The 56,923-nt window shown below is 68.9% G+C and carries 45 protein-coding genes and 1 pseudogene (1 of these 46 running past the window's edge); 27 read left to right on the top strand and 19 right to left on the bottom strand.

Annotation, left to right across the window (positions count from 1 at the left end; translation table 11 throughout):
• Positions 1-104: 104 nt before the first annotated feature.
• The 3 genes from QHF83_RS23495 to QHF83_RS23485 all read right to left on the bottom strand — a co-directional run bounded on the left by QHF83_RS23495 (position 105) and on the right by QHF83_RS23485 (position 4,313).
• Positions 105-920 (bottom strand): helix-turn-helix domain-containing protein, encoded by an 816-nt coding sequence (locus tag QHF83_RS23495; protein WP_282420151.1) that lies wholly within the window; start codon positions 918-920, stop codon positions 105-107.
• Between the two features lie 8 nt (positions 921-928).
• The gene (locus tag QHF83_RS23490; RefSeq protein WP_282420150.1) at positions 929-3,109 is read right to left on the bottom strand and encodes a cation:proton antiporter; all 2,181 of its coding nucleotides are present in this window, start codon (positions 3,107-3,109) and stop codon (positions 929-931) included.
• Between the two features lie 85 nt (positions 3,110-3,194).
• Positions 3,195-4,313, bottom strand: a complete 1,119-nt coding sequence (locus QHF83_RS23485; RefSeq protein ID WP_282420149.1) for a hypothetical protein — start codon at positions 4,311-4,313, stop codon at positions 3,195-3,197.
• 96 nt (positions 4,314-4,409) lie between these two features.
• Between QHF83_RS23485 and QHF83_RS23480 the strand changes: the two genes are divergently transcribed.
• Together QHF83_RS23480 and QHF83_RS23475 are read left to right on the top strand one after the other, a co-directional pair.
• Complete coding sequence (locus QHF83_RS23480) at positions 4,410-7,064, top strand: dynamin family protein (RefSeq protein ID WP_282420148.1); 2,655 nt, start codon at positions 4,410-4,412, stop codon at positions 7,062-7,064.
• 3 nt (positions 7,065-7,067) lie between these two features.
• Positions 7,068-9,041, top strand: coding sequence for a hypothetical protein (locus tag QHF83_RS23475; protein ID WP_282420147.1), 1,974 nt, complete (start codon positions 7,068-7,070; stop codon positions 9,039-9,041).
• On the opposite strand, the gene QHF83_RS23470 is transcribed toward QHF83_RS23475, so the two are convergent.
• Together QHF83_RS23470 and QHF83_RS23465 are read right to left on the bottom strand one after the other, a co-directional pair.
• Positions 9,022-13,068, bottom strand: coding sequence for a serine/threonine-protein kinase (locus QHF83_RS23470; protein WP_282420146.1), 4,047 nt, complete (start codon positions 13,066-13,068; stop codon positions 9,022-9,024). The genes QHF83_RS23475 and QHF83_RS23470 overlap by 20 nt on opposite strands.
• A 74-nt stretch (positions 13,069-13,142) precedes the next feature.
• Positions 13,143-14,402, bottom strand: coding sequence for a tetratricopeptide repeat protein (locus QHF83_RS23465; RefSeq protein WP_282420145.1), 1,260 nt, complete (start codon positions 14,400-14,402; stop codon positions 13,143-13,145).
• A gap of 170 nt (positions 14,403-14,572) precedes the next feature.
• Here QHF83_RS23465 and QHF83_RS23460 point away from each other — a divergent pair, with 170 nt between their 5' ends.
• The gene (locus QHF83_RS23460; RefSeq protein WP_282420144.1) at positions 14,573-15,574 is read left to right on the top strand and encodes a fatty acid desaturase; all 1,002 of its coding nucleotides are present in this window, start codon (positions 14,573-14,575) and stop codon (positions 15,572-15,574) included.
• A gap of 341 nt (positions 15,575-15,915) precedes the next feature.
• Here the strand turns inward: QHF83_RS23460 and QHF83_RS23455 are convergent, their stop codons facing one another.
• On the bottom strand, positions 15,916-16,698 hold the full coding sequence (locus tag QHF83_RS23455) for a cytochrome c (protein WP_282420143.1): 783 nt from the start codon (positions 16,696-16,698) through the stop codon (positions 15,916-15,918).
• Positions 16,699-16,854: 156 nt separating this feature from the next.
• Between QHF83_RS23455 and QHF83_RS23450 the strand changes: the two genes are divergently transcribed.
• The 4 genes from QHF83_RS23450 (at position 16,855) to QHF83_RS23435 (ending at position 21,458) form a co-directional block, all read left to right on the top strand.
• Positions 16,855-17,493 (top strand): hypothetical protein, encoded by a 639-nt coding sequence (locus tag QHF83_RS23450; protein ID WP_282420142.1) that lies wholly within the window; start codon positions 16,855-16,857, stop codon positions 17,491-17,493.
• 59 nt (positions 17,494-17,552) lie between these two features.
• Positions 17,553-18,185, top strand: coding sequence for a thiamine biosynthesis protein (locus QHF83_RS23445; RefSeq protein ID WP_282420141.1), 633 nt, complete (start codon positions 17,553-17,555; stop codon positions 18,183-18,185).
• 153 nt (positions 18,186-18,338) lie between these two features.
• Complete coding sequence (locus QHF83_RS23440; RefSeq protein ID WP_282420140.1) at positions 18,339-19,850, top strand: hypothetical protein; 1,512 nt, start codon at positions 18,339-18,341, stop codon at positions 19,848-19,850.
• A gap of 531 nt (positions 19,851-20,381) precedes the next feature.
• Positions 20,382-21,458 (top strand): PilT/PilU family type 4a pilus ATPase, encoded by a 1,077-nt coding sequence (locus tag QHF83_RS23435; RefSeq protein WP_282420139.1) that lies wholly within the window; start codon positions 20,382-20,384, stop codon positions 21,456-21,458.
• On the opposite strand, the gene QHF83_RS23430 is transcribed toward QHF83_RS23435, so the two are convergent.
• Positions 21,455-22,366, bottom strand: a complete 912-nt coding sequence (locus QHF83_RS23430; RefSeq protein ID WP_282420138.1) for a DUF2267 domain-containing protein — start codon at positions 22,364-22,366, stop codon at positions 21,455-21,457. The genes QHF83_RS23435 and QHF83_RS23430 overlap by 4 nt on opposite strands.
• A 136-nt stretch (positions 22,367-22,502) precedes the next feature.
• On the opposite strand from QHF83_RS23430, the gene bioB reads away from it, so the two are divergent.
• The 3 genes from bioB (at position 22,503) to QHF83_RS23415 (ending at position 25,303) form a co-directional block, all read left to right on the top strand.
• Positions 22,503-23,549 carry a biotin synthase BioB gene (bioB, locus tag QHF83_RS23425; RefSeq protein ID WP_348980461.1) on the top strand — a complete coding sequence of 349 codons (1,047 nt, stop codon included), beginning with the start codon at positions 22,503-22,505 and terminating at the stop codon, positions 23,547-23,549.
• Positions 23,550-24,099: 550 nt separating this feature from the next.
• Positions 24,100-24,510, top strand: coding sequence for a GFA family protein (locus QHF83_RS23420; RefSeq protein WP_282420136.1), 411 nt, complete (start codon positions 24,100-24,102; stop codon positions 24,508-24,510).
• A 241-nt stretch (positions 24,511-24,751) separates the two neighbouring features.
• Positions 24,752-25,303: a hypothetical protein gene (locus QHF83_RS23415; protein WP_282420135.1), complete on the top strand. Its 552-nt coding sequence runs from the start codon at positions 24,752-24,754 to the stop codon at positions 25,301-25,303.
• A gap of 30 nt (positions 25,304-25,333) precedes the next feature.
• Here QHF83_RS23415 and QHF83_RS23410 read toward each other — a convergent pair whose 3' ends face one another.
• Positions 25,334-26,257: a LysR family transcriptional regulator gene (locus tag QHF83_RS23410; protein WP_282420134.1), complete on the bottom strand. Its 924-nt coding sequence runs from the start codon at positions 26,255-26,257 to the stop codon at positions 25,334-25,336.
• Positions 26,258-26,360: 103 nt separating this feature from the next.
• On the opposite strand from QHF83_RS23410, the gene QHF83_RS23405 reads away from it, so the two are divergent.
• Genes QHF83_RS23405 through QHF83_RS23390 form a run of 4 tightly spaced genes read left to right on the top strand, consistent with a single transcriptional unit; the run spans position 26,361 to position 29,041 of the window.
• On the top strand, positions 26,361-26,834 hold the full coding sequence (locus QHF83_RS23405; RefSeq protein WP_282420133.1) for a GFA family protein: 474 nt from the start codon (positions 26,361-26,363) through the stop codon (positions 26,832-26,834).
• Complete coding sequence (locus QHF83_RS23400) at positions 26,831-27,526, top strand: type 1 glutamine amidotransferase domain-containing protein (RefSeq protein WP_282420132.1); 696 nt, start codon at positions 26,831-26,833, stop codon at positions 27,524-27,526. The genes QHF83_RS23405 and QHF83_RS23400 overlap by 4 nt, the downstream gene beginning before the upstream one ends.
• Positions 27,527-27,577: 51 nt before the next feature.
• Positions 27,578-28,483 (top strand): hypothetical protein, encoded by a 906-nt coding sequence (locus QHF83_RS23395; RefSeq protein ID WP_282420131.1) that lies wholly within the window; start codon positions 27,578-27,580, stop codon positions 28,481-28,483.
• 39 nt (positions 28,484-28,522) lie between these two features.
• Positions 28,523-29,041 (top strand): hypothetical protein, encoded by a 519-nt coding sequence (locus tag QHF83_RS23390; RefSeq protein ID WP_282420130.1) that lies wholly within the window; start codon positions 28,523-28,525, stop codon positions 29,039-29,041.
• Positions 29,042-29,386: 345 nt separating this feature from the next.
• Here QHF83_RS23390 and QHF83_RS23385 read toward each other — a convergent pair whose 3' ends face one another.
• From QHF83_RS23385 to QHF83_RS23365, 5 genes are all read right to left on the bottom strand, one after another.
• Complete coding sequence (locus QHF83_RS23385) at positions 29,387-29,815, bottom strand: hypothetical protein (protein ID WP_282420129.1); 429 nt, start codon at positions 29,813-29,815, stop codon at positions 29,387-29,389.
• 570 nt (positions 29,816-30,385) lie between these two features.
• Positions 30,386-30,919, bottom strand: coding sequence for a hypothetical protein (locus tag QHF83_RS23380; protein ID WP_282420128.1), 534 nt, complete (start codon positions 30,917-30,919; stop codon positions 30,386-30,388).
• A 201-nt stretch (positions 30,920-31,120) separates the two neighbouring features.
• Positions 31,121-31,516: a VOC family protein gene (locus tag QHF83_RS23375; protein ID WP_282420127.1), complete on the bottom strand. Its 396-nt coding sequence runs from the start codon at positions 31,514-31,516 to the stop codon at positions 31,121-31,123.
• A 311-nt stretch (positions 31,517-31,827) separates the two neighbouring features.
• Positions 31,828-32,454, bottom strand: coding sequence for a glutathione S-transferase family protein (locus QHF83_RS23370; RefSeq protein WP_282420126.1), 627 nt, complete (start codon positions 32,452-32,454; stop codon positions 31,828-31,830).
• Between the two features lie 156 nt (positions 32,455-32,610).
• Positions 32,611-32,817: a hypothetical protein gene (locus QHF83_RS23365; RefSeq protein WP_282420125.1), complete on the bottom strand. Its 207-nt coding sequence runs from the start codon at positions 32,815-32,817 to the stop codon at positions 32,611-32,613.
• Positions 32,818-33,091: 274 nt separating this feature from the next.
• On the opposite strand from QHF83_RS23365, the pseudogene QHF83_RS53495 reads away from it, so the two are divergent.
• Positions 33,092-33,217 (top strand): annotated as a pseudogene (locus QHF83_RS53495) (biotin synthase BioB); the annotation flags it as partial.
• 110 nt (positions 33,218-33,327) lie between these two features.
• Here QHF83_RS53495 and QHF83_RS23360 read toward each other — a convergent pair.
• Genes QHF83_RS23360 through QHF83_RS23350 form a run of 3 tightly spaced genes read right to left on the bottom strand, consistent with a single transcriptional unit; the run spans position 33,328 to position 38,807 of the window.
• Positions 33,328-34,992: a restriction endonuclease subunit S gene (locus QHF83_RS23360; RefSeq protein ID WP_282420124.1), complete on the bottom strand. Its 1,665-nt coding sequence runs from the start codon at positions 34,990-34,992 to the stop codon at positions 33,328-33,330.
• Positions 34,989-36,428 carry a class I SAM-dependent DNA methyltransferase gene (locus QHF83_RS23355; RefSeq protein ID WP_282420123.1) on the bottom strand — a complete coding sequence of 480 codons (1,440 nt, stop codon included), beginning with the start codon at positions 36,426-36,428 and terminating at the stop codon, positions 34,989-34,991. The genes QHF83_RS23360 and QHF83_RS23355 overlap by 4 nt, the downstream gene beginning before the upstream one ends.
• 36 nt (positions 36,429-36,464) lie before the next feature.
• Positions 36,465-38,807 (bottom strand): DEAD/DEAH box helicase family protein, encoded by a 2,343-nt coding sequence (locus tag QHF83_RS23350; RefSeq protein ID WP_282420122.1) that lies wholly within the window; start codon positions 38,805-38,807, stop codon positions 36,465-36,467.
• A 177-nt stretch (positions 38,808-38,984) separates the two neighbouring features.
• Here QHF83_RS23350 and QHF83_RS23345 point away from each other — a divergent pair, with 177 nt between their 5' ends.
• On the top strand, positions 38,985-39,479 hold the full coding sequence (locus tag QHF83_RS23345) for a hypothetical protein (protein WP_282420121.1): 495 nt from the start codon (positions 38,985-38,987) through the stop codon (positions 39,477-39,479).
• A gap of 21 nt (positions 39,480-39,500) precedes the next feature.
• Here QHF83_RS23345 and QHF83_RS23340 read toward each other — a convergent pair whose 3' ends face one another.
• Complete coding sequence (locus QHF83_RS23340) at positions 39,501-39,983, bottom strand: hypothetical protein (protein ID WP_282420120.1); 483 nt, start codon at positions 39,981-39,983, stop codon at positions 39,501-39,503.
• A 499-nt stretch (positions 39,984-40,482) separates the two neighbouring features.
• Here QHF83_RS23340 and QHF83_RS23335 point away from each other — a divergent pair, with 499 nt between their 5' ends.
• On the top strand, positions 40,483-40,977 hold the full coding sequence (locus QHF83_RS23335; RefSeq protein WP_282420119.1) for a hypothetical protein: 495 nt from the start codon (positions 40,483-40,485) through the stop codon (positions 40,975-40,977).
• A gap of 128 nt (positions 40,978-41,105) precedes the next feature.
• On the opposite strand, the gene accC is transcribed toward QHF83_RS23335, so the two are convergent.
• Positions 41,106-42,611 (bottom strand): acetyl-CoA carboxylase biotin carboxylase subunit, encoded by a 1,506-nt coding sequence (accC, locus tag QHF83_RS23330; protein ID WP_282420118.1) that lies wholly within the window; start codon positions 42,609-42,611, stop codon positions 41,106-41,108.
• A 182-nt stretch (positions 42,612-42,793) separates the two neighbouring features.
• Between accC and xseA the strand changes: the two genes are divergently transcribed.
• From xseA to QHF83_RS23315, 3 genes are read left to right on the top strand one after another with little or no spacing between them, the layout of a single operon-like run.
• Complete coding sequence (xseA, locus tag QHF83_RS23325; RefSeq protein ID WP_282420117.1) at positions 42,794-44,266, top strand: exodeoxyribonuclease VII large subunit; 1,473 nt, start codon at positions 42,794-42,796, stop codon at positions 44,264-44,266.
• A complete protein-coding gene (locus QHF83_RS23320; RefSeq protein ID WP_282420116.1) occupies positions 44,259-45,191 on the top strand; it encodes a shikimate dehydrogenase in 933 nt (310 codons plus the stop codon). The genes xseA and QHF83_RS23320 overlap by 8 nt, the downstream gene beginning before the upstream one ends.
• A complete protein-coding gene (locus QHF83_RS23315) occupies positions 45,188-47,191 on the top strand; it encodes an amylo-alpha-1,6-glucosidase (RefSeq protein WP_282420115.1) in 2,004 nt (667 codons plus the stop codon). The genes QHF83_RS23320 and QHF83_RS23315 overlap by 4 nt, the downstream gene beginning before the upstream one ends.
• 356 nt (positions 47,192-47,547) lie before the next feature.
• Here the strand turns inward: QHF83_RS23315 and QHF83_RS23310 are convergent, their stop codons facing one another.
• A complete protein-coding gene (locus QHF83_RS23310; RefSeq protein ID WP_282420114.1) occupies positions 47,548-48,663 on the bottom strand; it encodes a glycosyltransferase family 4 protein in 1,116 nt (371 codons plus the stop codon).
• Between the two features lie 149 nt (positions 48,664-48,812).
• On the opposite strand from QHF83_RS23310, the gene pseB reads away from it, so the two are divergent.
• The 7 genes in view from pseB to QHF83_RS23275 are tightly spaced (at most 10 nt apart) and all read left to right on the top strand, a layout consistent with a single transcriptional unit that may run on beyond the window.
• A complete protein-coding gene (gene pseB / locus QHF83_RS23305; RefSeq protein WP_282420113.1) occupies positions 48,813-49,844 on the top strand; it encodes a UDP-N-acetylglucosamine 4,6-dehydratase (inverting) in 1,032 nt (343 codons plus the stop codon).
• A gap of 10 nt (positions 49,845-49,854) precedes the next feature.
• Positions 49,855-51,372: an oligosaccharide flippase family protein gene (locus QHF83_RS23300; protein ID WP_282420112.1), complete on the top strand. Its 1,518-nt coding sequence runs from the start codon at positions 49,855-49,857 to the stop codon at positions 51,370-51,372.
• Entirely contained in the window at positions 51,369-52,523 is a 1,155-nt protein-coding gene (pseC, locus tag QHF83_RS23295) for a UDP-4-amino-4,6-dideoxy-N-acetyl-beta-L-altrosamine transaminase (protein WP_282420111.1), read from the top strand. Before QHF83_RS23300 ends, pseC begins: the two co-directional genes overlap by 4 nt.
• On the top strand, positions 52,516-54,366 hold the full coding sequence (locus tag QHF83_RS23290; protein ID WP_282420110.1) for an NTP transferase domain-containing protein: 1,851 nt from the start codon (positions 52,516-52,518) through the stop codon (positions 54,364-54,366). The genes pseC and QHF83_RS23290 overlap by 8 nt, the downstream gene beginning before the upstream one ends.
• Complete coding sequence (locus tag QHF83_RS23285) at positions 54,363-55,916, top strand: GNAT family N-acetyltransferase (RefSeq protein ID WP_282420109.1); 1,554 nt, start codon at positions 54,363-54,365, stop codon at positions 55,914-55,916. Before QHF83_RS23290 ends, QHF83_RS23285 begins: the two co-directional genes overlap by 4 nt.
• The gene (locus QHF83_RS23280; protein WP_282420108.1) at positions 55,913-56,815 is read left to right on the top strand and encodes a glycosyltransferase family A protein; all 903 of its coding nucleotides are present in this window, start codon (positions 55,913-55,915) and stop codon (positions 56,813-56,815) included. The genes QHF83_RS23285 and QHF83_RS23280 overlap by 4 nt, the downstream gene beginning before the upstream one ends.
• A 9-nt stretch (positions 56,816-56,824) precedes the next feature.
• Positions 56,825-56,923, top strand: partial view of a pseudaminic acid biosynthesis-associated methylase gene (locus tag QHF83_RS23275; protein ID WP_282420107.1) — the 5' portion only. It continues 522 nt past the right edge of the window; 99 of the gene's 621 nt are visible here — the first part of the coding sequence; it begins with the start codon at positions 56,825-56,827; its stop codon lies off the right edge, out of view.

The following is a 56,923-nucleotide window of genomic DNA, read 5'->3' as shown; positions in this document are numbered from 1 at the left end:
CAGTTCTTCCCCCTGAGGTCCAGGGCTTGCCCTGGTCCGGGTCGAGGGGCGGACAGCCCCCGCGGGGTCCGGGGCAGCGCCCCGGCGCGACGCCCCCAACCGGCTCAGCCCGCGTCTTCGATCTCCTCGACCCCGCGAATCGCGTCCGCGGGGCTCGTCGCGGCGGCGAGCCTGTCGGCGAGCCCGTCACTCGAGAGCCGCGCCGCGTGCGCCAGGAGCGAGAGCGCTGCGCCGCCTGGCTCTCCGAGCAGCAAGACTAGAAGCACCCGGATCGGCAGACCATCCGGCGCCTCGGGCAAGACCAGCGGCCGCGCTAGTGTGACCAGCGCCGCCGTCGTCTTCGAAGGCGAAAACACGCCATGCGGGAGCATCACCCCGCCCCCGAGCGCCGTCGATGCCGTTTGCTCCCGTGCCAACAGCTCCGCCACGACGTGCCGTACGCTCGGCTCCCCGTGCAGTCGTGGGAATCGGCTCGCTGCGATTTCGATCGCGTCCTCCAGCCCGGGACACGTGAGCTGCAGGATCACGCGCTCCGGCGCGAGCAGGCGCGCGAGCGATGGGCGCTCCTCGCGACGCTCGGGCGCCGGGAACTCGCGCTCCACGAAGGCGCGGATCCGCGCGATCTCCGCAGGACCGAGCCTCCGGCGCGCGATGTCGAGGAAGAGCATGCCTGCGCTCGGGACATCCTCGGCATAGCCTTCGATTGCACAGCCGACCTTGTGCGCGGCGCCCACGAGCAATCGTGGTGGGATGCCGATCTCCCGCGCGATGGCCTCCAGCCGATCCGGGGTCGGGACCGCGTCGTGGCCATGCTCCACGCGGCTCAGGTAAGCGCTGGAGACGCCAATGCGTTGCGCGAGGTCCCGCAGGGATAAACCCGCGTCGAGTCGCAAGAGGCGGATCGTCGCTCCGAGGTGCATGGCGTTTCTCAGGACGAAGTTTGTTCACCCGTCGCCCGGACGATCGTGGCGAGCGAGGGCTTCGGCGCCGCGGCGCGGACTTCGCCGTGCTGGTGGACGACGAGCAGCGAGATCGGACAGGCGTGGATCATGCGCTCGGCTTGCAGGCCGAACAGGCGCTCCGAGAGGCCCCACTCGGCCCCCGCGCCCACGATGACGAGGTCGTAGCCACGCGCGGCCTCGGCGAGCGCGGCCTCGGAGGGCACGTCGTGCTCGACCACCTCGAACTTCACCTGGCCCGCGGCCCCGGGCTCCTGGAAAACCTCCTCCATGCGCGCCTTCGCGCCGAGCGGCTTGCCCCCGTCGCGTCCCTTGGCCACCACGTGCAGGACCGTCACGTCGGACCCGGCGATGTGCGTGATCCGCTGGGCGAGGCGCAGCGCCGCGCGATCGTGCGCGCTGCCGAGGAAGGGCACGAGGACGCGGCGGATCTGCGTGAGGCCTCGATCGACGAGCACCGCGACGTCGGCCGGCGCGCGCTTCATGACCTCGTAGACCGTGCCCGAGAGCGCGGCCTTGCCGATGAGCGGCTTGCGCCAGCCGAGCAGCAGGAGATCGGCATGCTTGGCCTCGGCGACGCGGCAGATGTCGACCGAGGGCTCGCCCGAGACGAAGCTCAGCGGCTTGACCGGCACCGAGAGGGACGCGGCGCGCGTGAGCAGCGGTTCGAGCGCGTCGCCGTCGCCCGAGGTGTCGCCGCGCTCCTGGCGCAGGACGAACGAGGCGCGATCGTCGGGATCGATGAGGTGCAGCGCGTAGAGCCGCTCGGCCGCCTCGGGTCCGCCGAGCGCGTGGCCGAGCGTCACCATGCCCGGGCCCGTGCGGTCATCGGCGACGCACATGACGACGGTGAAGGGCGGCGTCTGGCTCACGGGCACGGGCGTCGCCTCGGGCGTGTCGGCGAGCTCCTTGGAGAAGAGCTCGAACGGGTAGACGCGCTCGAGGAGTGGCGTCGTGATGAAGGTGGTGAAGAGCGCCATCAGCACCATCATCGTGAAGAGCGTCGGCGAGATGACGCCGAGATCGAGGCCCAGGTTGAGCGCGACGAGCTCCATGAGCCCGCGGGTGTTCATGAGGAGCCCGATCGCGCTCGACTCGCGCCAGCCGAGGCCGGTGAAGCGCGCGGCGAGGGCGCTTCCGCCGAACTTGCCGAGGCAGGCGAGCAGGATGAGCAAGGCGCAGATGCCCCAGTGGTGCGGGCTCGAGAGCAGGCCGATCTGCGTGCGCAGGCCGCTGTACGCGAAGAACAGGGGCAGGAGCAGGACGACGACGACGTCTTCGAGCTTGTGGGCGAGCGCCTCGGCGAGGCCGCCGTCCTTGGGGATCGCGGCGCCGAGGACGAAGGCGCCAAAGAGCGCGTGGATCCCGATGACCTCCGTGACCATGCTGGAGACGAGCAGCAAGAGGAGCGAGATCGCGACGACGCCCTGGGTGACCTGCTGCCCCGAGCCGACGCGCGCCCCGAGCCGCGCGAGGAAGGGCCGCACGACGAAGAGCATCACCGCGATGTAGCCGAGGGCGAGCACGGTCGTGCGGACGGCGCCGTCGAGTCCGGTCGAGCGGACGGTCGAGACGACGAAGGCGAGCAAGCACCAGGCGGTGACGTCATCGACGGCGGCGCAGGTGATGGCGAGGGCGCCGACCTTGGTCCGGAGCAGGCGGCGCTCGGCGAGGATTCGCGCGAGGACCGGGAACGCCGTGATGCTCATGGCGACGCCCATGAAGAGGGCGAAGGAGGTGAACGGGACGTCGGGCTCCGAGAGGCGGCTGCGGAGCCACGAGGAGGCGAGTACGCCGAGCGCGAAGGGGACGATGATGCTCGTGTGGCTGATGACCACCGAGGCATGGCCGCGGCTCTTGAGGAGCTTCGGGTCGAGCTCGAGCCCGATGAGGAACATGAAGAGCACGAGCCCGACCTGGCTGAGCATGCTCAGCGCGGGCATCGAGCTCTTCGGGAAGACCGCATCCATGACGCCCGGCGCAACCAAGCCGAGGAGCGAAGGGCCGAGGAGGATGCCGGCGGTGATCTCGGCGATGACCATGGGCTGGCCTATCCGCCGGAGGAACGCGCCGAGCAGCCGTGACAGGGCCACGACGACTGTCATCTGCAAGATGAGCAGGGTCAGCGGGTTGTGCGTGATCGCGTGCATGTCTCGGCCTCCTGAGTGATAAGTTATCACTTAGCGCAGGCGGACGGGAAGAGCTGTGACCACCTGCGCTCGGCCGCTTTCGTGCTCAACCGTCGATGCGGGAGCAGCCGGAAATGTCGACGCTTCGTACGAGGAAGCTCGCGCTCTCGACCATGTGGATGACCTTGGTCCAGACGCGCACGCGCGCCTCGTCCTTGGCGCGGTCCAGGATCTCGAGGGTGGTGTTTTTCCCGATCGACCCGACCGTCCTCCGCTCGCCTCCGGCCTCCGCGATGAGCGGCACGTCGTGCTCGCAGCGCAAGCGTTCCTTCACGACGAACGGGGGGTGCCGGATGCCGCCGCGGCTGCCGCCGGACCCGTAGCCGGTGAGCGATCGGCTCGGCTTGAGGTCCGACGTGTTCACCCAGCCAAACACGTAGAGCGTGTCCACGGGGAGCGAGATGCGCGACATGCCGCCGCGGGATTCGAAGACGCTCACGTGGGTCGCCGTCGAGAGCGTGAGGCGGGCGACGGGTTTGCCCTTGGGTTCGAGGGAGAGGGGCACGGGGCTCCCGGGCAGGATGATTTTGACCTCCTTCCGTTTCGCTTCCCCCCCGCCGGGGACGGCGTCCTCCGCCGAGAAGGAGTCGCCTTCGATCCCGACGTCGCCGCACGGACGCGTGGCGCGGAGGGGCGGGTCGAGGACCTCGAGCTCCTCGGAGTCGGGGTGCGTGACGGTGAGGGATTGGCCTTCGGCCGTGGACCAGCCGAGGTGGGCGAAGATCGTCGGGATGGCGAACCCATTCATGACGATGGGTACGTTCGCGCGGAGGACCGAGGCGGAGGCGGGGGTGTGGCCCTCGACGGTGACGCCTTGGTCGCGGATCCGGAGGAGGGTGTCGCCGACGGGTCCGACGGGGATCGAGAGCCGGGCGGCGCCGCCCCGGATGCGGACGAAGGGGGTAGCGTCGGGGAGCAAGGCGAGGTCCGTGACGTCCGCCGCGCCGTTCCATTGCGCTGCCTCGAAGGCGCACGCGACCGCGGCGTCGAGCGCGACGGGCGGAGGCAAGGGTCGTTCGGGGGGTGGCGGGTCCGGGGGCGCGGGAGGCCCGGCGGCGGGAGGCGGCGGGATGGCGACGAGCGGCGGGGGCGCCGCGGGCGGGGGCGGGGAGGCGCAAGCCGCGAGGAGGAGGAGGAGGAGCGGGAAGCCCGGGGCGCGAGGCATGGCGAGCGGCACGGTATCATGGCGCGCGCCTGCTTCCGGCCGGCGGTGACGCATCCCTGTTGACACCCACGGCTGGCATGGCTTGCCATGTCGGCCATGTGGAGCCCTGAAGGCCGCAAGGAGAACGCTCGCGAGCTGCGCCGGATCGCCGACAAAGTCCTGCGATACCGGCAGCTCTGCGACCGCTTCGCGAGTTACTTCCAGCCCGAGAGCGACAACGCCCGCCAGCTCCGTCAGATCCGCAGCAAGCTCGAAGATCTGCGCGGGCGCGCGCTCGATCGGGAGAAGCGGCTCGCCAAGGGCGTCGTGAAGATCGGCGTCGTCGGCCTGGAGAAGCAGGGCAAGAGCGCGTTTCTCTCGGCGTGGCTGAAGAGCGAAAAACTCCTGCCGAGCGAGGCCGAGCGCTGCACCTGGAGCACGACGGTCATCGAGCCGGGCGAGGTCGGGCAGTTTGCCGCGACGGTCACGTACTACAACGAGGCCGACTTCAAGGCGCGCATCCAGAGCTACTTCGACGCGCTCGAGCCGGGGAGCGTCGAGCGCTGGCAGGGCCTGAACCAGTCCGAGATCCTGCGGCTCAAGGCGAGCTTCAAGACGCGCGAAGGCTACGACGTCGACGACCCGGATCGCGCCGGGCGGCGCGAGCAGACGGCGCTCGCCGAGCTCGTGGAGATCAGCGCGGGTCTGTCCGAGATCAAGGCGCGGCTCGGTCGGTCGCCCGAGAAGATCACGGCGAGTAGCCTCGACGCGCTCGCCGAGCAGATCCGGCCGTACATCGCGCTCAAGGACACGAAGAACGGCAACAGGCCCTACCCGGGCGTGCGGGCCGTGAAGATCGTCACGGTCACGATCCCCGTCGAGGGCGCGATGCCCGGCGTCGAGCTGATGGATCTGCCCGGCATCGACGCGCCCTCGGACAAGGCGCGGCGCGACACCGAGGAGGCGCTGGCGAACGACGTCGACGTGACGATCTTCGTCAAGGACATCACGCGGCCGTCGCTCGTGCGAAACGAGGTCGAGCTGCTCCGCATGGCGCAGACGGCCGATCGCAGCATCTCGCTGAAGGACCGGATCTTCGTGGTGCTGACGAAGGTGGATCTCTTCGATCACGCCGACGAGAACGGCAACTGGCACTGGTCGCTGGCGGCGCGCAACTTCCGCGAGCAGGGCGTCGATCGGATCTTCCCGTACTCGAAGGTGTGGGTGCACCAGGGCGTCGACACGCAGCACCCGGTGGCGCGCCAGCTCATGGACTTCTTCGGCACGACGACGCCCGTGAACGGGCTCGACAAGCTGAAGGACGCGGTCGAGCGGTACCTCTCGACCGACGTCGAGGCGCTCGATCGCAAGGTGACGCAGGCGATCAACGGGGAGTTCGGCGAGGTCGAGGCGCTGCTCCGCGGCGTGCTCGTGACCGTGAAGGACGGGCTCAGCGACAGGGAGTTCGATCGGCGCGCCGAGCAGGTCTTCGATCTGCACTACGAGCACATCCAGTCGGGCGAGGATCCGACGGGGCTCCTGCCCGAGATCCGCAAGCGCATGTCGGCCTTCATGGACTTCGAGATGAGCGACACGCAGCGGTCGGCCCGAGCCGCGCGCGCGGACGTGCGGATCGATCAGATCCGCAGCGATCTCCTGGCGCGGCTCACGCCCGAGGAGGCGGAGGCGAAGCGGCGGCAGATGCCGAGCCCGGGTCTCATGAACGAGACGGCCGTCGAGATCGAGATGCGCAAGCAGATGCGCGAGCGCGTGGCGTCGCGGATCGCGGGGCTCGGCGAGGATTTCCGCAACACGGCCCGCGAGAGCGTGGAGCGGATGCTGCACGAGATGTTCATCGAGGCAGGCTACGAAGGCGGGCGGCTCGAGGTGCTGCTCCCGGCGGGCAAGACGCTCATCGAGCGGATCGACGCGCTCGGTCGGTCGGGGCACGTGTCGGAGAGCGTGGTCCGGTACCAGAACCAGGAGATGGCCAAGGCCGACGTCGCGTTCGAGGTGCTCTCGCGGTACTTCGCGCGGCAGATCGTGGACATCCTCGACGCGACGGATCCGTACGATCGCGAGATCCGCGAGCGCGAGATGCGCGGTCTCGAGCAGTTCTTCGGGATGGGGATCGCCGACAAGGCGCAGGCGACGGCGACGGGCGCGGCCGCGGCCGCGAGCGGCGTCATCGGCTCGGTGAAGGCGAAGCTCGGGTTCGGGGAGGAAAAAGCCGACGGGAGCGCGCCGGCCGCCGCGCCCGCACCGGCGCCGGCGATCGGCGGTTTTCCCACGGTGGGCGCGGCGATGCCCGTGGCGAGGCCCCAGGCCCCGCAAGCAGCCGCGGCCCCGGCGGGGAGCACGAAGCCTCCGCAGACGAACCCCGGCGCGGCGCCGGCGCAAGGGGCGACGGCGGGGAACGTGCGCGACTGGTCGAAGATGCTCGCGCGGGTGCGCGTGGACGTGGAGCGGATCTGCGACTTCCTCGAAGCGCTGGCGAAGCACCCGCGCGGCCTGCAGAAGTACCACGAGGAGGCGGTGCGCACGGTGCACGACTCGTGGCTCGATCGGGAAGGGGAGCAGTCGCTCCGGCGCTGGGTGCGCAGCGAGTGCGCGCGGATCTGGCCGCACAAGTTCGCCGCGATCGAGGCCGAGAAGGATCGGGCGCGCGCGGACATCGAGGCGCTCGAAGAGCTCTTCGGCGGGAGCGCGCCCGTCACGAAGTCCGAACCGCAGAAGCCCGCCGCGGCCAGGCCCGCGACGGCAGGAGCGTGATCCGTGGCCTACGATCTCGCGCGTTTGTCGAGTTACGTTCGGTTTTACCAGACGGTCGTGAACCAGCTCGCGGCCGCCTGGCAGAACCTCACGCGCCTGCATTTCGTGGCGAAGGACGCGCTCGCCCCGCTCGCCGAGCCGCTCGCGCCCGTCGCCTATGCGCCGCTCCTCGCCGCGCTGGAAGATCCCGCGCCGTCGGAGGAAGCGATCGCCGCGCTTTGGCGGCCGGTCGACGAGAAAGACCTTTCGGATCTGAACGACATCTACGAGGTCGCCGGGAGGTTCGGCTTCCAGGGCGAGGACAACCAGAACCTCGCGCGCGTGCAGCGGCTCGTCGCGTCCGCGCGGAACGAGATCCTCGGGCATCGGCGCAGGCTGTCCGATCTGCGCGAGCTGCCGAACGCGGCGCGCGCCGCGGCCGCGCGCCTGCGCGCCGAGGAGGAGGCGCGCGCGGCCGCCGAGCGGGCCGAGAAGATGGCCGCGTTCGGCCCGCTCGCCGAGACCGTGGTGACGCGCGCGAAGCAGACGATCGACGCGGTGCGCGCGGTGCCGTTCCCGGATCTCTCGAACGCCGAGACCGCGGCCGAGGAGTACCGCAAGCACGCGGCGAAGCTCGATCACGTCTACCAGACGTGTTTGCCCTTCCTGCGCAAGGCGATCCAGAACCTCTACGCGTTCGTGAACGCCGAGCCGACCGCGTCGTGGCCGGACACGCTGCCGATCACGAAGGATCTGCCGCCGGAGCTCGTCACCGTGCCGCCGGCCGGATCGCAGGAGCTCACGCAGGCGCGCGCGAGCGTCGCGTCCCTCGCCGAGGAGGAGATCCAGCTCGGGCGCGCGCGTGACGCCGTCTCCACGGCCGCGGCGCGGCTCGAAGGGGAGATGGCCGCGGCGCAGATGAAGGACGCCGAGATCGCGCAGGAGATCGCGACGGCGCACGCCATCCTGGATCTCGCGGTGGCCGCCGAGCAGGCGGAGGCGACGCGGATCGAGCTCGAAGGGCTCGCGGCGCAGCGGGCGTCGCGGGTCGAGAGCGCGGGCGCGGTGCTGTCACGGCAGCGGCAGATCGAGGCGGCGATCAAGCTGCTCGAGGACGAGCTCAGGCGAAGGCACGGAGAGCTCGGGGCGCTCGAAGCGCAGCTCGTGGAGACACGCAAGGACGAGCCGGTCCTCTTCGGCAAGGACGAGTGGCGCGCGAAGGTCGCCGCGATGGAGGAGCAGAAGGCCCAGCAGCAGGCGGTCTACGGGCAAAGGCTCGCGACGCTGCAGCAGTTCCAGATCGATCACTCGAGCGTGTCGGTCGAGGTGCAGACGGAGCAGCAGAAGCAAGCGCTGCTCGAGCGGCAGATCGTGGAGGCGCAAAGCAAGGCCGCGACGCTGGAGCTGACGATCCGGGAGATCGGGACGAAGCTCGGGGCGGCGAGGCCGTCGCGGGCGGTGTCCGCGGACGACGCGCGCAAGGCGCTCGCATCGCTGCAGCAGGCGAAGCTCGGCGTGGCCGAGCGGATGGAGGCGCTCAAGGCCGAGATGCGGCGGCAGAAGGACGAGGCCGTGCGCGTGCTCAACCGCATGAAGCAGATCGGCGTGGAGCGGCAGCACGTGACCACGATGGTGCAGAGCGCGGAGACGGCCGCGACGCAGGGCCGCGAGGAGGCGCTCCGGCAGCTCGCGCGCGAGCGGCGGGCCGGCGTGGAGCGGCACGTGGGCGAGGTGCTCTCGACGCTGGAGAAGTCGATCGCGCACGTGGGGCCGGTGTTCGTGGATCCGGCGCGGGATCTGCTCGTCGCCGCGACGGAGCCGAAGGCCGAGGTGACGACGCGCGTGCTCGAAGCCGCGGACGCCGCGGCGCCCGTGGTGGACAGGCTCTCCAAGGAGCTCGATCCGGAGCTGCTCGCGCAGGACGCGACGCTCGGGCAGATCCAGCGCGAGTTCTGCGACGTGGCCGAGGCCGCGTGTATCACGGCGTGGGGCGGATGATCAGGCGCCGGCCCGGGTCGTCGCCCGGGTCGTCGCCCGCGAGCCACTCCTTGCAGAGGCCGAGCAGGCGGGCGTTCGCGGCGCGCCGTTCGAGGAACGACTGGCGGAGTTCGTCGTCGAGGATGGTCGCCGCGCGCTTGTGAATGTCGGCCCGGGCCGCGGCGAGCATCGCGCGCGCTTCGTGGTGCGTGCCGAGCTGGAGGAGCGCCTCGACGCGGAGGAGCGTGATCTCGGGCGGCGCCGGGGCCGGATGCGCGCCGCGGACAGGGCGCAAGGCGAGGGCGCGATCGACGAGCGTGAGCGTCTTGTCGGGCTCCTTCGAGGCGAGGAAGAACGCCGCACGCACGCCGTAGAGCGCGCCAGGAGGCGCACCGGCGGCCCGGAGCGGGCCGAGCATCCGATCGGCCTTGTCGAGCTCGCCGAGCGCGATGCTGGCGCGCGCCGCGAGCAGGCGCGCGCGCCGCGCCGCGAGCCGCTCGCCCCGTGACTCGGCTTGCTTCACCACGTCCTCGGCCATCTCGCGCGCCGGGATGAACGCGCCGCGCTCCAGGCTGCGCAGGGCCTCGAACGTGCTGCCCACGATCGAGGTGAGGCTGCCTTCGGGCTCCTGATCGAGGGCCTCCTGGAGCGCCTTGTCCGCGAGCTCGTGCGCGCCGAGGAGCAGGAGATCGAGGCCGACGTGGACGCGCGCATAAGGCAGGTAGCGACGGTCGCCGATCGTCTTGAAGCGCAGGACGCTCTCGCGATCGAGCCCGAGCGCGGCCCAGGGGTCCTGCTCGACCGCGCGCGCCCAGTGGGCGTGCGTGTGCAGCGTCCACGCGGCGACGACGGGCTCGCGCTCGGCGGCGGCGGCCGTGACGAGCCGCATGCGATCGAGGTAGGGCAGGGCCGCGGCCGGCTCGTGGTCGAGGAGCGAGTCGATCGTGGCGCTGAAGGCCCAGGAGAGCGCGAGGACCGCGTCGGGCGAGGGGCGCTCGTGGAGGAGCTTCTGGAAGAGCTCGGCCGCGCCCCGCGCGTCGCCCTGGGCGAGCGCGGAGCGGATGGCGCCGCCGAGCGCGCGGGCGTGGTGGCGACTGCCCGGCGTCGCGTAGATGAAGGCGCAACGCGCGGCCTCGTAGGCGCGGGCGTGGCTCGATCGCCAGGTCTGCGCGTCCGTGGCGATGGCCCAGAGCTCGGCCGCGGCCTCGCCGTCGGCGCCGAGATCGAGGCCCCGCTTGGCGAGCTCGATGGCCGCTTCGAGGGCGCCGCCCGAAAGCGCTTGTTCCGCCGCGCGTACGTAAAACTCGACCGCGCGGGGACCGTCGCCGGCGCGCTCGAAGTGGAGCGCGAGCACGCTCGGATCGTTCTCGCCGGCCGAGAGCAACCACTCGGCGGCGCGGCGATGGCCGAACTGCCGATCGTCGTCCGTGAGCCGCCCATACGCCGCCTCGCGCAGGAGCGGGTGGCGGAAGGCGTACTCGGTCTCGCCCGCGAAGCGGCTCTGCCTTCGCCGCGTGAGCAGCTCGCAGTCGCAGAGCCGGTCGAGCGTCTTGCCGAGCGAGACCGTGGGTTCGCCGTGGCCGAAGACGATCGGGCGCAGGGCCCCCTCCCACGCCGCCTCGCCGAAGATGCTCGCGGCGCGCAGCACCCGCCGCGCCTCGTCGTCGAGCGACTTCGAATCGATGCGCGCGTCCACCATGCCCCGCACCGTCTCGGGCAGGGCGCCGCCGCGGCCCTCGTTCACCGCGCGGATGAGCTCTTCCAGGTAAAACGCGTTGCCCGCCCCGAGCTCGACGATGCGATCGACCACGATGCGCGGCGTCTGCGGGCCGAGCGCGCTCCGGACGATCTGCTCGGCGTCGTCCTTGTCGAGCGGGTGGAGCCGCACGTCCTGCACCTCGCGGCCTTCCCACAGGCCCGGCAGCCGCTCGCGCACGTCGGGCCGGGCCAGCGCGAGCACCGCGAACCGACGGTCGCGGAGCGCGTCGAGCGCGGCGTCCACGAGCTTCAGCGACGCGGCGTCGCTCCACTCGAGCTCTTCGAGCACGAGCAGGAACGGGGTCGTCTCCGTGAGCCCGCGAATGAAATCGAAGAACGCTTCCTTGATGTGATCGGCCATCAGGGCCGCGTCGCTGCGCGCGGCCCGGAGCTCGGTCCGGCCCTCGTCGGGGAACTGCAAGCCCACGACCTCGCCCAGGAACTCCGTCACGCGCCGCTTGTCCGGGCCGGCGAGGTACGTTCCGACGAGCGCGCGCAGTTTTTCCTGGCTCGCGTCGACGGGTTCGCCCGCGGAGATCCCGGCGGCGCTGCGCAGCGCGGAGCCGACGATGGTGAAGGCCGATCCGGCGCGCAGCGGATCGCCGCGGCCGTGGACGACGCTGAGGGTCGGCTTCTCGACGGCGAGGCGCTCGACGAGCTCGAACCGCAGGCGTGACTTGCCGGCGCCCGGCTCGCCGAGCACGAGCACGGCCTTCGGCTTCTTGCCCTGGAGCGCCTGCTCGACGTACTTGCGAACCGTGCCGAGCTCCTCGTCGCGCCCGACGTAAGGGCTGGGTTTGCCGAGCAGCGTGCGCACCGCGCGCGTGGCCTCGCGCTCGCCGCGCAGCCAGAACTCGCCGAGGTAACTCGCCACCTCGAAGCGCGCATCCAGGAAGGCGCACGCGACATCGTTGATGCGCACGGGCCTCGGCCCCTTGCCTCCGTCGAGCGTCGGCATGTCGAGCAGGTGGAAGACGCCGTCGAGCATCTTGCCGACGGGCGCCTTGTCGTTCGCCTCGGCGTACGCCGCGAAGATCGCCACGCGCGAGCCCTTCGCGAGCCCCGCGATCTCGAGCGCGAGCCGGGCCGCGCGGCCCGCGATCTCGGTGGGGTTGCCGCGGCCCTGGATCTTGATGAGCAGCGCCACGCCGGGCAGCTCGTGGAACTGCTCGTTTTTCTTCGGATCGACCTCGGCGCGGATCGCCGCGACGACCTCGGGCGGCATCCCGCGCGGGGGTTTGTCGGAGAGGAGGTCGTCGGCGTCGGGGACGGGCTTCGCCGCGACCACGAAGAGGAGCTGTTTTTCCTGCGGGCTCATCCGCTCGCTCCCGGGGACGGCCGGCGGCGGCGGGATCGGCGTGAGCTTGCGCGCCCAGGGGTCGTTCGGCGAGGCGGGCGGGTAGGTCGTGATGACCGGGTTCGAGCGCCGGTCCGGCGGCCGCGTCGACGCCTTTTTCGCCATGCCCTCGAGCGTGTTCGCGACGGTGGCGCCGTTCTGCGGCCGCTGCGAAGGATCCTTCGAGAGCATGCGGGCCACGAGCTCGGAGAGCGCGTACGGCACCTCGGGGCGGATCTCGGCGACGCGCGGCACCTCGGCCATGACGATCTTCGCGAGCACGACGTGCTGCGGGCCCCCCTCGAAGGCCCTGCGGCCCGTGAGGCATTCGAAGAGCACGGCGCCGAGGCAGAACATGTCCGCCGCCGCGCCCACGTTCCCGCCGTAGTCGATCTGCTCGGGCGCCATGTACCCGACGGTCCCGATGACCACGCCCGTCGAGGTCATGTGTCCGCCCGCGAGCAGCGCGATGCCGAAGTCGAGCACCTTCACCCGCTCGACGTCGGAGGCCACGAGGTAGAGGTTCGAGGGCTTGATGTCGCGGTGCACGACGTCCGCCGCGTGCGCCGCGCCGAGGGCCAGGGCCACGCGCAGGCCGAGCTTGATCGTGTCGTAGATGCTCAGCGGGCCGTTCTTCAGCACGTCGTCGAGGCCCCGGCCGTCGAGCCACTCCGTGGCGAGCCAGGGCTCGCCATCGATCATCCCGTGGTCGACGTAGCGGACGATGTGCGGATGGTCGTAGAGGTGCCGGGAGAGGATCTCGATCTCGCGGCGAAACCTGCGGATCATGCTCTCTTTCGGCGTGGATCCGTCCCTCGGTTCCGCGACGAACTTGATGGCGACGCGCGCGCGCGTGTCCTTCTCGTAGGCGGGCCAGACGATGCCCATCCCACCGATGATCGGCCGCCCATCGAGCACGAAACGCCCGCCGATGACGTCACCTGACTTGCGCACTGCTCACGAGGATGCACCAGCGGTGGGGGAGGAGCGCAAGAGGGACGCGGGCGGCTTCACCGCGGAGACGGATTTTACGGCGGCGTGGTCCCTGGCCTCTCGCAAGCCTCGACGAATCCCTGCTGGCAGGCGCGCGCGCGCAGCCTGCGCTCCTCCTCCGGGTCCGGCGCGAGGCGACCCAGGCTCTCGTGGTGCATCCGGGCGAGGGCCGCGCAGGACTTGCCATGGGCCCTCTCGCAGGCGATCCGGTAGTGACTCGCCGCGAGGTCGAGGTCCCGCGGGAGCAACTCTCCGCGCTCGTACAGGCGGGCGAGGTTGTGGCAGGCGAGCGGCTCCTTCTGGTCGCAGGCGGAGTGGTAAAGCCCGAGCGCTCGGCTCAGGTCCCGCCGGACCTCCTCGCCACGCTCGAGGAAGACGGCGAGGTTGTTGCAGCCGAGGGGCTCTTTCTGATCGCAGGCGCTGGTGTGCAGGGCGAGGCCTCGGCGCACGTCCTTGGGCAGGCAGGAGCCTTCCGTGTACGCATTGCCGAGGTTCGTGCACCCGAGCGGCTCGCCGCCCGCGCAGGCGTGCTTGTACTCGGCGACGGCCTTGCACATGTCCGGCGCGACCCCGAGCCCCTTGTCGTAGAGGAATCCGAGGTTGTTGCAGCCGAGCAGATCGCCGCCGCCGCAGGCCTGCGTGAAGAGCGCGTGCGCGCGGGTGAAGTCGACGGGGCCGCCGCGCCCCTCGCGCACGAGGTTGCCGAGGTTCACGCACGCGCCGGCGTCGCCGAGGCTGCAGCCGCGATCGTAGGCCACGCGCGCGCTCTCAGGGGACGTGGGCGTGAGGCCCCCGTTTCCGTTTTCGAGGAGCAGGCCCTCGTTGCGGCAGCCGATGCCGAAGCCGAGCTTGCACGCCTTGCGGTAGAGCTCGCGCGCCTGGAAGACATCCATGGGCACGCCGAGCCCGTCCTCGTAGAGGTTGCCGAGGTTCGTGCAGGCCCGGGCGCTGCCGAGGTCGCACCCGCGTGCATAGACCTGCCCCGCGCGCGCCAGATCGACGGGCACGCCTTTGCCATTGTGGAGGAGCCAGCCGAGGTCGTTGCAGCCGTTCGCGTCGCCGTAGTCGCAGCCTTTTTCGTAGAAGGACGCGGCCGTCTCGCGGCCGCTCGGCATTCCGCGCTCGACGCGGATGCCGAGCTCGGTGCAGCTCGGTCCGTCGCCCTCGATGCAACGCGCGCGGAGCGTCTGGGGAGTCGCGGCGGCGAGGGCGGCCGGATCAGCCGGATTCGGGACTACCTGTGTCGCGCAGCCGAGGAGCGCCGCGGCGGGGAGGGCGAGGAGGGCAGAGCGCATGGCAGCGTCGGGGCTAGTCCAAAGGCGTCCGGGATCCAAGAGGCTCGGCGCGTAGCTTTTTGCGCAGCCAAGAAGCCCTTGCGGACCTTGCCACGGCGCGCGAGGTTGGATAAGAGCACGCGCACCAAAGCTTCTTCTTCGCCCGGATTCACCGGCCATCTTCGCGGACCATGCAGGGAAACGAGCTCGTCGCCGTCACGCGGCCCTTTGCCTCCGAGGATCGGGCCCGCAGCGTCTACCACGTCGCCTCGACCTTCGCGGTCCTGGCGCTCGCGACGGCCGTGGCCGCGGCCGCGCCGTACAAGCCGCTCCGGATCCTCGGCAGCGTGATCGAGGGCCTCGTGATCGTGCGCGCGTTCATTCTCGCGCACGACTTCCATCACGGCGCGCTCCTGCGCAAGTCCAAGGTGGGCAGCGTGATCTTCGGCCTCTACGGCGCGCTCGTGCTGACGCCGCCGCGGGTCTGGCGACAGACGCACAACTACCACCACGCGCACACGGCGAAGATCGTGGGCGCGCAGATCGGCTCGTATCCGGTGATGACGGTGGAGATGTGGAAGCGGGCGCCGCGCGGCAAGCGCATCGCGTATGCGCTCGCTCGCCATCCGCTGACGATCCTCTTCGGGTACGTGACGATCTTCCTCGGCGGGATGTGCATCTCGGCGTTCCTGCGAAACCCCAAGGAGAACTGGGATTCGGCGGCGGCGCTCGTGCTGCACGCGGCGCTGGTCACGACGATCACGTATTTCTTCGGCTGGGAGATGACGCTGCTCGTGCTCGTGGGCCCGCTGTTCATCGCCTGCGCGCTCGGCTCGTATCTCTTTTATGCGCAGCACAACTTCCCGGGCGTGCACATGCAGCCGCGGCAAACGTGGACGTTCGCGCGCGCGGCCGTGGAGTCGTCGAGCTTCATGCGCTGCGGGCCCCTCATGAGTTACTTCACGGGCGACATCGGCTATCACCACGTGCACCACCTGAACGCGGCGATCCCGTTCTACCGGCTGCGCGAGGCGATGGCCGCGATCCCCGAGCTCCAGGTCGAGCCGCAGACGAGCCTGTCGCCGCGCGACATCCTGCATTGCTTCTCGCTGAAGCTCTGGGACCCGCAGGCCGGCAAGATGGTGCCGTACCCGAAGGACGCACCTCCCGCGGAAGTGGCAGAGCCGGCTTGACTTGGGCCGCCGCGCCGGGGCGCTGCCCCGGACCCCGCGGGGGCTGTTCGCCCCTCGACCCGAACCAGCGCAAGCGCTGGACTCGGGGTGGAAGAACCGCGCGATGCGCGGTTCTTCCAACGGCCCGGTGGCAAGACCAGCGACAGCGTTGCCAGTCACGGCGGTCTTGGTTTGGCAGGGTCGCCCGCCGGTCTTGCCTCGGCCTGTTCGATGAACTGCGCGGAGCGCAGTTCATCGACCCCGGGTCCAGCGCTTGCGCTGGTCCGGGTGCAGGGGCGGACAGCCCCTGCTGGGGCCTGGGGCAACGCCCCAGCGCAGCGGCTTCGACATGAGACCCATGCTCAGTGGCGGCTCATGCGGCGGATGTAGGCCCGGAGCGCTTTCACGGTTGCCTCGTCGAGATCCGGGTTCGCGGGCATCATCATGCTCTTGCCCACGGGGCGGCCGCCCTCGCGGATGATGCGCTCGATCGATTCGTCCTTCGTGGCGGTTTGCCATTGCGGGTCGCCGAAATCACGCGGCCTCGGCACGAGGTTCACCGCGGCCGGGCCGTCGCCGCGCCCGTTTGCGCCGTGGCAAGGACCACATCGAGACTCGTAGAGCTTGCGCGTCTCTTCGAGCGCCGCGCCCGAGAGCTCCTGCCGCGGCGCTTCTTCCACCGAGAGCCGCGCGAGCGGGCGGGCATAAGGCATGAACGGCCAGGGGATCCCCACGAGAATGCACACGAGGGCGAGCCCCGCGCCCCACGCCGCGCGCTTGTGTTTGTCCGCGTCGCTCGTGCTTCGCCGCACGCGCACGCGGCCGACGTGGGCGCAGGCGAGCGCGAGCACCATCGAGAACACGTGCTCCACGAGGAAAAACCGGAGCGCCGAGGTGCGCATCGCGCCGCCGGGATCCTGGAACGCGAGGCGCGTGATGGGGCTCAGCCACAGATACATCACGAGGCCGAGCGTGAGCTGGAGATCGAGCGCGGCGACGAAGAAGAGCCCGAGCCGGTCGTGGGAACGCTCGTACGTGCCGGATCGCCCGCGCGCGCGAGCCGACGTGACGGTGACGCCGAGGCCGAGCCCGAGGACGATCCAGCGAAGCCAGGAATGGAGCGTGAGGACGATCGGATAGAGCATTCGGCGGCCCCACCTTGCCACGCGCGCCGTCGGTTCGGCAGGACGATCGAGCGAGCGCGGCGGCGAAAGACTGCCGATCGAGGCCTCGCCGGGCTTGCGAAGCGGACGACGAGAGGCGCAGACTCGCGCCGCCCGAAGGGGCGCGGAGGGCAGCCGGTGGGACGTTATCTCGAAGTCGCGGCAGAGATCGCAGGCGAGACGGTCGTGGCTCGGTGCGCGCCGGAGCAGGCGCTCGAAGCGCGCACGATGATCGACCGGGGGTTCGGCCCGCTCGCCGGACGAAAGCCGGGGCTCGCAGGCGCGGTGGTCGTGTTCGGCTGGGCCGCCTACCGGCTCGAGCGGCGCGAGGGCCAGCTCCTCGTGTGCGAGCCCGACTTCGACGAGGATCCGCGGCAATTCCGGCCCGACGTGACGGCGTCGCTCCGCGTCGTGGCGCGGCAGGTGGGGCTCGTGAAGATGCTCGGCGTCAAGCCCGACGGGTGCCGCTTCGACGACAAGATCGTCGCGGATCGCGCGGCGCTGCGCGCCCGCGAGGTGGTTCTGCATCGGACGGGGCTCGCGAAGGGCGGGGACTCCGGCTGGTACATGGGCCGCGCGGATGCCAAGGGAAAACCATCGGCCGAGGAGCTCGCGGGCTTCATGAGCTGCGGGCTCGTGCGGCTCGGCCGCGAGCGGCTGCTCGATGTGCTGGCGCTGCCCGTCGGGTACATCGCGCGCTTCGACGGCGACACGCTCCTCGGGATCGCCGACGCGCGGAATCGGGAAGTGTATTCGCCGAAGCGCGCGCGTAGCTGACCGGCTCCCCCACGGGGACGCTTGGCAGGACCTTCGAGGCGCGGTAAGCCGCCGGGGCCATGCCGGACTCGAACGCGCATCCGAGGAGAACGTGGACCGTGCTTTTCGTGGCGACGCTCGCCGCGTGCAGCCGCGGCTCCGCGCCGTCGGAGGTCTCCTCGCCGCCTTTGGGTTCGCCGGGAGCGACCGAGGCGGCGGCGTCGGGGGCACAGGCTTCGGCGAACGCGCCGCCGCGGAGGAGCGCGCGGCTCGACGATCCGCGGTGGCAGCGGGCGATGGATGACGATCCGGCGGGGCTTCAGGCGCTCGCGGACACGCTCGGCGCGGCGGGGCTCGTGGACGCGCTCGGGGATGGCGGGGCGATCACGAAGACGGCGCTCCTCGCTTTGCCGCTCGCGGACGACGCGGATCTCGCGCTCGGCGTGCTCGGGAAGCGGGCGCTCGCGGCCGCGGACGAGGAGCGCGGGCCCACGCTCGAAGCCCTCCTCGGCGTGGCGGGCCGGCCTGCGACCGCGCGGGAGCCGCTCGATCCGGAGGGCGCCGCGGAGGCGGCCGCGGCCGTGGTCACGATCGCGACGAACACCGCGCTCCCGCGGGAACACCGGGCGCTCGCGGTCTCGGCGGCGCGGGCGCTCGCGGAGAAGAAGCTCGTCGACCCGGCGAAGATCCCGAGCGATCTCGATCCTCCCTGAATCGAAAAAGGCTGGAACATCGGGAGCGCCCAGGTTTGGCGCGCCGATCGGGCTTTCCATTTCGTGGGTCAAGCACATTTCTGGCAGCTCCGCGGCCGATATCGGTGCTGGTATTGCTTGAGTGCGCCACGTTTGCCGGGCGAAGCTCCGTTCATGGTAAACGGATCGACCATTCACCGTGGGGCCGTGGCGGGGGTTTTCGGGGCGACGCTCTTCCTTTCGTCGAGCGCGTTTGCCACGACATACCAGGTCGGGCCGGGCAAACCCCATGCGAGCCTGAAAACGGTGGCGTCGCTTTTGCAGCCGGGCGACGTGGTGGAGGTCTCCGGGAACACGACGTACGCGGGCGACGTCAAGCTCACGAAATCGGGCACGGCTTCGAACAAGATCACGATTCGCGGCGTGCGGGCGGCCGGCAAGCGCCCGGTGCTCTCGGGCGGGACGAACACGCTCGAGGTCGGGGCGAACCATTACGTGATCGAGGGCTTCGAGGTGGTGGGCGGCAGCTCGCGGTGTGTCTTCCACCGCGGGCACGACGTCACGATCCGGGACACGGCGGTCCACGATTGCCCTTCGCACGGCATCCTCGGCGCGATGGACGGCTCCGGCTCGCTGACGCTCGAATACGTCGAGGTCTACAAGGCGGGCCTCGGCGACAAGCGCCACCCCATTTACATGGACACGGACGAGAACACCCATCCCGGCGCCGTGTTCCGGATGCAGCATTGCTTCGTGCACGACGGCCTCGGCGGCCACGCGGTGAAGAGCCGGGCCGAGCGGAACGAGATTTATTACAACTGGATCGAGGGCGCCTATTACCGGGAGCTCGAGCTCGTGGCGCCGGACGGCGAGGCCGAGGATGTGGCGCGCGAGGACGGCGACATCGTGGGGAACGTCTTCCGCAAGACGGGGACGTTTTACACGGTGCGGCTCGGGAGCGACGCGACGGGCGGGTCGACGAACGGGCGATATCGCTTCGTGAACAACACGTTCCTCCTCCCGCAGAACGCGAAGCCGGTGGTGGAGATTTTCTGGGGCATCGAGAGCATCGAGATGCACAACAACGCGTTTTACCGGGTCGGGGGAGGCGCGGTCACGATCCTGAAGCTCACGGACGTGGCGTGGGCGGCAGGCAAGGCGGTGATCGGGGGACGGAACAACTGGGTGCCGCAGGGGAGCACGGTGCCGTCGCAATGGCAGGGGACGATTCAGGGGAGCAATCCGAAGTTCGTGGACCTCGCGGCGTTCGACCTGCGCCCCGCGGCAGATAGCCCCCTCCGGGACGCGGGCGCCGCCGCGCCGGCAAGCCCGGCGGGGTATCCCTTCCCGTCGCCGCTCGCGACGCCGCTGTTCGTGCCGCCGGCCAAAAAGATCGTGACGGACGCGGGGCTGCTCGGTCGGGCCGCGGCGGGGGCGATCGATATCGGCGCGTACGAGGGGGCAGGGCTCGGGGGCGTCAAGGAAGAGGCGGAAACGGAGGCGGAGGCGGAAGTGGAAGCGGAGGCAGGAGCGGAGGCGGAAGCGGACGCGGACCCGGTAGGCGCCGAGGAGAATGCCGCTGGCATTGCGTGCGCGGTCGGGCCCGGACGAACGACGGGCGCGGCGTGGATGGGTGGGCTTCTGGCAGGGATGGCGGCGATGGCCTGGCGGAGGCGGCGGGCGTAGGCGTCGTGCGCGGGCGTGCTGCGCTGGGCCCGCTCAATGGGCCCGGATGAGCTTGCTGAACTCCAGCACACGGATGTCCCCGGCGAACCCCGAAAGAGGCGAGGAGATACCGCCCGCGACTCCTTACCGCGAACGCGCCGACCTGACCCCCAGCCGGGGACCCCTGTGAGGTAGGCAAGCCGACATCAATCCCCAGCCGGAGACCCCTGTGAGGTAGGCAAGCCGACATCAATCCCCAGCCGGAGACCCCTGTGAGGTAGGCAAGCCGACATCAATCCCCAGCCGGAGACCCCTGCGAGGTAGGCAAGCCGACATCAATCCCCAGCCGGGGACCCCTGCGAGGTCGGCAAGCCGATATCGACCCCCAGCCGGAAGGCTCGGGAAGGTCCGCGTGTCGGCATCGATATCGCGCCGATGACCTACGGGAGGTCTTCGAGAAGGGGTCAAGTACGAGCTTTCGGCCTGGAGGTGGCTTCCGCGCGGGTAGCCTGCGCCACCGTCGCAGGGTGCGCCTCGCGCTTCGAGGGACTCATGCGTTACCGTGACGCCCCCGTGACCACCCCCTACGCGAGCGAGGCGTTCCTCCACCAGATCCTGGCCAAGGCGCAAGCGGCCCAGGCGAGCGACATCCACCTGCGCGTGGGGCAGCCGCCCGGGGCCCGGGTCCACGGCGACATCGTCTACTTCCGCGCCGAGCCCCTCCTGCCCGAGGACACCGAGGCCGTCGCCAGGCTCGTGCTCGCCCGGCGCCCCTCGGTCCTCGGCGCGCTCGGATCCCTCCGCGAGGTCGATGTCTCCTACGAGATCGAAGGCCTCGGGCGCTTCCGCGTCCACGTCTACCTCCAGCGCGGGACGATCTCCCTCGTCATGCGGGTGATCCCCGGCAAGACCCTCGCGTTCGAGGCGCTCGGCGTGCCGCCTGCCGCGCGCGGGTTGGCCGACAAGAGCCGCGGGCTCGTGCTCGTCGTCGGCGCCGCGGGGCAAGGCAAGACCACGACGCTCGCGTCGATGCTCGCGCACATCGTCGAGACGTACCCGAAGCACCTGGTCACCATCGAAGATCCGATCGAGTTCGTCCACGCGAGCGGCCGCGCGACCGTGAGCCAGCGCGAGGTCGGAAGCGACACCGAGTCGTTCGCGTCGGGCGTGCGCGCGGCGCTCCGGCAGGATCCGAACGTGCTGCTCGTCGGCGAGATCCGCGACGCGGCGACGATGGAGGTCGTGCTGCAAGCGGCCGAGACCGGGCACCTCGTGCTCTCGTCGCTGCACACGCCCGACGTCGGCCGGACCGTGGGCCGGCTCCTGTCGATGAGCTCGACGCCGCAGGAGACACGCGACCGGCTGAGCGAGTGTCTGCAGGGGATCGTGGCGCAGCGCCTCCTGCCGCGGCGTGAAGGCGGCGGGCTCGTGCTCGCGTCGGAGGTGCTCGTCGCGACGGGCACGGTGCGCGCCGCGATCAAGCACCCCGAGGGCAACCCCTCGCTCCGCGAGCTGATGGAGAAGGGCGTGACGCCCTACGGGATGCAGACGTTCGCGATGCACATCGAGCGCCTCGTCGCCGAGGGGCTCGTGGACGCGGACGTCGCACGCGCAGCGACGCAGTTCTAGCCCGCGCGGCGATACGGCATCGGCGGGAAGAGGTCCTTCATCGCGGCCGGCAGCTCGGAGCGCACGTCCTCGATCTCGCCCGCCGAGACGCTGTCGGCGATGACCTCGCACGTCGCGTAGAGCACGTCCGTCGCGGCCTCGGGCGAGAGCTGCAGCGCGCGGCGGAGCTCGGCCTCGATCGTGTCGGGCGTGATGCTCTTGTCCGAGCCGCCGATCGTCGCGTCGAGCTGCGGGACGAGCTTCGACGGGAGCTGCGCGAGCAGGTGCTGCGCCTCGTCCTCCGTGAGGCGGCTGCAGAGGTTTCCGAGCACGATGAGCAGCGCCCGCTCGGCCTGCTCGCGCGTGGCGAGGCCCGTCTGGCGCATGCAGGCGTGCAGGAGGCGCCCGTAGGTGTTTTCCGCGCGCGCAGCGCGGCGCTGGCGAGCGCGTTCGCCGCCGCGGCCTTGCGGCACGGCTCCGGGGCTCGTCGCGCCGGCCGGCTTGAAGCGCGCGGCGACCTCGAGCTGCGCGGTGATGATCGAGCGGGCGGTGTCGATGTCGATCGCGCGCTCGATGAGCAGATCGTCGAGCGAGACGATGCCGACGGGCCGGCCCTCTTCGAGCACGGGCACGCGACGGCAGGCGTGCGTGCGCATCACACGAACGACGTCCTGGATCGTGTCGTCGATGTCCACGGGGGTGACCTCGTCGCTCATGACGTCGCGCAGGAACGTGGTGCGCGGGTCGAGGCCGGCGGCCGCGACGTCCAGGGCGAGGTCGCGGTCGGTCGCGATGCCGACGAGGCGCTGATCCTCGACGACGAGGACAGCGCCGACGTGGTTGTCGGCCATGGCACGGGCGGCCTCGTAGGTGGTCGAGCGGGGGTGGAGGACGATCAACCGGGGGCGACGGTATCGATCGAGGGACATAGGGCACTCCTCTGCGTTTTTGGGCGGGAAGAACGTGCCAGATCGGTGCCAGTCCCCGGCGGCGCGAGGGGGCGAGCTCGGGCGAGGTGGGGCAACGGCTTTTCGCGCGGGCCTTTGTCGGCTACACCGGCCGGCCATGACCGAGCCCCACCCCTTTGACGCTTGGGACTCCGGGTCGCCTTCGGCGCCCTCCGCCCCAAACCCCATCCGCCACGACTGGACTGTGGACGAAGTCGTCGCGATCCACGACCTGCCGCTTTTTGCTTTGATGGACCGCGCGCGTGGTGTGCACCGGGCGCACCACGTCGATGGGGAGGTGCAGCTCTGCACGCTGCTCAGCGTGAAGACGGGCGGCTGCCCCGAGGATTGCGCCTACTGCCCGCAGTCGTCGCACCACGACACGAGCACGTCGCCGGAGAAGATGCTCGACGTCGACGGCGTGCTCGAGGCGGCCGACCGCGCGAAGGCCGCGGGCTCGACGCGCTTCTGCATGGGCGCGGCGTGGCGCGAGGTGAAGGACGGCCCGGCGTTCGACCGTGTGCTCGCGATGGTGCGCGGCGTGAAGGAGCGCGGCCTCGAAGCGTGCGTGACGCTCGGGATGCTCACCGAGGAGCAGGCGAAGAAGCTGAAGGACGCGGGGCTCGACGCGTACAACCACAACCTCGACACGTCGCGCGAGCACTACCGCTCGATCATCTCGACGCGCACGTACGACGAGCGGCTCGTGACGCTGCGCAACGTGCGCAAGGCGGGCATCACGGTGTGCTCGGGCGGGATCATCGGGATGGGCGAGTCGGTGCGGGATCGCGCGGCGATGCTGGTGGAGCTCGCGCGCCTCCGTCCGCACCCGGAGAGCGTGCCGATCAACGCGCTCGTGCGTGTGCCGGGCACGCCGCTCGAGAGCCTGCCGCCGCTCGATCCGGTGGAGTTCATCCGGATGATCGCGACGGCGCGGATCGTGTTCCCGAGGAGCATGGTGCGCCTGTCGGCCGGCCGAACGGACCTGTCGCGCGAGGCGCAGATGATGTGCCTGTACGTCGGGGCGAACTCGATCTTCTACGGCGACAAGCTGCTCACGACGCCGAACCCGGAGACGGACGAGGACACGGCGCTCATCCGGGATGCAGGGCTCACGGCGCGGAAGCCGTCGGTGGGGATGTCGGACGCGTCGGCGGAGGAGTGAGGTAGGGCAGGGGCCCGCGTGTCAAGGGTTTTGGGGGGGACACGCGGGCGGCTTGACGATCGACACATGAGGCCGTAGCGGGTTCACCAGCGCGAGGGGGGCGGTCATGCGGTGGTGGTCGACGACGAGCTGCCTCGGTTGGTTTCCGAGCCTGTTTGCAGTGGCATTCCACATGCCGTCGTCACTCGGGTGCTCTTCGCCGGAGAGCTCCCCAGGCCCCAGTCAGATCCAATCGGTGCCTACGACGCAGGATGTGCCCCCGTCGAGTCCACCGACCGCATCCGCGATTCCACCGCCTGCCTCCGCACCGCAGCGACGCTCGGACCATTGGATGAGCCGCACCTCGCGTTGCTGCGGGGCACTTCATCACAATGCAAACGCCGCCCCGGTGGCGATGAAAGTCGAATACCTGGCAGCGACGCGCATCTGCGAGAAGTTCGTCGGCAAGTTGATCCCTGAATCCGAAGACGAGTGGCTCGCTCAAATTCGAGTACCCCTCGCAAACGCACCCATTCCGGCATCATGCAAGTGATGGCCGATAGGAGAGATCATGCCGTTGACTGGTGGTTGCTTCTGCGGAAAGGTTCGATACCAGATCGATGCCCCGCTTGGGCCGGGGCGCTGTTGCCACTGCTCTCGATGCAGAAAAGCATTCAGCGGGACGGGGTCCGCTTACGCGGAGGTCGTGCCGGGTTCGTTCTCGTGGCTCAGCGGGGAGGACAATCTCAGCTTCTATGAAACGACGCCTGGATGGGGGCTGTGCTTCTGCCGGACCTGTGGAAGCACGCTGTGCGGCATGTCCGGAGAGAAGGTGCACGGTGTGACGCTCGGCAGCGTGGATGGAGATCCGGGTGTGCAGATCGAGATGCATATCTTCGTCGGGTCGAAGGCGCCCTGGGATCACATCGGGGGAGATGCCCCTCAGTATTCGGAGTTTCCTCCCCAGGCTCCGTCGAGCTAGCATTCCGTTGCCGTGGGTGTGTTTTGGTAGCCCGACGGTACGTCAGCGCGTCTCCTCACGCTCCCGCCGCATCGCCGAACCTCGCTGCGCTCGCGGTGAATGGAAGGTTCATGAAGAGCGGTGAGCTCGAGCAATAAATTTCTAGCCCCAACGAAGGAGATGACAACCAGCGAGCAGCGGGGCATCCTTGCCGTGTATGGAAGGGCGGTGGCGGCAGGGCGGCCTCGGAGCATTGCGCGCCATGTGGTTGCTGGCGCTGGTCTCTCCAGTCTACATCTATGCCCTACCGTTTCTCCATGCGCGGTGGTGGCGGCTCGACAGTTGCCCGCCATCACATGTTCCATGCTTCGAGTGGTCTGATGGCGGGCCTGAATTACGTCTGTGCGCGGTGGCGGCGGTCCTCGCGATGGCGAGCGTCCTCCTCCCGGTCGTCTGGCATCGCAGATCGCTCGCCCGTTTGCGCTGCCGCGCCGCTGGCGGTCCAGGCACCCTGCTCCCGTTCTCGAGCCCCGCGTCTGCCGCACGCGCGGCCGTGCTCCGGTATGCCGGTCGCTTGGCCATGGTGCTCGTGATCCTGTTGCCGATCTACTTCCTGGCGTGGGGGGAGTCGGGGCTCATCGTCTACTGTCATCAATTCTCGAACGGGTCGGGGCGGATCGTCCCGCGTCCTGAAGACTACGTGCCATTGGCGGCGATTCTGACGATCTTCACCGCATTGCATCTCCCCACGCGGCGCCGTGTTTTCGGCGCGCTCGACGGGCTGTGGGATCAACCGAGGTCACGCGTTGCCTGATGGAGCAGACATCGCGCGCGGCTTGCAACGTCAGGCCGAACCGGTGTTGGCGACCTTCTCCACGAACCCGCGGAGCCACACGTTTGCCGGGTCCGACTCCACGTGCGCGTGCCAGTAGAGGTGAAGCTGCACGGGTGGCAACTCGAACGGCAACGCGCGTCGCGAAAGCGCGTGGACCTTCCCGACCTCGCCGGTCAAGCGTCGTGGCGCGGTCAGCACGTCGTCCGAGTGAGCGACCACGCGGAACGCCGAGTCGTAGCTCTGACAGCGCACCACCACGCGCCGCTCGACGCCGAGCTTCAAGAGCGCGTGATCCTCGAGCACGAGCCCCGTCGCTCGACTCGACACGAGGACGTGAGACGCCGCGACGTACTGCGCGACCGAAAGCTTCCGCGGAAGGGGGTGCCCATCTCGCACGACGAGGCAGAAGTCGTCGTCCAGAACGCGACGGTGTCGTACCGGCTCGTGGACCGGCATGGAGACATCGAAGGCGAGATCGATCTGCCTGGACGCAAGCTCACGCGCAATGGCTGAGCGTCGGTACGCGACGCTCGCCAGCGTGGCGAGCGGAGCCGCCTTCGCGAGCGCGCTCCGGAGCTGAGGCAGGAGCATCGGCTCGATGGAGTCGGGCATCCCGACGCGAAACATCAGCGTCGTCGTGGAAGGCTCGAACGCTCCCCACCGATGGAGGAGCCCGCGCAACTGAGCCAGCTGTTCGACGAGCGCGGGCGCCATGCGCAGGCATGTCGCCGTGGGCACCATCTCGGTCCCTTCCCGCTCGAAGAGCGGGTCGTCGAGGTGCTCCCGGAGCCTTCGCAGCGCATGGCTCACCGCCGAGGGGCTCAGTGCGAGGACCCGCGCCGCCCGCGTCAGGTGGCGTTCCCGGAAGACGGCCTCGAAGACGCGCAGCAGGTTGAGGTCCATCGTGTCGAAGCGATCATGCACGCGATGCATCGAGGTGCATGAAATCATATCACTTCCTTCATCGGGAAGTTTCAGCGCAAAGTCCTCCCGTGTCGAGAGCGCGTGATCTTCCCCCGAACAGCGGACATCGGCCATGACAGAGACTCTTCAGGAGCAGCAAGCGACCTGCGAATGCGGCGCTTGCCAATTCGAGGTCGGCGCCGCGCCGGCCGTACGTTTCTTTTGCCACTGCACGATCTGCCAAGCCTACAACGGCAAGCCGTTTGCCGACGTGACGGTGCTTCGTGCCAAGTACGTCGCAGTGAACGACACGAGCCAGATTGCGTTCAAGAAGTACCGCCCGCCGCCGAACATCAACCGCGGGCTCTGCAAGACGTGCGGCAAGCCCGCGATCGAATTCTTTGGCTTCGGCCCGGCGAAGCTCGCCTTCCTTCCGAGCATCAACTTCGAACGCCAGGAGCTCCTCCCGCCGCCGGCGATACACATTTTCTACCATCGGAGGCTGAACGACGCCGCCGACGACTTGCCCAAGTACACCGGCTATCTACGCAGCCAAATGGCCGTCACCGGACTGTTCACGCGGCTGTTCCGAGGACGGGGCGGATGAGCAAGACCAAGCGCATTCTCCACGTCGTCAGCAACGTGGACCACTATGACGGCCGGTCGACGCCGACCGGCTTGTGGCTCTCGGAGTTGACGCATGCCTATGACGTCTTCGCCGCGCGAGGCTACGAGCAGCGCTTGGTCAGCCCGAAGGGAGGGCGGACACCTCTCGAGCCGCGTTCGCTCGAGTGGCCGCTTCTCGACGCGTCTGCCAAAGCGCGCTGGGAGGATCCAACTTGGTCGGCGCTGCTGTCGTCCACCGCTCGGCCCGACGAGATCGACGCCGCAGACTACGACGCGATTTACTTTACCGGCGGCCACGCCGTCATGTGGGACTTCCCGGGCGACGAGGCGCTCCAAGCTCTCACACGCGACATCTACGAGCGTGGTGGGGTCGTCTCTTCGGTGTGCCACGGCTATTGCGGCCTCCTCAACACGAAGCTGTCGGACGGACGCCTCCTGGTCGCAGGACGGCGCGTCACTGGCTATTCGTGGTGGGAGGAAGTGCTCGCCGGTGTTGCGTCGAAGGTGCCTTATAACGCCGAGGCGGAGATGCGCGCGCGCGGCGCGCGATACGAGAAGAGCATCGTCCCGTTCGTATCGAAGGTCGTCGTCGACGGGAGATTGGTGACGGGCCAGAACCCTCAATCAGCGAAGGCGACCGCGAGCAGCGTCGTGTCTCTCCTCGCTTCATGATCGCACACGACAATCGCACTCGGTCTTGAACCGCTCGCGAAGAGAATCCACATGCTGACCAAGTTCAAGAAAGAAGTTCTTGCCTCCATCGCACTCGCGCTCGGTGCTGCGACGTTTGCCAGTGGCTGCGTCATTAGCCATGTTGAACGGGTGGGGCCAGAGTGGGACGTTCATGCTGACGAGAAGACGCTTGCCGTCGACTCCTCACCCCAAGGCAACGATGACCTCGCGCCACTGAGCGACGAGTTCGAGGACGCTTCAACGCTTCCGCAGTGGGCAAAGCTGAGCGACGTGGAGGGATGGCCGGATGAGATCAAAAAGCTGGACGTGAGCACGGCGAACCCAGGAAATCTCACCTTGGAACCCTATGCGAGCTTCTGGTTCGGCGACTTTCACGCGCCGTTCCTCTTCAAGAAGGTGACGGGTGATTTCATCGTCACGACGCGCGTGCTCGTAACGGGTGCGACCGCAGAGGTACCAGCGCGGGGGTATTCGCTTGCTGGTCTGCTCGCTCGCGCACCGCACGACGAAGGGCGCAAGAATTGGAAGGAAGGCACGGAGAACTGGATCTTCATCACGGCCGGGAGCGGCGACGGTGAGGGCGTCCCTCAGTTCGAGACGAAGAATACCAAAGACAGCTCGAGTCGACTCGAGCTCAGCCCGCGAACCCTCGGCTGGGTGGAGCTTCGTATTGCGCGCGTCGGCACGCGCATCACGCTTCTTCGTCGTGCGGAGAAGGAAGACTGGCGCGTCATGCGCCGGGAAGAGCGTCCCGACCTGCCGCGAACGCTTCAGGTGGGGCTCATCGCGTACACGGACTACGACTCGCTGAAGTGGGACCTGATTTTCAATCGTGTCGACGCTTATCACCATCGCGTCATCACCGACGGAGTGCCGGACCTCATCAGTCGCTTCGACTACGTTCGCTTTCAGAGGCCACCGGTATCCAAGCGGTGAGCGAGGATGGTCACGGTTCTTGCTAGGATGCCCGGGTCTATGAAGTTCACCCGCTTCCTTTGTGCCTCTCTGTGCCTGCTGGCCGCCGCGTGCGGCGGTGTGGTCGTGGACCCCGCCCCGGAGGCGCAGCCCAAGGCCATCCAGCTCTTCGTGCCGGACGGGGAGGGCTGCGCCACGCAGCCGCCGCCGGACACGGCCGCCGACGTGCTCGCGCCGGGCGACACCGGGGACGAGATCGCCGTGACCGACATCTCCTTCACGGAGGAGTGCACCGGCGCAGGAGGGCAGTACGTGCTCGCGCGCGAGATCGACGGCTTCCGGTACTTCTGGCTCGGCGGGCACGCTTGCTACTTCGTCGAGGGGCTCGCGTCCGAGACGGGCCTCGTCTTCGGGGTGGTCCGATATCGCATGACGGCGGGCATCTCCGAGATCCCGGCCCACGTGTGCGTGGCTTGGCCAGGTGAGCCCGACGGCCTGCAGACGGACGCGAAAACCTCGGCGATCGCGCTTTTCGAGCAACTGGAAGAGGCGAAGGCGTTCGCGGCGTCGTTGAAGTGATTGGAAAACCGCCGATGGCGTATGCGCGGCCGACGTCCCGGGGATGACTCCGTCCGCCGCGTGCGAGGCCTTCCTCGGGGCGAACAGCAAGGCACGAATCCAGTGGCAGCACGAGAGTGACACGGCCGCGTTCGAGCAGTCCATCGCGCAGCCGTGACGCCTGGGCGCGCCGCGCCGTCATTCATTCACTCTGGCGCGCCCTGCCTTCGCTTCCCCGGCGGTTCCAAAGCCCCCACGCCAAGCGTGTTCAGCCGGAACGCGCCGGCCTCCCGGATGTCAGGAGCGCTGTCGCACCGTGCTTGCCGCCTTCGCTCTGCACACCTCTGCGCCTTGATTGGCGCGGCGTTACTGCGTCTGCGTATTCTGCACGATCGTGCATTCATTCGCACCGCAGTTCAGCAGTGCATAGCTGGCGCGACGCCCGCATCCCGTTGCGCCGAACGTGTCCTGGCCGAGCCGCGTCAACTCGATCGTATCGTTGCACTGGAGATCGAAGCCAGCTTGGCGCCGCAGCCCGCGCGAGACGACGACGTGCGTCTCGCCGACACACAACCCGTTCGGATTGCACTGGGCCACGTACCGGACGATCTCGCCGCAGCCACTTGCATAGATGAGGCCGGTTTCACCCATGCGCTCGTAGGTCAGCTTCTCTCGAGGGCATGATAGCTCGCTCGCCGGGTGATCCTGCACGTAGGCCAGCGGCCCCGCGCCACAGGCAGAGAGGACGAGCGCGAACAGGGGCAGCGCGGGCAGCAAGCGCTTCGACTTCGACATGGGAGCTCTCTAGCCGATTCCACGCGGCGCCGTCAACGGCGTCTCCACCAACCACGAAGGTGCGAACGAAGGCCCAAATCACGCAGCACATTGCTTTCCATGGGTCGCCCCATGCCAGGGAAGCGCATGGACAAGGCCGCGAGCCTCGCCTGGCTGTTTCGGTTCGACGACAATTGACCACGGCCGCCGGCCTCCCGGCCTCATTCCTTCACGGGTGATGGCGGCTTGAAAGCCTCGTGCGGCTCCATGTAGAAGCCGAGATCGGCGCACCCCTCGAATGCAAGCCGCCCGCCCGTGTCGTTCGTGAGGGTCCGAAGAAGGTCCGGGACGAGCCATATTGCCCTAGTGACCGCTTGCATGGAGTCGGCGCCGGACGCCCGACTCCGGAAGACCTAGCCGGCCTTGGGCCCAAGGATCTCGATGGGCGCGCGCCAGGTCTTTCCTGACCCAGGTGTTATTCGCCCTTCATGAAACCTATTTCATGAACGACAAGACCGAAAGGAAAACGCGCGCTGCCGCCGCGCGCACCTGCGGCGCCGGCGTTCCTGCCGTGGGCGCTCGAGCGCGGCCTCAGAGGCATTCGACGATGCTACCCTCGCACGTCTTGCCGCCCTGCGAGCACCCCTTCGCGATCAGGCACTGGCAGAGCCCGTCGTTGCAATCAAACGGGAGACCGACGCAACCGACCTCGGACGCGACCGACGAGCTTTTTACGCAGAACTCATCCGACTTGCAGGCCGCGCAAACATCACCCGAGCCCCCCGATCCGCTGCTCGCGCTCGAGCTTCCGCTGCTCGCGCTCGACGAGCCCCCCGATCCGCTGCTCGCGCTGCTGCTCCCGCAGCCGTCGATGGCTGCGCATGAGCTCGCGCTCACGACGCACGCCTTGGCCTCGTCCGACAGCATCGAGCAGCCATCGCTGCAATTCGGGGGCACCTGTCCGCACTGCTTTCCGATGGCCGCGCAGACGTCGGCGCACGACGGGTTGCCTGACGAGGTCCCACCACCGCCGTCCGAGCCCGACCCCTCGTTCGAGTCCCCGCTACATGCGCCGAGTAGAAAAGTAAGGAACAAGCAACCAAGAACCGCATCACGAATGTTCATGCGGCGTCCTGCTAGCCGAGATACGAAGCAAAAGCACTGCCTCGAATCGTACAGTGTCCGACACGCGGTCGTGCCTCTCCGAGAGCCCGCCCGACCTGTGTCTGCGGCCCTCGCCCGTAGAGATGGACGTTTTCGCCGCGTGCAAGGCGCGGATGGAAGTGGCGGAGGTTCGTTCGGCGAGAGTCCGGCCGGCGCCCGGGGCTATCCGTTCGACACATCGGCAGGATCGACCTGCCGGCGGCGCATGCAGCCGACCTCGATCGCAATCGAGCCCGGCCCTCTGCAATAGAACATCACCCCGCGGTTGTTCTGGATCACGTCCGTGATGGGACCGATCCCATCCGCGACGAGGCGCGCGTGTTGCCGGCGCACCTCCTCCTCGTCGTCGATGTGGAAGCCGATGTGGAACTCCTCGGGGTAGGACGCCTGCGCGTCCTGCGTTCGCTGGAGGACCAGCGTGAACCCGTGGCGGTCCGAGAGGATCGCAATCGCGGGGGACTTGCGGTTGCTGCAAAGCTCGAGGTCGAAGTAGCGCTCGAAGAACTCGACAGCGGCGCGAACGTCGGGAACCTGCAGGTCCAGGTGATTGAGTTTCATGAGAGCCTCCACGTTGGACGCACACGTGCGTCATCGTGCCGTGGGTCTCACTCCGTGCTGGAGGGACAAGGGCTCCCGACCTGGGAGTGACCGGGGCTCACCGAACCGGTCCGCCGTTTTTCGACAGGACGAGGCGTAACATGCCCGGGCCTCGGATGCAAAGCGCGCGTGTGGCTTGCGGCTCGTGGGGTGCAACGTGGTCTTGACGTGCAGCAGGCAAATGCGGGGCGATTTTTAGAAGCGCTTGGAGGACTCGAGGACGCGCAAATCCATCCATCCCCGCGCGGTCGTCTTCGGATCGAGTTCGAGGCTCATGTGTCGGCCTTGGCGAAATGAGCCATCTGGTCGGCGTGGGCCTTCACGAACGCGGGCCGCGCCGTCGCGCGCTTCATGTAGTCACGCGTCGCGGGATGCGCCGCGAGCCCGTCGAAGCGATCGACGAGGCGCAGCACGTCCGCCATGTGGATGTCGGCGACGGAGAAGGAGCCCGCGAGCCACTCGCGCTTCGCGACCACCGGCTCGAGGCGATCGAGGCGCACCTTCACGAAGTCGTCGAAGAGCTTCTCGCTCCGCCCCGAGAACTTGAGGAGCGCCCACGGGAGGCTCGCCATCTCGACGGAGTTGAGCGCGGCGAAGAGCCACTCGATCACCTCCGTGCGCCCCTTCGGATCGCGAGGCATCAGCGCCTCGCTCCGCTCGCCGAGGTGCAGCAGGATCGCGCCGGTCTCGAAGATCGAGATGTCGCCGTCCGTCAACCACGGCACCTGCCCGAACGGCTGGTGCGCAAGGTGCTCGGGGCCGCGTTCCTTGAACGACACGCTCTCGACGCGATACGGGAGCTTCGCCTCCTCCAATGCCCAGCGTACGCGGATGTCCCGCACGAACCCGCGCGGCGGCGGAGGAACCCAATCGTAGGTGGTGAGAACGAGATCGCCCATGCATCGCGTCTACCAGGCCGGACCGACGCGTGCCAGCGCCGCCGACGACGCGATCGTCAATCGTCGTCGTCGACGCTGAAGTCCAACCGCGCGACCGCGCTCTTCGGGCATCGCGTGCGGAGCTTGGCGTGCTCCATCGCGCGGGCGAGCTGGTGGTCAGGGTCCTTGACCTCGACGCCGAAGCCGAACTGGATGATCGAGGCGACGCGCTTCCACGGCCGCCGGCGGCTTGAAAGCCTCGTGCGGCTCCATGTAGAAGCCGAGATCGGCGCTCCCCTCGAATTCCAGCCGTCCGCCCGTGTCGTTCGTGATGGTCCGAAGGAAGACCGGGACGAGCCAGATCGCCCCAGTGACCGCTTGCATGGAGTCGGCGCCGGACGCCCGACTCCGGAAGACCTGGCCGGCCCTGGGCCCAAGGATCTCGATGGGCGCGCGCCAGGTCTCGCCCGTCTCGTCGAGTTCGGGCCTACCGATGGGGACGATGACCTTTTTGGGGCGTCGGACTCGCGGCGAATAGAAGTCCAGTTGCCTTTCGGCGATTATTTCTTGCATCCGTTCTTCGACCTGTCCGGACACTTCACACGCAGAGCCCGGGGGTTTTCGCCGCGCGCGGCGCGGATGATGGGCCTGTATGCCGGGGGCGAACTCGATCTTCTACGGGGATCGACTGCTCACGACGCCGAACCCGGATACGGACGAGGATACGGCGCTCATCCGGGATGCGGGGCTTACGGCCCGTTCATTTCATGCTGCTGCCCAATGAGGCCACTGCCCTAACCGGAGCTTGCCCGACCGCGAGCCTCGCGCGCGGAAGGAAACGACCTCCCCGGCGCTTGGTGATCGATCCGGTCGCCCGGCCCATGGTTCGCGTCTTCAGGCAAGGAGCTCAGCAACGAGGGCGTCGGCGAGCTTGCGGGCGCCTTCCTCGGCGCGGCGGAGTTTTTCCGCCAGGGTGTCGCAGAGGGACAGCAGCGCCTGAACCTGATGCATAATGCGGCGCTGCTCCGGTAAGGGTGGAACGGGAATGGGTATGCTTGCGACCGTTGTCTGATTGATCTTGGGCATACTCCCAGCCGTGCCTGAAGCACGAGCACGCATGAATGAACGCGCTCCGGAGGAACTGAGGACCAGATGGACGTACTCGGTGTCCACGTCGGGGCGAATACGCAGCTTCATCATCAAATCAGGATAGATGAACTCTCGGGGAGGGCCCCGATAGACAGCAGCAGCACCCACGTACTCGATCGTGTTGCTGCGCTGCAGCAAGACATCTCCATCAGATAGCCAAAGATGGGAGTCATCAGGGATTTTCTCGTCGATGAACTTGTAGTGACGTCCATCGAACTTCCCCGAAGTGGTTGCAGTCAGCGAGATGCTCTTGGTTTTCGTGGGATAATCAACCGACTTGGGAGAATAGCCGTTCTTGGGACCGAATGTGAGCAATGCGCCCAGCGGAAGCACACTCCACGATTCGGGATAAAGGGCGGCATCTTCGACTGCGCTTGTGGCATTCAATCGCAAGGAAGCACCGTCCTTCGGGTCTTGCTTGAGGAGCTTACCGCTGACGGCGAGGTCCACGATCACCTCGCGTAGTCTCTTCATCCGACTCGGCACGTCGGTGAGCAATGGGAAGCTTTCGACTATCCGTTCCCAGCTCTGCGCCAGCTCCTCCGGCCCCTTGGCGCTCGTAAGCGCATCGAGCGCCGCCTTGTTCAGCCGGGCCGCCGTCTCCCGCTGCCTCGCCTGGCGGGCATCCAGATCGTCGCAGAGCTGCATGAGCTCGTCGACCTTGGCGACGATGCGCTTTTGCTCCGCCAGTGGCGGAAATGGGATCGGAAATCGGGCAACTTCCTCGGAGTCGAGTCGACACGTGCCATGTGACGAACGCTCAACCCGCTGAAGCATCCGACTGCGGGCAGCCTGACAGGCACGGAGCAAATACTCCCCGACCGCAGGAACCGTCAGCACAAGAGCTTTCATGTCCTGGTTGATCGTGACGCTTCTTGCGGCGATTGCTACGGGGAACGAGTGCGCCAAGATCATCCCGCGGGTGACGAAAAGCAGGGCACCCTTGTGGATCATCTTGACCGCAGAGTGCTCGACGGCCTCCTCGGAGATATGATCCTCGGCATCGTCGATGTACGGCCTTTTCATGTCCTTGGGACTTACCCAAGGTATCGGGCCGTTCCAGAACGATGAATTGGACTTCGACGGTGTCCCACCGCCCATGAAGTCGCCGCAATCGCCAAGGCGGACCCATTGCCAGGAGCCCGGCAATGCGTAGGGCTGCTTAGAATTGTCGACAGGAAGGATAGCCTTGGCTGCGGCCATCTTTGCCACAAGGTGCGAAGCAGGTTCATCTTTCGGATCCTGCGGCACGAGCTTTCCGCGCACCGCGATCTCCAGAACGAGCTCCCGCAGCCTCTTTATCCCTCCCGACGCCCCCGCCACCACCTCGAAATTCCCGAGCAGCCTCTCCGCCTCCGGCGTCAACTCCCTCCGCTCGAAAAGCCCAAGCTGCTGCTTCTTCCCCTTCATCGCGCCGCCCCTTCCAGCGACGCCCGCAGCTCATCCCGGAGCCGATCCCGCACCTCCGCCACCTCCGCAGAGAGCGCCCGATACTCCCTGAGCAACTCCTCCGCATCCCCCGGCCCATCCTCCACGGCCCGCGGATTCTTGATGTCGAGGTTGTATCCCCGCGCCTTGATATCCTCGATCGAAACCTTCCAGGCCTGCTCCGTCTCCTTGCGCTCGTTCCACCACGTCCGCTCCGGCCCGAACTCCTCAATCCGCATCGGCTTGGTCTTCGAGTAACTCTTGTACCCCGACGGATACGGATGCTCGTAGTACCAGACCTCCGTGGTCGGTTTCCCCTTCGTGAAGAAAAGCAGGTTCGTCTTGATCCCCGTATACGGATTGAAGACCCCCTTCGGCAGCCGGACAATCGTGTGCAGATCACACTCCGTTAGGAGCCGCTCCTTGAGCCGCGTCTTCACGCCTTCACCGAACAACGTCCCATCCGGCAAAACCAGCGCAGCACGCCCACCGTCTCGCAAAAGCACGGTCAGCAAGTACAGAAAGAGGTCCGCCGTCTCCCGCGTCCGGAACGCCGACGGGAACGCATTCTCGATCCCGTCCTCCTCGATCCCCCCGAACGGAGGGTTCGTCAGGATCACGTCGACCTTGTCCCTGGGCCCGTAATCGGCAATGGAACGCCTCAGCGCATTGTCCCTGCGGATCTGCGTCGGCGCGTCGATCTCGTGCAGCACCATGTTCGTCATGCAGAGCAGGTGCGGCAGCGGCTTCTTCTCGATGCCGCGTAGCGAAGCCTGGATCGTCCTCTCGTCGGCGTCCGTCTTCCCGTACTTCCGTAAATGCTTGATGGCGCAGGTCAAAAAACCGCCGGTCCCGCACGCCGGATCGAGCACCGTCTCCCCGAGCTTCGGATCCACCCGCTCCACCATGAACTCGGTCACCGCGCGTGGGGTGTAGTACTCCCCCGCATTGCCCGCCCCGCGGAGGTCGCTCAGGATTTGCTCGTAGATCCCCCCGATCTCGTGCTTATCCGATGACCGATTGAGATCGATTTCGTTGAGCTTGTTGACCACCTGCCGCAGCAGAGTCCCGCTCTTCATGTAGTTGTAGGCGTCCTCGAACACGCTGCGAACCACGCTCGAAAGCGGATCCGTGCCAGGGAGCCCCTTCAGCCCGGGGAAAAGCTCGTTGTTGACGAACGCGAGCAGCGTGTCCCCCGTGATCCCCTCGGGATCCGCGGCCCAGGCCTGCCAGCGCAGCTCATCCGGGATCGGCGATCGGTACCGCTTCTTCGCCGTCTCTTTCTCGATCTCGCGATCGTCGAGGATCTTGAGGAAGAGCATCCAGACGAGCTGGCCGATGCGCTGGGCGTCGCCGTCGACGCCCGTGTCCTTGCGCATGATGTCCTGGATCGTCTTGATCGTCGTACCGATGGCCATGGCGGGGACTTCGCTACCCCCTTGGCGCGGCCGTCGTCAAGCGTCGTCGTAGAGCGCGCCTTCCAGCGCGGCGACCGCCTTCTCGAACTTGGTCCGGTCGCCGAAGGCGCGCAGGAGCTCCACGACGGTGCCCATCTTGTCGAAGGGTCGCAGCTTGAGCTGGGCCGTGTCGTCGAGCGCCTCGAGCCCCTCCTCCGCGAACTTCGCGAGCAGCCCTTCGAGCACCTTGCGCGGCAGCCCCTGGTGCCGCGTGAGGACCTGCTCCACGCGGGCGTTCTTGGCCCGCTCCCGACGGGGCACGAGCGACGCGCCGAAGCCGGCATGCGCGAGAAGATCGTAGGTGGCATACCCCTCGCCATACTTCGCAGCGAGGTCGCCCGTCGAAACGCCCTGCTGTTCGAGCACCCCGAGCAACTTGCCCCGCTCTTCCACCGCGAGCCAAAGACGCCGAAGGTCCTTGCGTGATTTGCAAACCCCCAGCAGCACCGCGCGCGCATGCTCCTCGACCGGTGCCTCGATACGTTTGCCGGTCGCGTCGTACCGCTGCACGTCCTGGCGATGTACGCGCACATCCTCGTCGTCAATGAAAACCTTGTCTCGGCTCGTCCCGCGCCGCGGCGACGAGGGGGAGGGCGGGGGCGCGTCCTTATCGTCAGCCTCCGGCGGGACGATCGGATCTCCTTCTTTGGGCTCGTAGATCTGCTCGGGCGGGCCGTCGAACTTCTCGTCCTCGAAGTGCCGCGTGGCCCCGCGGAAGTCCATGATGGTGAACCAGAACTTGCCGTACTCGTCGCGCAGCCGCGTCCCGCGGCCGATGATCTGCTTGAACTCGGTCATCGAGCCGATCTCCTGGTCGATGACGATGAGCTTGCAGGTCTGCGTGTCGACGCCCGTGGTGAGGAGCTTCGACGTCGTCGCGATCACCGGATAACGGGAATCCAGCGTCGTGAAATCGTACGCGTCCTGATCGGCCGTCGGCTCGTCGCCCGTGATCTTTCGGACGTACCGATCATTTTCGAGGCAAAGATCCGCGTTCTCCTGAACGAGCGCGGAGCGCATCCGCGCGGCGTGCTCGGTGTCCTCGCAGAAGACGATGGTCTTCGCGAAGCGATCACCCGTCTGCTTCAGATACTCGGTGACCTTCCTAGCGACGAGCGGGGTGCGTTTCTCGAGGACCAGCGTGCGATCGAAATCCTTGCGCGTGTAGGTCCGATCCTGGACGAGCTGCCCGTACTTGTCGAACTTGCCCTTGCCGGGCGTGTAGCCTTCGAGATCCTTGTCGAACTCGACGCGGATCACTTTGTACGGTGCGAGATACCCATCCTCGATGCCTTCCCGAAGCGAGTACGTGAAGACCGGCTCCCCGAAGTAATCGATGTTGGAGACGGTCTCCGTCTCCTTGGGCGTCGCCGTGAGCCCGATCTGCCTCGCCGACTTGAAGTATTCGAGGATCTCCCGCCATGCCGAGTCCTCTGCGGCGCTGCCCCGGTGGCACTCGTCGACGATGACGAGATCGAAGAACCCGGGGGAGAATTGCTTGTAGATGTTCTTCTCTTCCTCCGAGCCCGTGACCCCCTGGTAAAGGGCCATGTAGATCTCGAAGGATTTGTCGACCTTGCGATTCGTGATTTTCGTGAGCGCCTTGCCGAGCGGCTGAAAATCGTTGTTTCGGGTCTGGTCGACGAGGATGTTGCGATCGGCAAGGAAGAGGACGCGCTTCGTGACCCCTGCTTTCCAGAGCCGCCAGATGATCTGGAACGCGGTGAAAGTCTTCCCCGTCCCGGTGGCCATGACGAGCAGCACCCGCGACTGCCCCTTGGCGATGGCCTCGACCGTGAGATTGACGGCCTTGATCTGGTAATACCGCGGCCTCTTGTCCTCGGTCCCGGGATACCAATCCTGCGCGGCGACGGCCTCCTCGGCGGGGCTGATCTTACGATAGGCGCAATACCGGCGCCAAAGCTCGTCGGGCGTGGGGAATCGATCGAGGGGGACCTCGCGCTCGATTGTCTTCGAGGTGCCGGAGAGGTCGTGCTCGAGGAACGCGTCCCCGTTGGTGCTGTAGGCGAGGGGGACATCGAGGAGCTTGGCGTACGCGAGCGCCTGCTGCATGCCGGCCCCGACGGCGTGATTGTTGTCCTTGACCTCGATGACGGCGATGGGGAGGTTCGGCTTGTAGAAGAGGACGATGTCCGCGCGCTTGCCGGTCTTCGGGATCCGATTCTGCCCGCCGTGGCCCTTCGTGGTGACGCGATCGGCGGTGAGGGTGAACTCCTCGCGGATCTGAAGACGGACATCCCAGCCCGACGACGCACGCGTCAGCGCGGGGAGGACGTACTTCGTCGTGATGTCGCGTTCGCTGAGGTCTTTCTTCTTCATGGCGAGGAGGGGAGGGGACCAGGGTACGGGAGGTGGGGGACGGGGCTCAAGCCCCTCGATGCCTGGCCGATACATTTGCGATGGCCTGCCGCCTCCTGCCACGCGTCCGGGCCGTTGCCCGAATGTTGTGTATTTCGCTGCCGGTCTCTACGATGGCCTCAATGCGGAGGTGGGGGCATGCGAGCGCTCGTGGTTGGCTTGCTTTTCGTGTGGTTCGTCGTGCTCGGCCCGGCTTGCTGGGAGTCCGAGTGCAAGAACCCGAAGCGGGGAGCGCCGAACGGCGAGGCAGGCGCCAGGGAGGGGGTCCTGGTGCAGTGCAACGTGGTCTTGACGTGTAGCAGGCAAATGCGGGGCGATTTTCAGAAGCGCTTGGAGGGGCTCGAGGACGCGCAAATCGTCGACCTCCGGAGTTCCAGCGCCAATGAGGACGCGTGTATCGAGCGAGCAAAGGCACGTGGGATCTCGATTGATTGCCACAAGATCGAGGTCGACCCCAAGGTACTCTGCCTCGATCCACCTGGTTCGGACGGCTGCAATGCAGGCCCCGGGGACGGCACCGTCATCATCGTGGGGAGTGCAGCGAGTGGCGATTACAGAAGCGACCCGCAGGGCGTGGGAGGAACGGATGGCCATGGCAGCGGGCACGGCGCGGGAGGGCAGGGAGGAATCTGAGCGGCGCTCGTCAAGCGAAGCTCATTCCCTGCGTTCGGGCGGTAGATACCACTTCGTACCGACGAGCGCGGGGCACCTCTGCTCCACTTCCGCATGGAAGCAAGCGTAGTAGGCGTTGATCATCGCGAGGCTCCACTGGGAAAGAGGGGTACCTGGCATCGGGTCGCAGCGCTGGTCGGCCTCGTTGACGTTGCGCCAGAAGAGCGCCCCCTCCTCATCCTCGCACGACTTGCACCAGATTGGATCGAGCTCCGTGCACGCCACGTGATTCGGGCATTTCGCCATTACGCAGCCGGCCTGGCAGGCTTCCTCCTGCCCCTCGGGCGGCTTCTGACAGATCTCCCCGCCTGCCTCGCACAACTCGAACACCGCGGCGAGATCCTTGTCGCAGGCGTCCGCCCCGAGCGTGTCCGACGAGGCGCGGCGGACCTTCAGGCCGACACCGACGGCGACAGCGATCGGCAAGGCGATCGCAGCGGCAAAGAGCTTTTTTTGGCGGGTCATGTGCCTATCCCCCGTGTGCCCCTGGCCACTCTACAGGATCCGACGCGCGCTCGCGAATGTTTCGCGTCTCCGGAGACACGCCCCCGTCACCCCTAGCGATGACCTCGTAGGCCTTTGCCGGCGCCCCCGCCGCCTGCCGCGGAGTGCCCGTCTCTCGACGCAGCGAACCCGCCGCGCAGTGCATGGCCCTCCTTTCTCCCGTCTACGCCCTCGAGTCTCTGGAGACGCGGCCCCATCCCCCCGAGATGGGGCCCCATCCCCCCGAGACGTGGCCCCATCCCCCCGGGATGCGGCCCCATCTCCCGAACGCACGTCGTCGTGACTCCGGAGACTCGACCTCGTCTCTCCGGACCTCGCCCTCGGCTCTCGCGCACACGTCCCCGACGCTTTCTTGCTCGACCTCCACCTTTGAAGACACGGATTCGTCCAACACGCGCGCTGCAATCATGCAGCCGGACTGTACACCCCTATACCCCCCGCATTCGGGGAGGAGTCATCCATGTCTGATCCCAAGCATCCCAAGCCTTACGATCAGGTCTTCGATCTCTCGGATCTCACGCTCATCGACATCACGCCGGAGTACATCAGCCACTTGACCAAGCTCCGCGAGGGGCACCCCGTCGCCATCGACAGCGTCGTCTCGGCGTCGCCTGGCTCGCTCAAGCGCGCGGGCATCCATCCCGATGAGCCCCAGACGGTCGCCGCGCTCTGGTCCGACGTCCAGCGCCTCGACGAGGTGCAGCCTGCCGTCGAGAAGCTCCTGGAGCTGATCAAGGAGACGCGCCTCATGCGCGGGCACGAGATCGCCATGCGGCTCGGCGAGATGGCGCAGCAGATCCGTCGCCGCGCCGATCGCTCGCCCGACGGCGCCGAGATCCTGGCGCTGTTCGAGAAGCTGCTCACCTACCAGTCCGCGCCCGCCCTCAAGGCCGTCGCCACGAAGGAGAGGGCGCGCGCCAACGAGGAAGCGCCGAACACCTCCACGCCCGCCTGATCAGCGTCCTTATGCATCGGCCGCATCGCGGCCGATGCATAAGGGTCCAGCGCTTGCGCTGGTCCGGGTCCAGGGGTGGACAACCCCTGGTCGGGCCCGGGGTGAAACCCCGGCGCTACGCTGCCTGCCTATCTGAGCACCCGCCCCCGATGCTGCTCCACCCACGGGGACAGCCGCCCGCGATCCTCGAGCGCCTGTCCCTCCGTCCTCCGCGCCTTCATCTCTGCCCGCGCCGCTGCGACAGCAATCGCTGCGGCCAGCGTTGCCTCGTCCTCCTCGTGCACGTCCGAGTAGCCGAGCAGCGCTTCCTTGTTCTCTTCGATGAAGCCTGTCGTGTAGCGGCCTTCGACGAATGCCGGGTGCGCGAGCAGCTTCTCGTGGAACACGATGTTCGTCTTGATGCCCGTCACCACGTACTCCGACAGCGCGCGACGCATCCGGTGGATCGCCGTCTTCCGGTCCGGGCCCCACACGCTCACCTTCGAGATCAGCGGGTCGTAATGGCTCGGCACCGTCGCGCCCTCGTAAAAGCCTCCGTCGTCGCGCACCCACGGGCCCCCGGGCACGCGTAGTGCTTCGATCTTGCCGGGGCTCGGCAGGAAGCCGATCGGATCCTCCGCGTAGATGCGGCACTCGATCGACGCGCCCCGACGCACGATCTCCTCCTGCCGCCACGAAAGCCGCTCGCCTGCGGCCACTCGCACCATTTCGGACACGAGGTCCGTCCCCGTGATCCACTCCGTGACCGGGTGCTCCACCTGCAGGCGCGTGTTCATCTCCAGGAAGTAGAAACTTCCATCCTCGCCGAGCAGGAACTCGAACGTGCCGGCCGAGAAGTAACCGACCGACAGCGCGCCCTTCACCGCCACCTCGCCCATGCGGCGGATGAGCTCGGGCGTTGCGACCGGGCAGGGGGTCTCTTCCACCACCTTCTGGTGACGACGCTGGATCGAGCAGTCGCGCTCGAAGAGGTGGACCATGTTGCCGTGACGATCCCCGATCACCTGGATCTCCACGTGCCGCGGCCGGAGGATCGCCTTCTCGATGTAGACCGTGGGATCGCCGAAGGCGCGCGCGGCTTCGCTCTGGGCGCGCTCGAACGCGCTCGCCATCTCGTCCGCGTGGTGCACGAGGCGCATCCCCTTGCCGCCGCCGCCCATCGCGGCCTTGATCAGCACCGGGTAGCCGACGCGCTCGGCCGTCGCGCGTGCTTCCTCGACCGTGGACGCGTCGCCGCCGGGCGTGATCGGCACGCCTGCCGCGGCCATTTTTGCGCGCGCCGCGGTCTTCGAGCCCATCGCCGCCATCGCGCGCGACGGGGGGCCGATGAAGAGGATGCCGGCGCGCTCGCAGGCTTCCGCGAACTCGCTCTTTTCCGAGAGGAAGCCGTAGCCGGGATGGATCGCGTCGGCGCCCGATTTGCGCGCGGCGTCGAGGACGCGCTCGATGTCGAGGTAGCTCTCGCGCGCGGGGGCCGGGCCGATGCAGTAGGCCTCGTCGGCGACCCTCACGTGCAGCGATTTGCGGTCGGCTTCGCTGTAGACGGCGACGGCGGCGATGCCCATCTCGTGCAGCGTGCGGATGATGCGGACGGCGATCTCGCCGCGGTTGGCGATGAGGACCTTGCGGATCACGGAGGCCACGTAGCACGGCTCGGGGCGGGAGGGTGGGGGTTCGGGGCGGAGGGCGCCGAAGGCGACCCGGAGCCCCGAGCGTTCAAGTGTTCGGGGCTCCGTGCGCCGAAGGCGACCCGGGGCCCCGAGTGCTCAACGAATCCCTTTCCCTTTGGCCGGTTACGAGCTACCTCTCGCCCGCCGTGCAGCGACGCGAATCGGGCCCTGCGGCCTCTTTTCACGGGGCCGGAGACCCCGACGAGGTGGCGGCCTACCAGCCTCGGGGGTCCTTTGAATCCCGCGCCGCCGCGGAGGAGCCCGAGGTCCTCTCCGTGGCCGCGCTCGATCAGCGGCTCCGTCGTGTCGTCGAGAGCGCGACGCAGGACGTGCGGGTCCTCGGCGAGGTCGGAGGCTTCCGGCCGCACTCGAGCGGGCACGCGTACTTCACGCTCAAGGACGAGCGCGAGGACGCCTGCATCGACTGCGTCATGTACAAGACGGCCTCGCCGCGGGCGCGGAAGCTGCTCGCGGACGGCGCGCGCGTGGTGCTGATCGGGCGCGCGACGGTGTACGTGCCGCGGGGAAAACTCCAGTTCTCCGTGACGGATGTGCGGCCGGCCGGGCGCGGCGCGCTGCTCGAAGCGCTGGAGCGGCTCAAGCAGAAGCTCGCCGGCGAGGGGGTCTTCGCGGCCGAGAGGAAACGCGCGCTGCCCGTGGATCCGGCGGTGATTGGAGTCGTGACGAGCGGCAACGGCGCGGCCATCCACGACATCGTGACCGTGTCGTACCGGCGCGGCGCGCCGCGGATCCTGCTCGCGCGGGCGACGGTGCAAGGGCCGGGGGCCGCGCAGTCGATGGCCCGCGCGCTCGATCAGCTCGCGCGCGTGCCCGAAGTCGAGGTCGTGATCCTCGGGCGCGGCGGCGGATCGGCCGAGGATCTCTCCGCTTTCAACGACGAGGCGCTCGTCCGGAAGGTGGCGAGTTTTCCCGTGCCGGTCGTGAGCGCCGTCGGGCACGAGGTCGACGTGACGCTGACGGATCTCGCGGCGGACGCGCGCGCGGCGACGCCCTCGCAGGCCGCGGAGATGCTCGTCGCGGATCGGCTGGAGCGGCGCAAGCAGCTCCGGCACCTGGTCACGCGCATGTGGCGCGCGACGCGGCAGACGATCGAGCGGCGGCGGGTCGTCGTCGACAGGCTCGCGCGGTCGATCGGCTCGCCCGCGGACCTGCTCGCCGAGCGGCAGCAGAAGCTCGACGAGGCGACGATGCGGCTCGAACGCGCGATGGAGCGGGCGACCGTGCGGCGCAAGGAAGAGCTGTCGGAGATCGAGCGGCGGCTCGGGGCACGTCACCCGCGGGCGGTGATCGCCGACGCGCGGGCGGCGATCGGTCCGCTCGAGGTGCGGCTCGTGGCGGCGGAGCGACGCAGGGTCGAGCAGTTGCGAACGACGCTCGGGCGGCACGCGGCGCGGCTCGATGCGCTCTCGCCGCTCGGGGTGCTCGCCCGCGGGTACGCGATCGCGACGAACGCATCGGGGCGCGCGGTGCGGGCCGCGAAGGAGGTCGCCGTGGGCGAGTCCATCACGGTGCGGGTGCACGAGGGCGCGCTGCGCGCCGAGGTCACGGCCGTGATCGATCCGGCGGAAGCGTCGAACGGCGAGGGGAACGATGGCTGAGGGAAAGGTCTTCGCCGTTCTCGGGCACCCGGTGGCGCACTCGCTCTCGCCGGTGATTCACACGGTCGCGTACGCGTCGCTCGGCCTGCCGCACGTGTACCGAGCGATCGACGTGCCGACCGCCGCCGAGCTCGTCGCGGTCGTCGACGAGGTGCGCCGCGGCGCGCTCGCCGGGGCGAACGTGACCTTGCCGCATAAACGCGCCGTGCTCGATCTCGCCGACGAGGTCGACGCGAGCGCAAGGGAGCCGGGCGCGGCAAACGTGCTTGGCCGCGGCGAGGACGGCCGGCTCCGGGCCTACAACACGGACGCGGACGCGCTCGCGGACGACATCGCCGCGCTTGCGCCCGACGCATCGCGCAAACGGGCGATGATCATCGGCGCGGGCGGGGCGGGGGTCGCGGCCGTGGCCGCGTGCAAGAGGTTGGGGTTCAAAGTGATCGCGGTGACGTCGCGCTCGTGGGCTCGGTCGGAGGACGTCGAGACGGCGCCGTCGGCCGAGCAGGTCCGGCGAATGGGGGCGCTGCCGCTGCCCTGGCCTTCGCCGGGCGAGCCCGCGCCCGACAGCTTCGCGTCACAGGCGCTCCGGCTCCAATGGTGGGATCTCGCGCGGGGCGCGTCGCTCGTCGTGCAGGCCACGAGCGCGGGCATGCTCGGCAAGGACCCGGGCGAGTCGGTCCGGGATGTCGTTCCGTGGGACGATCTCGGAAGCGACACGTTCGCGTACGACGTCGTGTATACCCCAAGAATGACCCCGTTCCTGCACGCCGCCGCCTCTCGTGGCCTCCGGGCCGAAGGCGGGCTCGGGATGCTCGTCAGGCAGGCCGCCCGATCGATCGTGCTCTGGACCGGGCAAGAGCCTCCGCTCGACGTGATGCGACGCGCGGCCGAGGACACGCTCGATCGCGGAGGGCACACGGTATGAGCGGGCGCGGGGGCGCCTCGGACGAGTCGATCTGGCCGCGCGTCGACGTGAGGCACGATCTCGGTCGTGCGCTCTTCCGGGAGTGGGTCGCGGGCAACGGCGCCGGCGCCTACGCGAGCTCTTCGATCGCGTGCATGCACACGCGTCGCTACCACGGCCTGCTCGTCGCGGCGCTCGAGCCGCCGCGCGCGCGGCACGTCGTGCTCTCGCACGTCGACGTCGCGGTGAAGTCGCTCGCGCCGCGCGGGATGTGGGATCTCGCGACGCACCAGTTCCCGGGGATCAACCCGGAGCGCGGGCCGTTTTACCTCGACCGCTTCGCGCAAGATCCGGTGCCGCGCTGGACCTACTCCGTCGGAGGAGGCGAGCTCGAAGTGCTGCTCGCGCTCGTGCGCGGCGAGAACGCGGCGGTGCTGCGCTACACGTGGCGCGGTCCGCAGCCGGTCGTGATCACGCTGCGGCCGCTGCTCGCGATGCGGCACATGCACGCGCTGATGCGCGAGCACGGGGCGATGGAGCAGCGGGTGGAGCTCCGCGCAGGGGAGATGCGCGTGCGTCCGATGCGCGCGCTGCCGAAGCTCTGCTTCCGTTACGAGGGCACGTTCGTGGGTTCGCCGGACTGGTGGCGGCGCTTCGAGTACCTGATCGAGCGGGATCGAGGGCTGGAGTTCCAGGAGGATCTCTGGACGCCGGGCGTGTTCGAGATCCGCGCGGATGGATCGGGGACGCCGAGCTTCCTCGTCGTCGGGGTGGAGAAGCTGCCCGAGGGCAAACCCGAGGATCTCATCGCAGCGACGACGGCGGCGCTCGAAGCCGAGGATCCGGGGCCCGAGAAGTCCGCGCTCGAGCGGAAGCTGTCGGTGGCGGCGGAGCTCTACCGCGCGGATCTCGCGCCGGAGCCGGGGATCGTCGCAGGCTATCCGTGGGCCGAGGGCTGGGGGCGCGACAGCCTGATCGCGCTGCCGGGGCTGTACCTGGCGACGGGCAAGGTCGAAGAGGCGAAGCAGGTGGCGCGCCGGATCGTGGCGAGCATGGAGGGCGGGCTCGTGCCGAGCCGCAGGGCCGACGAAGACGGCCGCCCAGACACGGCCTCGGCCGACGCGACGCTCTGGCTCTTCGAAGCGGCGCGGTGTTTTGCCGATGTGCTCGGCACGTCGGATCCGTTCCTGCAAGGCGAGCTCGTGCCAGCGATGACGGCCGCATTCGAGGCGATCCTGCGGGGCGACGCGCCGAACGGGATCCGAGTGACGGCAGATGGTCTGCTCGCAGCAGGCAAACCCGGCGACGCGCCGACGTGGATGAACGCCCGCGCATTCGGCAGGCCGGTGACGCCGCGCGTGGGCTGCGCGATCGAGCTGTCGGCGCTGTGGGCGCGCGGCTGTCACACGCTCGCGCGGCTGGCGCACGCAGCAGGCGCAGGCTCGCTCGCCGATCGGGCAGACATCGCATGCCGCAGGGCGCGTGCCGCGTTCCACACGCGGTTCTGGTGCGAGCAGACGTCGTACCCATTCGACGTGATCTCGGAGTCCCCGGCCGGCGAAGGCGCATTCCAGGACGCGTCGATCCGGCCGAACGCGATCCTCGCGCTGGCCATCGATCCAGCCTGCTTCTCGCCGGAGCAAGCACGCGCGACGATCGCGCGTGCACGAGCCGAGCTCGTGACGCCCGCAGGGCTCCGGACGCTCGCGCCGTCGGATTCCTCGTACCACGGCTACTACGGCGGCAACGTGATCGAGCGTGACGCCGCCTATCACCAGGGGACAGCCTGGCCATGGCTGCTCGGGTTTTACGCGCGCGCCGTGCGCAGCGTGCTCCCCGCAGAGGATCCGCTCGTGGTCGAGATCCCAGATCTGATCGCCGCAGCAGCCGATCGCGAGCTCGCCGTGGGCCAGGTGCCAGAGCTCGGGAGCGGCAACATGCCCTTCTCCCCGAACGGCGGCCCAGCCCAGGCCTTCAGCGTGGCAGAGCTGCTGCGCGCGCTGAAGGGCGAGCCAGGCTAGTCGGGGGCGTTTCGCTGGGGCGTTGCCCCAGGCCCCACCAGGGGCTGTCCGCCCCTGGACCCGGACCAGCGCAAGCGCTGGACCCGGGGTCGATGAACTGCGCGATGCGCAGTTCATCGAACAGGCCGAGGCAAGACCGGCGACGCACCTGCCAACCAAGACAGCCGCACTGTCGTTTCAACGGGCAACGCGGTCCAAACTGGCCCGTTGGAAGAACTGCGCGGAGCGCAGTTCTTCCACCCCGAGTCCAGGGCTTGCCCTGGTTCGGGTCGAGGGGCGAACAGCCCCCGCGGGGACCGGGGCAGAGCCCCGGCGCGGCGCCTTGCTAGGCAATCCCCCGGCGCGGCGCCGCCTTGCTAGGCGATCGCCTTCCGGTAGAGCGCCTCCCAGCGGTCGACACACCGCTCCCAGTCGGCGTGTTGCTCGGCCCAGGCCTTGCCGCGCTTGGCGAGGGCGGCGCCGAGCGTGGGGTCTGCGGCGAGACGATCGAGGGCTCCGACGAGTGCGGCGTGATTGCCGGGGGGGACGAGCAGGGCTCGATCCTCGTGCGCGAGCACGCCTGCGTAGTCTGGCAGGTCCGTCGCCACGATGGGCACGCCGAGTGACATGAGCTCGCAGAACGTGCTTGGCACGCCGTCGGCTTCGAGGGCCGAGACTGCCACGTCGGCCATGGCGTAGGTCGCGGGCAGATCCTCGTACGAGCAGGGCGGCGCGAAATGTACGCGTGTGGCGACGCTGAGCTCCTCGGCGAGTGCGCGGAGACGCGCCTCGTGCACGGCGTCGTCCTCGCGGCCGTGCAGCTTGATGACCATCACGCCGCTCTGGGACCATGCGCTCGCTGCGAAGGCGCGCAGGATGCGGTCGACGTGGTAGTGCGGCTTGTTCTGGCGCGGGCTCAGCAGCACGCGCGTGCCCTCCGGGATGCCGAGCTCCTCGCGCAGGGCGCGCGCGCGGGCCGAGACCTTCGCTGGGTCGAAGAGTGCGCGGTCGACTCCCCAGAACACGAGCTCGAAGGGCGCGCGGGAGCCCTTCGCGCGAGCGCGGGCCTTCTGAAGCAGCGCGTTCGAGTCGGCGGTCACGGCTGCCGCGTGGACGAGGACGCGGTCGACGGCGCGCGTCACATGCCTCGGCTTCGGGAACACCTCGTCGTTGAGATCGCTGCCCCAGGCCGTGGCCACGTACGGCAGGATGCCGATCCAGAGCGTATGCCAGTGTTTCAGCGAGTTCAGGTGCACCACGCTCGCCCCGAGCTTGCGCGCGGTCCGGCGCGCGAGGAGACGCCGGAGGAACATGGGCAGCCGCGGGTGGCTCGACATCTCCGTGCAGCGATCGGGGTGCGTCGCGCGCACGCGGGCGGCGATTCCGGGCGCGTCGCAGAGCACCACGTGGTGGCCACGCGCGACGAGCGCGGAGGCGAGCCGGGCTTGCTGGGTGGCAGCCGGATCGCCATGAAGCACGACAGTCAGAGTCATTTTCTCGTTCTCGCGGGCTCGCGCTAGCACGCGCTCGCGCGGGCGACGAGGCGCGCCTCCGGCCCCTCGTCATGGCCCGGGCGTCGTGCTACGTCGGGGGCGATGCTTTCGTCCGCGGCTCGAGGCGCGGGCGCTCCGAGGAGAAGGTCGTGAAACGGAAGCTCGCGTTCGGTGATGTGTCGCCCAATCTCGAGGGCAAGGTCGTCCTTGTGACGGGCGGGACGGGATCGTTCGGCACCGCGATGGTGCGCCGGCTGCTCGCGGAGGCCTCGCCACGCAAGGTCATCGTCTTCAGCCGGGACGAGCAGAAGCACTACCAGATGCAGCAGACGCTCGACGACGGGCGGCTGCGGTACTTCGTGGGCGACGTGCGCGACAGGGACAGGCTGCGGCGCGCCTTCGAGGGCGTGGACGTCGTCTTCCACTCCGCGGCCATGAAGCACGTGCCGCTCGCCGAGTACAACCCGATCGAGGCGATCCGCACGAACATCAGCGGCGCCGAGAACGTGATCGACGCGGCCCTCGAGCGCGGTGTCGAGCGCGTCGTCGCGCTCTCGACCGACAAGGCCGTCAATCCCGTGAACCTGTACGGCGCGACGAAGCTCTGCATGGAGAAGCTCTTCGTCGCTGCGAACAGCTACCGCGGCGCCTCGCGCGGCACCTCGTTCGCCGTCGTCCGGTACGGCAACGTGGTCGGGAGCAAGGGGTCCGTCGTGCCGCTCTTCCTCGCGCAGCGCGAGAAGGGCGAGATCACCATCACCGATCCGCGCATGACGCGCTTCTGGATCACCATGGATCAGGCCCTCGACCTCTGCCTGCACGCGGCCGCCGTCGGCAAGGGCGGCGAGGTGTTCGTCCCGCAGATCCCGGCGACCGACCTCGCGACGCTCGTCGAGGCGCTCGCGCCCGACTGCCGCCGGCGCATCGTGGGCATCCGGCCCGGCGAGAAGCTGCACGAGGCGCTGATCACGGCCGACGAGGCGCGGCAGGTGGTCGACACGGGCAAGGTGTACGTGATCGAGCCGAGCTTCCCGTGGTGGGGCGGTTCGCACCACGAGGGGCGCCGCGTGCCCGAGGACTTCTGTTACACGAGCGCGAACGCGACGCACCGGCCGGGCGTCGAGGAGCTGCGCGGCATGCTCCGTAGCCTCGGCTTCCTGCCGCCCCAAAGCGCCGCCTGAGATCGCCGCCATGGCCGCCGAGCTCGAGGCAGAGGCGGACAAGCGGGCCGCTGCGGCGCCGCTCCGCTCGAGCGTCTCGCGTCTCTTTCGAAACGCGACGATTTACGGCGTAGGCCAGCTCGCCGTCTCGCTCATCTCCTTCGCCGCGGACCCGCTCCTCTCCTACCTGCTCACGCGCGCGGATTTCGGCCTGCTCGGCCTCACGCGCACCACGACGAACCTGCTCGCGAGCGGCTACCGGCTCGGCCTCGACGGCGCCGTCAACCGCATGTACTTCGACGTCGAGCGCGACCCCGAGGCTCAACGGCGCGCGCTCGGCACCGTGAACGCGTTCCTGCTCGGCTGGGCGCTCCTGCTCACGGTGGCGCAGGAGATCTTCGGCCCCGCGATCTACGCCCGCGTCTTTTCGGGCGTGCCGTACGCGCCCTACGGTCGCTTCGTCGCCTACGCGCTCCTCTGCAACACGCTCATCGCCGTGGCGCAGACGGTCTGGGGGGCGCAAGAGCGCGCCAAGAAGCTCGTCGGTGTGCGCATCACGAGCGCGCTCCTCACGAACGCCATCATGTTCGGGCTGCTCGGGCTCTCCGGGCTCGGCGTGATGTCGGTCTACATCGCGCAGGTCGTGGGCCCGACGATCATGCTCTGGGTCCACCTCCGCTTCGCGTACCGCTCGTTCGGGTTCGCGTTCGACCTCACGGTGCTGCGGCGCGCGCTCGCGTTCGGGCTGCCGATGGTCGTGCACCTGTCGAGCCACTGGGCGCTCGAGGCGGCCGATCGGCTCCTCATCGAGAAGTACCTCGGGCGCGACGCGGTCGGCCTTTATACGGTCGCGTACGGATCGACGACGACGCTCTTCATGATCAACCAGTCGGTCAACGGCGCGTACGTGCCGCAGTTCATGCGGGCGCATGGAAAGCCGGACGAAGAGAAGTTCATCGGTCGGGCGATCACGCTCGTCTTGCTCACGGTGTCGGCGGCGACGCTCGGCTTCGTGATCTTCGCGCCCACGATCGTGCGGACCCTCTACTCCGCGCGCTTCGCCGAGGCGGCTCCGCTCACGATGGTCCTCTCGCTTGCCGCGCCGCTGCACGCCGTCTACCTCGTGCACGTGGGCGCCCTCTTCCACGCGTCGCGGACGCGGATCATCCCGGTCCTCACGCTCGTCGCCGGCCTCGCGAACATCGGGCTCAACGTGTGGGCGCTCCCGCGCTACGGCATCGTGGGCGCGGCGTGGGCGACGCTCCTCGGGTACGCCATCCTCGCGCTGCTCTTCTGGGCCGGGGCGCGCGGCGAGCGCCTGCCCTACGAGAAGGGGCGGCTCGCGCGGATCGCCTTCGTCGCGGTCTGCGTGACGGCCGCGGCGATGGGGGTCGACGGGAGGTTCTCCGTCGCCGTGGAGCTCGGCCTCAAGCTCGCCATTGCCGTCGCGGCGCCGGTCCTGCTCGCCGCCACGGGGTTCTTGACGGACGAAGAGCGGGCGTGGATAGCGAACAAGCGCGGCGTGATCGCCGCGAGGTGGTCGTCATGAGTACGTTTCTCCCGTATGGCAGGCAGTGGATCGACGAGGACGACATCGCCGCGGTCGCGGCCGTCCTGCGCGGCGATTGGCTCACACAGGGCCCCACCGTGGACGCCTTCGAGGCCGATATCGCGCGGCTCACCTCGGCCCGCTTCGCGGTCGCCTTCTCGAACGGCACGACGGCCTTGCACGCGGCCTGCGCCGCGCTCGGGCTCGGCCCCGAAGACGAGGTGATCACGACGCCGATCACCTTCACCGCATCGGCGAACTGCGTGCGGTACGTGGGCGCGACGCCCGTGCTCGTCGACATCGAGGCGAAGGCCGCGACGATCGATCCGGCGCGGCTCGAAGCGGCCATCGGCCCGAAGACGCGCGCGATCATCCCGGTGCATTACGCGGGGCAGCCGGCGCGGATGGAGGAGATCAGCGCGATCGCGAAGCGCCACGGCCTCGCGATCCTGGACGACGCGGCGCACGCGCTCGGGGCCACGGTCGGCGGATCGCCCATCGGTTCGGGTCGGTTCTCCGACATGACGATGTTCTCGTTCCACCCGGTCAAGCACGTGACGACGGGGGAGGGGGGCGCCATCACGACGAACGACGAGAAGCTCCGCGACGCGCTCCGGCTCTTCCGGAGCCACGGCATCACGCGGGATCCGGCCCGGCTCCACGCGCCGTCGCCGGGGCCCTGGTACCAGGAGCAGATCCTGCTCGGCCACAACTTCCGGCTCACGGACATCCAGGCGGCGCTCGGCCGCTCCCAGCTCGGAAAGCTCGAGCGCTTCGTCGCCCGGAGGCGCGAGATCGCGGCGCGCTACGACGCGCTCTTCCAGCCCGTGCGCGGCGTCGAGCCGGTCGGGAGGCTCGAGGGCACGGAGCACGCGTTCCACCTGTACGTCGTGCGGATCGACTTCGCCGGGCTCGGTAAGTCCCGCGCCGAGGTGATGATCGCGCTCCGCGAGCGCGGCATCGGCACCCAGGTGCATTACGTGCCGGTGCACCACCACCCCTCGTACGCCGACCGCGGCTGGGGTCCGGGGAGCTTCCCGGTGGCGGATGCGTTCTACGCCGAGGCGCTCTCGATCCCCATGTTCCCGGCCATGCAGGACGCGGACGTCGATCGGGTCGTCTCCGCCCTCGTCGAGGTCCTGGGTGTCTGATCCGCGTGTCGTCGCGATCGTGCAGGCCCGCATGGGGTCGAGCCGGCTGCCCGGAAAGGTGCTCGAGCGCGCCGCCGGCCGCGCGCTGCTCGATCACCTCGCGGAGCGGCTCGGCGCGGCGAAGCGGCTGTCGGCGATCGTCGTCGCGACGACGCGCCGCCCGCTCGACGACGTGCTCGAAGCCGAGGCGGCGCGGCTCGGGCTCTCCTGCTTCCGTGGCAGCGAAGACGACGTGCTCGAGCGGTTCGTCCTCGCGGCGCGCGCGGCGCACGCGGACGTCGTCGTGCGCATCACGGCCGACTGCCCGCTGCTCGATCCGGCCGAGGTGGACCGGGTCGTCGCGGCGTTCCTCGCGGCGCCGCTCGACTACGCGGCGAACTTCGCGCCCGACGATCGACGGATCCCGCTCGGCCTCTCGGTCGAGGTGTTCTCCCGCGCGGCGCTCGAACGCGCGCACGCCGAGGGGCGCGCGGGCTACCACCGCGAGCACGTGACGCCCTACCTCTACGAAGAGAAGGGGCGGTTCCGGACGTGCGTGGTGCACCCCGCCGAGGATCTCTCGCACCTGCGCCTCACGGTGGACACGCCGGAGGATCTCGCCGTCGTGCGCACGGTGCTCGAGGCGATCGAAGGCGATCCCGATCGGATGTCGCTCGCCCGCGCGGCGCGGTTCCTCGCGGCGCACCCCGAGATCGCGCGGCTCAATGCCTCGGTGCGGCAGCGCTCGTTCCGGGAGAGCGACGGACCGGCGCGGCTCGACGGCGCATGGGCGTTTTTCCGCGCGGACGCGACGCCGGAGGTCGGCGCGGGTCATGCCATGCGTTGCCTCGCGATCGCGGAGGCCTGGGTCCTCGCGGGCGGGCGCGCCGCCCTCCTCGGCCTCGTGCCCGCGTCGATCGCCGAGCGCTTCGCCGAGCGAGGGATCGAGGTGCACGCCGTGCCGACCCGGATCGTGCCTGGATCCGAGGCGGATGCGCTCTGGCTGCGCGAGGCGGCCGAGGCGCGTGGGGCCGTCGTCGTCGTCGCGGACGGGTATGCCTTCGAGGCCCGATGGCTGGCGACGCTCCGGGGCCCGTTCGTCACGGCGTACGTCGACGATTTCTCCCAGCAGGACCTCCCCGTCGACGTGGTCCTCGATCCCAACGCGGGAGGGCGCGAGGAGGGGCGTGGCGTGGGGCCGAAGCTCGTGCTCGCGGGCGCGCGGTACACGCCGCTCCGCGCGGAGTTCGGGCGAGACGCGGCGCCTGCGCGATCGTTCGAGCGAGCGCCGCTCGGCCTGCTCCTCACGTTCGGGGCGAGTGATCCTGCGCGGCTCTCGCTCCTCGCGCTCCGGGTCGCGCTCGCGATCGCGGCGAGCGTGCCCCTTCGGATCACGGTCCTCGCGGGGCCGATGCACCCGGACCTCGACGCCTTGCGCGCGCTCGCCGCGTCCACGGGCGAGGGCGCGCTCCGGCCGGTGATCGTGCACGACACGAAGGACGTCGCCGCGCTCTTCGCGTCGATCGATCTCGCCGTCGCGGCGGCGGGGAGCACGGCGTGGGAGCTCGCGGCGATGGGCGCGCCGATGCTCCTCGTGGCCGTCGCCGACAATCAGCGCGCGGTGATCGATCCGCTCGTTACCGCCGGCGCGGCCCGGCGTATCGATCTCGAAGACGCGAGGAACGAGGCCAAGCTCGCGGACGCGATCGAGGCGTTCGTCCGCGCGGGCCCCGACGCGCATCGAGCGATGGCGCGCGCGTGCCTGGATCTCGTCGACGGCCGCGGCGCGAGCCGTATCTGCCGCGCGCTCGCGGACGCCGCGTTCGCCCGGGCAGCGCAGAGAGACCGCAAGGAGAGAGCATGATGGAGCGATCGATCCCGAGCATCCTCATCGGCCAGCGCCGCGTCGGTCTCGACGAAGGCTGCTATGTCATCGCGGAGGCCGGCAGCAACCACAACGGCAGCCTGGAGCAGGCCTACCGGCTGATCGACGTGGCCGTCGAGGCAGGCGCGGACGCCGTCAAGTTCCAGATCTTCCGCGCGTCCGCGCTCTACCCGCCGAGCGCGGGCAAGAGCGACTACCTCGGCGACGAGCGCAACATCTTCGACATCATCAAGTCGATGGAGATGCCGCCCGAGTGGCTGCCCAAGCTCGCCGCGTACGCGCGGGAGAAGGGGATCGGGTTCATGGCGTCGGCGTTCGACGAGGCGTCGACGGACATGCTCGACCCGTACGTCGATGCGTACAAATGCGCGAGCTACGAGATGACGCACACGCCGCTCCTGCGGCACATGGCGTCCAAGGGGAAGCCCATCGTGTTCTCGACGGGCACGGCGTCGCTCGTCGAGGTGGGCGAGGCGATCGAGGCGGTGCGCGCCGCGGGCAACGATCAGATGATCGTGCTGCAATGCACGGCCGCCTATCCCGCGCCGCTCGAGAGCATCAACGCCCGCGCGCTCGTGACGATGCGCGAGGTCTTCGGGGTCCTCACGGGCCTGTCCGACCACTCGCGTGACGCCGTCGCCGCGCCCGTGACCTCGGTGGCGCTCGGCGCGGTGGTGATCGAGAAACACTACACGCTGAGCAATCGCCTGCCGGGGCCCGACCACGCCTTCGCCCTCGAGCCGCACGAGCTCACGGAGATGATCCGGCGCATCCGCGAGGTCGAGCGGACGCTCGGGACGGGCCGCAAGGAGGTGCACGCGGTCGAGGAGGAGCTGCGCGCCTTCGCGAGGCGGACGGTCTTCTCGTCGCGGAGGATCGAGCCCGGCGAGCCCCTCTCGACGAGCAACACGATCGTCCTGCGCGCCGGCAAGCACCGGCACGGGATGTCGCCGCGGCAAGGGATCGAGGCGCTCGGGCGCAAGGTGACGCGCGTCCTCGAGCCCTACGAGCCCGTGAGCCTCGAGGACCTCGCGCCCGTGCCCGCGCCCGCCGCGCCCACCGTCGTCCTGCGCAAGGCCGAGCGTCGCGACGAGGGGCGTGTATGGGTCTACAACGACGAGCCGGGCGCCCGCCGCGTGTCGCTCTCGAAGGACCCCATCCCGTGGGAGGCGCACAAGGCCTGGTTCGCCGCGAGGCTCGCCGATCCGAAGGCCTCGCTCTTCATCGTCGAGTGCGAAAGCGAGGCCGTGGGGACCGTGCGGATCGAGCGGCGCGGCGAGGAGGATCAGATCTCGATCGCCCTCACGCCCTCGGCGCGCGGCCGCGGGATCGGCGTCGCCGCGATCGTCGAGGCCGCGCGGCGGCACGAAGGAGAGCTCGTCGCGCTCGTTCGTCCCGACAATACGGCGAGCGCGCGCGCCTTCGAGCGCGCGGGGTTCGTCCAGGTGGGCAGCCGCGACGTGCAGGGGACGACGGTTTCCGTGTTCGTCCGCGCGGCGCGCCCGCCGGCCCCGGAGGGCGCTCGATGAGCGGTGACGCTCCCGTCACCGTCGTGATCCCCTGCTTCAACCACGGCCGTTTCCTCGCGGACTGCATCGGGAGCCTCGAGCGCCAGCGCCATTCGCGCTGGCGCGCCATCGTGATCGACGACGCCTCGACCGACGGCGAGACCCCCGCGCTCGCCGACGCTGTCCGGAGTGATCGCGTCGAGGTCGTGCACCTCGCCGAGAACATGGGCCGCGCGGGCGCGCGCAACGTCGGGATCGAGCGCGCCGAGAGCGAGGCCGTGATGAGCCTCGACGCGGACGACAAGCTCGAGCCCGATCACCTCGCGCGCACCGTCCCCCTGCTCCTCGCCGATCCGCGCTGCGGCATCGTCTACACCGACTACGTGTACTTCGGCGGGCGGCAGGGCACGGCGCGGGGAAAACCCTTCGATCGGGATCTGCTCTACGTCGACCAGTACATCTTCGCCGGCAGCCTCTTCCGCAAGAGCGCCTTCGCGAAGACGCCCGGCTACCGGAGCGAGTTCAACATCGGCAACGAGGACTGGGATTTCTGGCTCTCGATCATCGAGGCCGGATTCACGGCCTCCTACGTCGCCGAGCCGCTCTACGCGTATCGCATCCACGAGGGCTCCTGGACGTCGCAGCCGACGCTCGAGCGCGCCGAAAAGACGCGCCTGTCGCGGGAGCTGCTCCGGGACATGCATCTCGAGGGCTACCGGCGCTCGGGCAAGCTCGGGCAGTTCGATCGGGACACGGAGCTACGCGACGGGCGCCTCCGCCTCATGGGCGGAGACATCCATGGCGCGCGAAAGAGCCTTTTCCGCGCGCTCCGGCTCGCGCCCCTCTCTCTCGAGCCCTGGCCGCTTCTGCTTCGCGCGCTCGTCGCGCGCCCAGCCCGCACCGCGGGTGAATCGAGGTAAAAGGACGACATGAACGAGACGAAGTCCCCGGACGCGCGCGACGTCGAGCGCCTCTTCGCAAGCGAATTCGGCGCGCAGTACACCGATCGGAACCGCGCGGTCGACCCG

Origin of the sequence: Polyangium sp. 15x6, assembly GCF_029960785.1 — a bacterium.
GTDB lineage: Bacteria > Myxococcota_A > Polyangia > Polyangiales > Polyangiaceae > Polyangium.
The sequence above is the reverse complement of the archived record's forward strand: the minus strand, read 5'-3'. Positions and strand labels throughout refer to the sequence as shown.

What these genes read in the sequence shown, in the direction of transcription:
- QHF83_RS23495 (WP_282420151.1), bottom strand. Translation starts at nt 920, where the DNA reads ATGCACCTCGGAGCGACGATCCGCCTCTTGCGACTCGACGCGGGTTTA.
- QHF83_RS23490 (WP_282420150.1), bottom strand. Translation starts at nt 3,109, where the DNA reads ATGCACGCGATCACGCACAACCCGCTGACCCTGCTCATCTTGCAGATG.
- QHF83_RS23485 (WP_282420149.1), bottom strand. Translation starts at nt 4,313, where the DNA reads ATGCCTCGCGCCCCGGGCTTCCCGCTCCTCCTCCTCCTCCTCGCGGCT.
- QHF83_RS23480 (WP_282420148.1), top strand. Translation starts at nt 4,410, where the DNA reads ATGTGGAGCCCTGAAGGCCGCAAGGAGAACGCTCGCGAGCTGCGCCGG.
- QHF83_RS23465 (WP_282420145.1), bottom strand. Translation starts at nt 14,402, where the DNA reads ATGCGCTCTGCCCTCCTCGCCCTCCCCGCCGCGGCGCTCCTCGGCTGC.
- QHF83_RS23460 (WP_282420144.1), top strand. Translation starts at nt 14,573, where the DNA reads ATGCAGGGAAACGAGCTCGTCGCCGTCACGCGGCCCTTTGCCTCCGAG.
- QHF83_RS23455 (WP_282420143.1), bottom strand. Translation starts at nt 16,698, where the DNA reads ATGCTCTATCCGATCGTCCTCACGCTCCATTCCTGGCTTCGCTGGATC.
- QHF83_RS23445 (WP_282420141.1), top strand. Translation starts at nt 17,553, where the DNA reads ATGCCGGACTCGAACGCGCATCCGAGGAGAACGTGGACCGTGCTTTTC.
- QHF83_RS23440 (WP_282420140.1), top strand. Translation starts at nt 18,339, where the DNA reads ATGGTAAACGGATCGACCATTCACCGTGGGGCCGTGGCGGGGGTTTTC.
- QHF83_RS23435 (WP_282420139.1), top strand. Translation starts at nt 20,382, where the DNA reads ATGCGTTACCGTGACGCCCCCGTGACCACCCCCTACGCGAGCGAGGCG.
- QHF83_RS23430 (WP_282420138.1), bottom strand. Translation starts at nt 22,366, where the DNA reads ATGTCCCTCGATCGATACCGTCGCCCCCGGTTGATCGTCCTCCACCCC.
- bioB (WP_348980461.1), top strand. Translation starts at nt 22,503, where the DNA reads ATGACCGAGCCCCACCCCTTTGACGCTTGGGACTCCGGGTCGCCTTCG.
- QHF83_RS23420 (WP_282420136.1), top strand. Translation starts at nt 24,100, where the DNA reads ATGCCGTTGACTGGTGGTTGCTTCTGCGGAAAGGTTCGATACCAGATC.
- QHF83_RS23415 (WP_282420135.1), top strand. Translation starts at nt 24,752, where the DNA reads ATGTGGTTGCTGGCGCTGGTCTCTCCAGTCTACATCTATGCCCTACCG.
- QHF83_RS23410 (WP_282420134.1), bottom strand. Translation starts at nt 26,257, where the DNA reads ATGCATCGCGTGCATGATCGCTTCGACACGATGGACCTCAACCTGCTG.
- QHF83_RS23405 (WP_282420133.1), top strand. Translation starts at nt 26,361, where the DNA reads ATGACAGAGACTCTTCAGGAGCAGCAAGCGACCTGCGAATGCGGCGCT.
- QHF83_RS23400 (WP_282420132.1), top strand. Translation starts at nt 26,831, where the DNA reads ATGAGCAAGACCAAGCGCATTCTCCACGTCGTCAGCAACGTGGACCAC.
- QHF83_RS23395 (WP_282420131.1), top strand. Translation starts at nt 27,578, where the DNA reads ATGCTGACCAAGTTCAAGAAAGAAGTTCTTGCCTCCATCGCACTCGCG.
- QHF83_RS23390 (WP_282420130.1), top strand. Translation starts at nt 28,523, where the DNA reads ATGAAGTTCACCCGCTTCCTTTGTGCCTCTCTGTGCCTGCTGGCCGCC.
- QHF83_RS23385 (WP_282420129.1), bottom strand. Translation starts at nt 29,815, where the DNA reads ATGTCGAAGTCGAAGCGCTTGCTGCCCGCGCTGCCCCTGTTCGCGCTC.
- QHF83_RS23380 (WP_282420128.1), bottom strand. Translation starts at nt 30,919, where the DNA reads ATGAACATTCGTGATGCGGTTCTTGGTTGCTTGTTCCTTACTTTTCTA.
- QHF83_RS23375 (WP_282420127.1), bottom strand. Translation starts at nt 31,516, where the DNA reads ATGAAACTCAATCACCTGGACCTGCAGGTTCCCGACGTTCGCGCCGCT.
- QHF83_RS23370 (WP_282420126.1), bottom strand. Translation starts at nt 32,454, where the DNA reads ATGGGCGATCTCGTTCTCACCACCTACGATTGGGTTCCTCCGCCGCCG.
- QHF83_RS23365 (WP_282420125.1), bottom strand. Translation starts at nt 32,817, where the DNA reads ATGCAAGCGGTCACTGGGGCGATCTGGCTCGTCCCGGTCTTCCTTCGG.
- QHF83_RS23360 (WP_282420124.1), bottom strand. Translation starts at nt 34,992, where the DNA reads ATGAAGGGGAAGAAGCAGCAGCTTGGGCTTTTCGAGCGGAGGGAGTTG.
- QHF83_RS23355 (WP_282420123.1), bottom strand. Translation starts at nt 36,428, where the DNA reads ATGGCCATCGGTACGACGATCAAGACGATCCAGGACATCATGCGCAAG.
- QHF83_RS23350 (WP_282420122.1), bottom strand. Translation starts at nt 38,807, where the DNA reads ATGAAGAAGAAAGACCTCAGCGAACGCGACATCACGACGAAGTACGTC.
- QHF83_RS23345 (WP_282420121.1), top strand. Translation starts at nt 38,985, where the DNA reads ATGCGAGCGCTCGTGGTTGGCTTGCTTTTCGTGTGGTTCGTCGTGCTC.
- QHF83_RS23340 (WP_282420120.1), bottom strand. Translation starts at nt 39,983, where the DNA reads ATGACCCGCCAAAAAAAGCTCTTTGCCGCTGCGATCGCCTTGCCGATC.
- QHF83_RS23335 (WP_282420119.1), top strand. Translation starts at nt 40,483, where the DNA reads ATGTCTGATCCCAAGCATCCCAAGCCTTACGATCAGGTCTTCGATCTC.
- QHF83_RS23320 (WP_282420116.1), top strand. Translation starts at nt 44,259, where the DNA reads ATGGCTGAGGGAAAGGTCTTCGCCGTTCTCGGGCACCCGGTGGCGCAC.
- QHF83_RS23315 (WP_282420115.1), top strand. Translation starts at nt 45,188, where the DNA reads ATGAGCGGGCGCGGGGGCGCCTCGGACGAGTCGATCTGGCCGCGCGTC.
- QHF83_RS23310 (WP_282420114.1), bottom strand. Translation starts at nt 48,663, where the DNA reads ATGACTCTGACTGTCGTGCTTCATGGCGATCCGGCTGCCACCCAGCAA.
- QHF83_RS23300 (WP_282420112.1), top strand. Translation starts at nt 49,855, where the DNA reads ATGGCCGCCGAGCTCGAGGCAGAGGCGGACAAGCGGGCCGCTGCGGCG.
- pseC (WP_282420111.1), top strand. Translation starts at nt 51,369, where the DNA reads ATGAGTACGTTTCTCCCGTATGGCAGGCAGTGGATCGACGAGGACGAC.
- QHF83_RS23285 (WP_282420109.1), top strand. Translation starts at nt 54,363, where the DNA reads ATGATGGAGCGATCGATCCCGAGCATCCTCATCGGCCAGCGCCGCGTC.
- QHF83_RS23280 (WP_282420108.1), top strand. Translation starts at nt 55,913, where the DNA reads ATGAGCGGTGACGCTCCCGTCACCGTCGTGATCCCCTGCTTCAACCAC.